The following is a 57,671-nucleotide window of genomic DNA, read 5'->3' on the forward strand; positions in this document are numbered from 1 at the left end:
CCCGTGGTGTAGCGGTTAACATGCCTGCCTGTCACGCAGGAGATCGCCGGTTCGATCCCGGTCGGGACCGCCATTTTAATTTTAAACTGTCAAACCGATTGTGGATTTATTCCAAGATCGGTTTTTTGTTGTTTTATTTAAATAAATAAGCGGTTATAGAAATAGCGTGGCATACAAGATGAAAATACATAATTCCAAACCGCAACACTTTCAGTAACATCGTATTTTCGGTACACTTACTATAACAAAGTGGAGATGAAAGGAAATCACTATGACTATAGAATTCGATGTTCATTCCCAAGAGGAAACTGAACAAATTGCTATGAAATTGGCGAGCCTGCTTTCCCCGCCGGATGTTCTCACATTGGAAGGCGATCTTGGTGCCGGAAAAACGACTTTCACGAAGGCCTTGGCAAAAGGTTTAGGCATCACACGAACTGTTAACAGCCCCACTTTTACAATCCTCAAACAGTATGAAGGGGAAGATTTTCTCTTCAACCACCTTGATGTTTATCGTTTGGCGGATAGTGATGAGGATCTCGGGTGGAATGAGCTTTTTTACGGGGATGCAATCTCTGTGGTCGAATGGGCGCATTTGATAGAAGATGATCTTCCAAGTGAACGGCTTGAAATAAGATTACAACATACAGGGGATACTTCAAGGAAGCTCTTGTTCGTCCCTATAGGTGTGCGTTTTGAAAAAATTTGTGAGGCGATACGGTTATGATATGGTTAGGAATAGATACGGCTAATACGCCTTTATCCGTCGCGATTGTGAAAGACGGTGCCATTTTGGCAGAGGTGAATTCTTCGATGGCGGTCAATCATTCATTGCGAGCGATGCCGGTCATAGAGGAATTGTTTGAGACTGTGCAGCTCAAACCGAATGATATTGACGCAATTGCGGTTTCAGAAGGGCCTGGGTCGTATACTGGTGTCCGGATCGGGGTGACAATTGCGAAGACATTGGCATGGACATTGAAAAAGCCGCTTGTCGGTGTTTCAAGCCTTAAAACTTTGGCGGCGAATGCCGTTTTCTTTAACGGCCTTATTTGTCCGTTAGTGGATGCTCGAAGGAATAATGTGTATGCGGGTGTTTATGAATTTATCGATGGTGAACTTATCGCCATTCACGAAGATCAACACCTTGGAATTGAAGATCTGTTGGACTCTCTAAAAGGCCAAAAACGCTCTGTTTTATTCGTCGGCAAGGATGTTGGCATGTTTGAAGAGCAGATCATGGACATAATGAAGGAGAATGCTGTGATTGCCCCTTTTCCAATGCAGTTGCCTCGAGCGTCTTCGTTAATTTTCATGGCGCAACAGTCGGGACATGAAGAGAATACACATGCATTTACACCGGAATACCGCCGAATTGCTGAAGCGGAAGCGAATTGGTTATTGCAGCAACGGAAGGAAAAGGGCAGTGATTAATGTGACAAAAGAAATTCAATATCGAAAAATGACTGTTGACGATATTCCTGCCGTTGTTGAAATTGAGCAGGAGGCATTTACAACCCCGTGGTCGCATGAGGTTTTTGAACATGAGATGCTTGGAAATGACTATGCGCATTATATTGTCGCGGTTCAAGACGATGAGGTCATTGGACATTGTGGTATGTGGGTAGTACTTGATGAATGCCATATTACGAATGTAGCTGTCCGGAAGCGTTTGAGAGGCCATGGAATTGGTGAGGCGCTAATGCGCAAGGCGATTGAGCTGTGTAAGGTAAATGAAGTTAGGTTGATGACACTTGAGGTGCGGGTGTCGAACCATACTGCACAGAACCTTTATCGGAAACTTGGATTTCAGGATGGCGGTATACGGAAAAACTATTATACGGACGACCATGAAGATGCGCTCGTCATGTGGGTGGAATTTTAATGGATAAAGACATTTATATATTAGGTATTGAAACAAGTTGTGATGAAACGGCGGCCTCTGTCATTAAGAATGGCAATGAAATCATCTCGAATATAGTAGCTTCGCAAATCCAAAGTCAGCAGCGGTTCGGTGGTGTAGTCCCCGAAATCGCTTCGCGACATCATGTTGAACAGATCACACTAGTGATTGAGGAAGCGTTGTCAGAAGCAGGACTAGAGCCGATGGAGTTAGATGCGGTCGCTGTAACTGAAGGACCGGGACTTGTCGGTGCACTGTTAATAGGCATCAATGCGGCTAAGGCATTTGCGTTTGCGAATGGATTGCCGATAATTGGCGTCCATCATATAGCGGGGCATATTTACGCCAATCAATTGATGCAGCCAATGGAGTTTCCGCTTCTTGCACTCATCGTTTCAGGGGGCCATACAGAGCTTGTATTGATGGAGAATCATGGGTCCTTTAAACTGATTGGGGAAACGCGTGATGATGCTGCGGGGGAAGCTTATGACAAAGTGGCTCGGGTCCTTGGTCTGCCTTATCCGGGAGGCCCTGCGATTGATAGGCTTGCGCATGAAAGTGATGATGCTGTCGAATTCCCAAGGGCTTGGCTTGAGTTAGATTCATATGATTTTAGCTTTAGTGGATTAAAATCTGCGGTTATTAATTACAAGCATAATCTTGAGCAAAAAGGCGGAGAAGTCATACCGGCGCATGTGGCAGCTGGCTTTCAGCAAAGCGTTGTTGAAGTTCTGACGACAAAGACCTTGAAAGCTGCGAAGGAATATAATGTGAAGCAAGTGATTGCCGCTGGCGGGGTAGCAGCGAATAAAGGATTGCGCGCTTCATTGGAGGCAGCTTTTGAAAATGAGGGAATTCCTTTTTATGTTCCTCCAATTTCTCTTTGTACGGATAATGCAGCTATGATTGCTGCAGCGGGAACAGCAATGTTTGTTGATGGACAACGTGGAAATATGGGGATGAATGGGCGACCAGGTATGTCTCTTACATCTTGGAGCAAATAAGTGATGGAAATCGTCGGGAATTGGCGATTTCCGTTTTTATTTGGAGTATAACTGGATTCTTTTGTCAAGAGGGAACGTTCGTACTTATGCACATTTGTGGGTAAGTTGTGGATAATTATTCGACTATTGTGTATTAGCTATCCAGGTATTGGATAACTATGTGGGTAAAAATTACTTATATTGTGGATAACGTGGATAACTATGTTCATATCCCATTATATCAACGTGTGAGTTGTGAATAAGATTGTGGAGAAAGCTACTTCAACTTTGTCGAAAACATAAAAATGCTGTCGAATCGGCGCGATGCCTTTCGACAGCATTTATTATGATTTCAAGTGTAAATTCTCCAAATCTTCCTGTAAGATCAGCCACTCTTCTGATTGCTCGTCATGTTTCATTTGCAACGCATCAATCTGTTCTTGTAGTTCCATTAATTTAATATGGTCATCCGCAAACTCAGGTCGTAAAAGCTCTTCCTGCAAGCCAGCAATCTCTTCATCCATTTTAGCTAACGATGTTTCAATCTCTGCAATTGCCCTTGTGAGTCTGCGTTCTTGCCTTTTGAACTCTTTATCGTCTTCGTTCCGTTTATTTTTCGGCTGGATCGTCTGTTGTGTTGAAGACTGCTCTGCCTTTAATTCAGCAAGTTCTGTTTTTTTCTCGATGAAGTAATCGTAATCACCGAGATACTCCGTAACGCCGATTGATGCGACATCGATCACTTTCGTCGCAATGCGATTGATGAAATATCGATCGTGGGATACGAAAAGGATGGTGCCCGGAAAGTCGTCCAATGCGTTTTCCAGCACTTCCTTGCTGTCGAGGTCAAGATGATTCGTCGGCTCGTCAAGGATGAGCGTGTTCGACTTTTGAAGCATAAGCTTTGCTAATGAAAGACGGGCTTTCTCGCCACCGGACAACGATGTCACAGGCTTTTCGACATCTTCCCCTGTAAAGAGGAAGCGTCCTAACACCGTACGAACATCCTTTTCATTCATCATCGGCCACTCGTCCCAAAGCTCCTGTAGAACTGTTCCCGAACCGATAATCGTCGCCTGGTTTTGATCATAATATCCGAACTGGACATTCGTACCATAACGGATTGTCCCTGTAATCGGTTCCTGCATTTTCACAATCGTTTTGAGCAACGTCGATTTACCGATCCCGTTCGGCCCTAAAATTGCAATACGGTCACCTTTATAGGCATGCATATTGATGTTTTCGGAAACTACCTTACCGTTGTAGCCAACCGCAATATTCTCAAGTTTCAGCACGTCATTTCCGCTTGGACGTTCGATTGAGAATGAAAAGCTTGCGGATCGTTCGTCCCCGTCAGGCGCATCCATCCACTCTGTTCGTTCAAGCAGCTTGCGGCGGCTTTTAGCCATTTTGGAAGTTGACGCCCGAGCGATATTCCGTTGAATGAAGTCTTCAAGCTTCGCCTTCTCGCTTGATTCGCGTTCATACAGTTTTTTATCACGTTCGTAGTTCTTCGCTTTTTCATTCAAATAAGCGCTATAGTTCCCGACATACTTCGTCACTTTCCGCCTTGAAACTTCATACGTGATTGTTACAATCTGATCAAGGAAGTAGCGGTCATGGGAAACAATTAGAATCGCCCCTTCATAGGATACAAGATATTTTTCCAGCCAACCGAGGGTCTCGATATCAAGATGGTTCGTAGGCTCATCCAAAATTAGTAGATCAGGTTTGCTTAGAAGCATCTTAGCTAATGCAAGTCGTGTCTTTTGACCACCCGATAGTAAATTTACCTTTTTCTCATAGTCGTCCGGATAAAACCGCATGCCGTGTAGGACCGAGCGGATGTCGGATTCATATTGATAGCCACCCGTATCCTTGAATTCAATCTGGAGGGTGTCATACTCCTTCATGACCCTTTCATATTCTTCGGCATACTCGTAAACAGTAGGATTTGCCATTTGTGCCTCAAGCTTACGAAGCCTTTGCTCCATTTCAAGCAAAGGTTCGAATACGGTCATCATTTCATCCCAAATTGTACGGGAAGAATCGATGCCTGCATGCTGTTCGAGATAGCCGATTTGCACGCCTTTTGGCATAATTAGATCGCCGGAGTCCGCAGTCATTTCTCCTGCGATGATCTTGAGCAAGGTGGATTTGCCGGCACCATTACGGCCGACAAGCGCAACTCTATCACGATGCTGGACTTCGAGTCGCACGTTTTCCAATATATCAGTTCCTGAAAAGGATTTGGTTAGTCCATTCACTTGTAAAACAATCATTCAGCACACCTCTATTCATACACTAAGTTTAATCGAATGGTGTGGCGCGTGCAATGGTCGGCTTTACATCGAATACTATCTGCTGTACGATAGAAGTTAATTGATTCGGAAAGTCCCTTCAATAATAAGTGACTGATGAAATCCTGAGACATATGAAATCATGGGGCAGGAGGTAGGATATGTCAGAAGTGACACCAATAATTCCACAGGCGACATCAAAACGCCTTCCATTGTATTATAGATTCCTTCAAAACTTTTCGAATGCCGGAAAAAAGCGTGTTTCTTCCAGTGAATTAAGCGAAGCGATGAAAATTGATGCCGCTACAATTCGACGGGATTTTTCCCATTTCGGTGCACTTGGCCGTAAAGGTTACGGCTATGATGTAGATAATCTTTTAGTCTTTTTCCGAAGTGCGTTAGATCAAGATGAAGAGACAGATGTCGCTTTAATAGGTGTTGGAAGTTTAGGTACTGCATTTTTAAAATATAATTTCCAAAAGAACCATAATACACGGATTGTCGTGGCGTTTGACCCAAAAGTACCAAAGGAAGGGAAATCCATCAGCAATATCCCCGTGTTTCATCCGGATATGATGGAAGAGATGATTAAAAAAATGGGCATTAATCTCGTTATCCTCACTGTGCCAGCAAAGGCGGCACAAGAGATAGCGGATCGGCTTGCAGCTATTGGAGTGAAAGGGATCTTGAATTTCACGCCGGCTAGACTGTCAGTGCCCGATTGGATGCGTATCCATACGATCGATTTATCAGTGGAATTGCAGACATTGATTTATTTTATAAAAAATGACGTAAAAGATTCACAATTATAAACGGCTTGTCAATAGTAATACAAGCTGATTTCCTGTAAAATAGACAACAGACGAAGGAGGTGTCCGAAATGGCTCCAGGTGTAGGTAGTTTAATTATTATCGCAATTATTGCTTTGTTAGTTTTTGGACCGAAGAAGTTGCCCGAAATCGGTAAAGCGTTTGGTTCATCATTACGCGAATTCAAAGCTGCAACAAAGGGACTTGCTTCGGATGATGAAGATACAGTAAAGAAAGTTGAAGATAAGAAAAACGACGTGCAGTAAGTAAGGATGTCTGTCCTATGAAAGAGAAAAATTTAACTGTCATTGAGCATATAGAAGAAATTAGAAAACGGCTGATAGTAATCGTCGTTTTCTTTGTTATTGCGGTAATTGGTAGCTTTTTCGCCGCTAAACCAGTAATCGAGTTTCTACTGAGTGAGGGAGGATATGATGAGTTCCACGCTTTCAATGTTGTCGATCCAATTGTCATATACTTGAAAGTCATCATTTTCCTTGCGGTCGTTATTATTTCTCCTATTATCATGTACCAGTTCTGGTCGTTCGTATCGCCAGGGCTACATGAAACCGAGCGGAAAGTGACACTAAGCTATATCCCTTTTGCATTCATCTTGTTCCTTATTGGAATCGGATTCTCCTATTTTGTCCTTGTGCCATTCGTAATGAATTTTATGATGAATTTATCAGGGGAATTGGGGATTACGCAAACCGTAGGTATCAATCAATATTTCACATTCTTATTCCAGATTTTAATCCCGTTTGGGGTCGTCTTCCAATTGCCAATCGTTCTCTTATTTTTATCAAGGCTAGGCATATTGGATCCTGCTAAGTTAGTGAAAATCAGGAAGTATTCATATTTCGTTCTGTTCGTCATAGCGGCGTTCATTACACCACCTGATATTATGTCCCATTTGTTAGTAACCGTTCCGTTGTTCATCCTTTACGAAATCAGCATCGTCATTTGCCGTGTAGGATATCGTAAGTTCCTGAAAGCGGAAGAGAAGCGGAAGCTTGAGGAGATCAAGGCGGAGCAACAGCGGCAAATTGATGAAGTGATGGGGAATTTAGAGAAATAAACTGAGAAGCCCTTTTTTCGGATACCTATTCCGGAAATAGGGCTTTTATTGTAATGAAATCCCAACCAATTTACCGTATGATTAGAGCATGAGGTGCTGAACAGAGTGTGTTCCATCATATACATATCAATGAAAAGGGGGAACGATATGAATCCGTTATTGTCCATATGGAGTCAGCCGACAAAGACTTTGGAGTACTTGCTTGAGAAGAAGTCGGTTGGGTATGGGGTTTTTATTTTTCTTTTAGGTTCGATCAGTACTGGTTCGATTGCCTTGGCACCGACCGGTTGGTTTAGTGGCTTGCCAGCGTATTTAATCGTTATATTTTCAATTATACTGACATTCTTTGGTGCATTGTTAGGTTGGATGATTATAGCTGCGCTCTATACATGGATTGGGAAATGGCTTGGAGGAACAGGAAAGTTTTCTGAGATGATCCATATCACGCCTGCGTCGACAATTTTGACTATCTGGCTTGCACCGATGAATTATTCTATTCTTGCTATATATGGTTCTCGACTATTCGAAGTACCTACGGAGAATTTTGGTGTTACCAATCTGCCGCTTGGCGTATATTTCTTGATGAACATCGTCACGATAGGCGTTGGGATTTACGGAATAGTAATCATGAGTAAAGGTATTGGGCTTGTCCATAAATTCTCTGCATTGCGTGGATTCGGCGTTGTGGCAATTCTTATGGGTATTGGCATGGTGCTCGCAATAATCTTTTCAATTATTATTGGCATTCTCATTTTTTCATTGTTTACAACGATTGGATGAACTAAAAAACGACTTTCCAATGAGGGAAGTCGTTTTTTAGTTTCATTGCAAGAAGAAGATGAATGCTTGCTTGATACTATCAGGTTGCTTGAAAATTTGTGGGTTCAGCTGGACGATAACGGCGAAGCTGTTTATTAACAGATGCGCAATCATCGGCGCTAAAATGCTTTTCGTATGGTAATAAAGGAAGGCGAACACAATTCCGGGGACCATATAGATAAGTGTGTGGTTAAGCTCGCCATGGACTACAGCAAAGATAAATGCGCTAATAAGGGCTGCAACCCAGAAGTTCGTTTTCGTATAAATGCCCCCGAAAAGCACTCTTCTGAAGATAATTTCTTCAAATAAGGGTGCGAAAATGATGATTGAAACAATGACAATCGGTGACATCCTCGCAACCTCACCTAAGAGGGCAGTGTTCTTCGAACCAGGCATGATGCCGAATGCCATCTCGATGATGCCAGCAATCATTTGGCCGGCCATCGACATGAACAATCCAAGAACTCCCCAAAGAATCGTCTTTCCAATGGTAGCTTTTTTTCCGGTTTTAAAGATATCCCAGAATTTTTTATTCCGTGTCGTCATATATAATATCGGGGCTGCTGCAATGAGATTCACGATGAAGAGCCCCCATGCGAATCCAAAATATTTCGCATCCCCTTCATCGATACCAACACTATTTTGGAAATAATCGATCATTCCGTTGGCGACTGGGACACTTGCAAGTTGCATCACAATGTAAATTGCGATGATCCATATATAGATTTTCCAGTTTTTCATAGTCAAACGCCCTTTCTTCTGTGTTAATTTTAGCTGTTTCAAAGAAGTTTAGCAAAGAGAAAAGATGCGAGTATTTTGCTTGCAATTTTTGGGCAACTTTATTATGATAATAAATGTATTAGCACTCCTGCTTACTGAGTGCTAAAAAAGAAGAGATAATGTTGAGGAGGTTGTTTCACTTGTTGAAACCATTAGGTGACCGTATCGTAATCGAACTAATCGAAGCGGAAGAAAAAACGTCAAGCGGTATCGTATTACCGGATTCTGCAAAAGAGAAACCGCAAGAGGGTAAAGTTGTTGCGGCAGGTACTGGACGAGTTCTTGAAAACGGCCAGCGCGTTGACTTGGAAGTAAAAGAGGGCGACCGCATCATCTTCTCAAAATATGCTGGTACTGAAGTGAAATATGAAGGTAATGAATATTTAATCCTGCGTGAAAGCGACGTTTTAGCTGTTATCGGTTAAATAACGCGCTTATATAAAAGACAATCAAAAGTAGGAGGGAATTCATAAATGGCTAAAGAAATTAAATTCAATGAAGACGCGCGCAGCGCAATGCTACGCGGTGTAGATACGTTAGCGGATGCTGTGAAAGTAACGCTTGGACCAAAAGGACGTAACGTTGTTCTTGAAAGAAAATTCGGTTCACCACTTATTACAAATGATGGTGTAACGATTGCAAAAGAAATTGAACTTGAAGATGCATTCGAAAACATGGGTGCGAAACTAGTTGCGGAAGTTGCTTCCAAAACGAATGAAATCGCTGGTGACGGTACAACAACAGCTACTGTTCTTGCACAAGCGATGATCCGTGAAGGATTGAAAAACGTTACAGCTGGTGCGAACCCAGTCGGTATCCGTAAGGGGATCGAAAAGGCTGTTGCGACTGCTATTGAAGAGTTGAAAGGCATCTCCGACGAAATCGAAAGCAAGCAAGAAATCGCACAAGTAGCTGCTATTTCTTCCGGCGACGAAGAAGTCGGCGAATTGATCGCTGAAGCGATGGAGCGCGTCGGCAACGATGGTGTTATCACAATCGAAGAGTCAAAAGGCTTCACTACTGAACTTGATGTTGTAGAAGGAATGCAATTCGACCGTGGTTATGCATCTGCATACATGGCGACTGATACAGACAAGATGGAAGCTGTTTTAGATAACCCTTACATCTTAATAACAGATAAAAAGATTTCTAACATCCAGGAAATCCTTCCAGTCCTTGAGCAAGTCGTTCAACAAGGCAAGCCATTGTTGATGATTGCTGAAGACGTAGAAGGCGAAGCACTAGCAACGCTTGTTGTGAATAAACTTCGTGGAACTTTCAACGCGGTTGCTGTTAAAGCACCTGGCTTCGGCGATCGCCGTAAAGCAATGCTTGAAGACATTGCAATCCTTACAGGTGGAGAAGTTATCACTGAAGATCTTGGTCTTGACCTTAAATCCGCTGATATCAATCAACTTGGAAGAGCTGCAAAAGTTGTTGTTACGAAAGATCACACAACAATTGTTGAAGGAAACGGCGATACAACTGCAATTGCATCCCGTGTCGGCCAAATCCGTTCACAGCTTGAAGATACAACTTCTGAATTCGACAAAGAGAAGCTACAAGAGCGTCTTGCTAAACTTGCTGGCGGCGTAGCAGTTATCAAAGTCGGAGCAGCAACAGAAACAGAATTGAAAGAGCGCAAACTTCGTATCGAAGACGCGTTGAACTCAACTCGTGCTGCTGTTGAAGAAGGTATTGTATCCGGTGGAGGTACTGCACTTATCAATGTATATACGAAAGTTGAAAAACTTCTTGAAGGTACTGATGGCGACGTCTCAACAGGCGTGAAAATCGTTCTTCGTGCACTTGAAGAGCCAGTTCGTCAAATTGCGAACAACGCAGGTCTTGAAGGCTCTATCGTAGTTGACCGCCTAAAACGCGAAGAAGTCGGTATCGGCTTCAACGCAGCAAACGGCGAGTGGGTCAACATGATGCAAGCTGGAATCGTAGACCCAACTAAAGTAACTCGTTCAGCACTTCAAAACGCAGCATCCGTAGCGGCAATGTTCTTGTCAACAGAAGCGGTTGTAGCTGACCTACCAGAACCACCAGGAGCAGGCATGCCTGACATGGGTGGAATGGGCGGAATGATGTAATAATATACTTCCCCCGAACCTCTGATAATCTGAGGTTCGGGGTTTTTTGTTTGGTTTTTTTGGAAAGACTTCCCATGTCCGAAGGGACCGAAGAGTATGAAAAGTGTATATTGCTCATTATTTTCAGTTGATAAACCTTGCAATTCGTAGAATTCCCGAACAATAGAGGTTATTTTTTAAAAAGCATTCGCATTCTGTTGACACGTAGAAAATAGGATGTTATTATGAGTTAGTAAAAAATAAATATTATACTCGTATAATGTTGGGGATAAGGCCCGAAAGTTTCTACCAAGCTGCCGTAAATAGCTTGACTACGAGGTAGTGTATATAACTATAGAGATAAATTTCTTTATTTATTTCTATTGTCTACCTTCCTGAAGTCAAGCACCGGTATTCACTCGGTGCTTTTTATTTTTTACAAAAACAACAAGAATAACAGGGAGGATCATTTCAATGACGAACAGTGCAAAGAAAATAGCAATGGTATTATTCCTTGCTTTAATGACTGCTGTTATGGCCGCTTGCGGAAATAACTCAGCTGATAAAAAGGAAGACAAGGCGGGAACTGGCGAAGAAGGATTGAAAATTGCCATTGTAACAAGCCCATCCGGCGTTGATGATGGTAACTTCAATGAAGATAACTATAACGGCATTTTGAAGTTTATCGAAAATCATCCAACTGCAACTGTAAAATCGGTGAAAGAACCAACAGGTGATCCAGCTGCGGCAGTACAAGCTGTTGCCGACATTGTGGCGGATTATGATGTAATTGTTACACCTGGTTTCCAATTTGCTGGCGTTTCCAGTATCGCTGTAGAAAACCCTGATAAGATCTTTATCATGAATGACACTGAGCCAACACCAGTAGATGGCCAAACTGATTTCGAAAATATCTATGCGATGAACTTCGCTGAACAAGAAAGTGGTTTCTTTGCAGGAATGGCTGCAGCACTTGAAACAAAGACAAACAAAGTAGCAGTTGTAAATGGGATTGCTTATCCTTCAAATGTAAACTATCAATTTGGATTTGAATCAGGCGTTAATTACGCTAACAAGGCTTATGGGAAAAATGTTGAACTTGTTGAACTATCAGGTTATGCAGGAACTGATGTAACCGGTGCTGATGTTGGTGGTAACTATGCAGGATCCTTTGCAGATGAAGCAACAGGTAAAGTCATCGGAAATGCATTGATCAAACAAGGTGTAGATATCCTTTTCGTTGCTGCAGGAGGCACTGGTAATGGTGTATTTACAGCAGCTAAAGAAGCTAAGGAAGATGTAAAAGTAATTGGTGTGGACGTTGACCAATATGATGACGGTGCAAACGGTTCTAAAAATATCGTGCTAACATCTGGTGTGAAATTCATGGCGATGAACATTGAAAAGGCGTTGAATTCTGTTGCCGATGGAACTTTTAAAGGTGGTAACGTAGTTCTATATGCGGATACAGATTCAACTGGCTTTATTAAAGAAGAAGGTCGTCACCAATTATCTGTGGATACGTTAGACAAACTGAACGAGGCGTACGAGTTAGTGAAGAATGGTACAATCGTTCCAGCTTCTAATTTTAATGAACATTCTCCAGAAAAGTTCCCAGGTTTATAAGACGAATTTGAAACACAATAACAGTAGAAGTTTATCTGTTCCCGACTTATTGCATAATAGGGAATGATGAACTTCTATTGTTTTTCCAATTAATGTTGAAGAAGGAGAATGAACGATGTCTGAATATATCGTGGAAATGAAACACATCACAAAACGTTTCCCAGGGATCGTAGCGAATGACGACGTATCCATTGGCATTAAAAAGGGAGAAATCTTTGCATTACTTGGAGAAAATGGTGCAGGTAAGTCAACATTGATGAGCATGCTAAGTGGTATGTACGAACCCGATGAAGGAGAAATCTATATTCGGGGCGAGAAAGTACAAATAAGTTCGCCGAACCATGCAGCAAATCTTAACATCGGAATGGTTCATCAGCATTTTAAGTTAGTCGAAGATTATACGATTACTGAGAATATCATTTTAGGGATTGAGCCCATAAAAAAATTTGCCGGTCTCTTTCCATATGTAGGAATTCGTGGTGCCAATCGTAAAATTGAAGAACTGTCCAAGAAATTCGGGTTGGAAGTCGATCCGACAAAAAAAATTGCCGATTTAACGGTTTCCATGCAACAGCGAGTTGAAATATTAAAGGTGCTTTATCGTGAAGCCGAAATCCTTATTTTTGATGAACCAACGGCAGTACTAACGCCTCAAGAAATCGATTTCCTGTTAGCTATTATCGAAGGTCTTCGAAACAGTGGGAAAACAATCATCCTAATTACACATAAGTTAGAAGAAATTAAAAGAGTTGCCGATCGATGTGCAGTGTTGAATAAAGGTAAATTGATTGATGTGTTGGATGTAGAGACAACTTCAGTCAATTTGATGGCACAGTTAATGGTGGGACGTGAGGTGAACTTTGAATCAGAAAAAACACCTGCACAATTTAAAGAGGAAGTATTGAAAGTAGAACAATTAACCGTGAAAAATGAGGACGGATTTGAAGTAGTCAAAGACGTTTCCTTTACGATACACAGTGGTGAAATATTCGCGATTGCAGGTGTCGCAGATAATGGTCAAGTTGAAATAGCCGATGCCATTGCCGGTTTGATAAAGGCAAGCGGCGGAAAGATATTCCTCAATGGACAAGACATCACGAATGACAGTATAAGAAACAGAACTGAATCTGGAATCTCTTATATACCTGAAGATCGACAGAAATTCGGATTGTTTTTGGACTTTGATTTATCGACGAATTTAGGTTCAAAACAGTACTACAAAAAGCCGTTTTCAAATAAAGGGATTTTAAATAAACAGGAATTTGATCAATTCGGTACTCAGTTGATTGAAAAATATGATATTCGAAGTGGACAAGGGATCAAGACGCAAGTTCGTTCCATGAGTGGCGGGAACCAACAAAAGGCCATCATTGCTCGTGAGATCGAATTGCAATCCCCACTTATGATTTTCGTTCAGCCAACACGAGGAGTGGATATAGGTGCAATCGAAAATATTCATCGGATGATGATTGAACAACGCGATCAAGGAAAAGCTATCTTACTGGTTTCGTTGGAGTTAGACGAAATTATGAATGTAGCGGATACGATCGGTGTGATCTATAATGGCCAGCTTCAAAAAGTTGCAAGCAGTGATTCATTAACGACGAATGAAGTCGGCGAATATATGATGGGGGCTAAGCATGAGTAAAGATAATAAGAAAACAAGCTTACGTTATCGTCTGTTATGGCCGATACGGAATGAGAAATGGCAACCGATCACCATTCCGGTAGCCTCTATACTTTTCAGTTTTATTGTTGCGGCAATCGTCATACTGTTGCTTGGCAAAAATCCGATTCAAGCATTTTACAACTTGTTCCAAGGGGCGGGGATTTTCCCGAAAGCAACGTATGCTGGTTATAAGAGCATGCTGACTGACTTTTTGAGTTTGTTAGACGCTATGACGCCACTTGTATTTGCCAGTTTGGCGGTGGCTGTTGCCCTCAGAGCAGGCCTATTTAATATTGGTGTTTCTGGACAAATGCTCTTCTCCGGTTTTATAGCAACCATTATTGTTGGCTACAGTGGGTTAGATGCATTCGTTGCTAAGCCGCTTGTGTTGCTGATTGGAATGATTGCTGGGGGATTGATGGGCGGTCTTGTTGGGTGGTTAAAATATAAGTTTAACATTCATGAAGTTGTAACTACGATTATGCTAAATTACATCGCTCAGTATGTGATAAGCTTCTTCATTCATAATTATTATATTGACCCGGTTTCAAGACAATCCAAATACATTACGGAAGCAGCAAGATTGACGTTAGTAAATTTCGAGTTCGCAAACCTGAAAATGGATATTCCATTAGGCTTTATTTTGGCAATTGCAGTCGCGATTTTCGTCAAGTTTCTATTGGACAAAACAGTCGTTGGTTTTGAAATAAAAGCAGTTGGATCTAACCGTGATGCAGCGAAATATACAGGCATAAAGGTCGGAAGTAATATGATCTTAGCAATGATCATTTCAGGAGGTTTGGCCGGCCTTGCGGGTGTGACGTATTATTTAGGCGATTTTGCTTCCATTCAACCAAAGGTATTAACAAGTCTCGGATTTGACTCCATTGCGGTGGCGCTATTGGGTAACTCCCATCCAATCGGGATTATTTTTTCATCCTTCTTAATATCGATTATTGATCAAGGAAGTACGTATATGAGTTCACAGGCCGGAATCAGACAGGAAATTGCTTCTGTAATCATCGGGTTAATCCTATTGTTTAGTGCATGTGGCGCGTACGTGAAGCATAAAGTCAGCCGCTTGAAGGAAAAAGAAGTGGATCGAAAGGACAGTGAATCATAAATGGATACGATTATTATTGATGGATTATCCTTTGCTCTGCCTCTTTTCATCATGGCAATTGGCGGTATATATAGTGAGAAAAGTGGGATTACCAATTTAGCACTTGAAGGTTTTCAAGGTTTCGGGGCATTCATCGGGGCTATGTCAGCTGTTTTGATCGCAAATGCTTCTGGAGCAGCTGTTGAGAATATGTTCTACGTGGCGCTCATATTTGCGATGATTGGCGGAATGGGTTTTTCCGTTATCCATGCTGTATTAAGTATTAAATTTAAGGCCAATCAAGTAATTAGTGGGGTCGTTATTAATATTTTGGCGTTAGCCCTGACGACTTTCTTAACAACACAGATCAATGCACTTGTATTCGGTGCAGCTTCGGACAAGTTCCGATTAGGTGTATCGGAGCGTTTTACCATTGACGGTTTAGCCAATATACCTGTAATTGGTGCGGTATTTACGGATGTGTATCCGTTCGAAGTGATCATCATTGTGATTGCTATTTTTGCTTGGTATGTATTGTATAAAACGAAGTTTGGTTTGCGCCTAAGAGCGAGTGGGGAGAATCCTCAATCCGTAGATGCAGCAGGTGTAAATGTTTATAAAATAAGATTTTCCGCGGTTCTTATATCAGGAATGCTATCGGGTCTCGCTGGTATGTGTTTTGCCTATTCCATTTCTGCGCAATTTTCTTCGGGTATTTATATGGGATATGGATTCTTGGCCATTGCGGCATTAATCTTTGGCAACTGGAGAATTCTCCCGACTTTAGCGGCTTGTCTATTATTTGGTTTTGCTAAATCCGGGGGAATGTATATCGCACAGGCAATGGCATTGCCAAGCAGTTTCACTGATTTATTCATGATTCTACCGTATGTATTAACATTATTGTTATTGATCTTTTTCTCTAAAACAAACCGTGCTCCGAGGGCGTTGGGTGAAATTTACGATAAAGGAAAGAGATAAAAAACTTTTAGAGGCTTCTCATTAGTTCAGTGAACTTTTGAGAAGCCTCTTTTGCCGTTTCTTACATAACGTTGGCTAAAATGAACAAAGACTGCTATAATTGCATAGCACTTAGAGCGGTTTAGAACGGCTTTTTCAGTGCATACTTTAGTTAGTAAATATTTATCAAGAAGGGAAATCGTATTATGAGCAACTATAACGCAGTATCAGCAAAAAATACGGAAAATGCTCCAAACGGTAACGGTCTTTATTCACAATCTGTAGCGTTTTCTCATTACAATAATCTTTCAGCGCAATTGCCGATTGATCCATCAACAGGTAAATTGGTAGCTGGTGGTATTAAAGAGCAAGCTGAACAATGCTTTAACAATATCAAGGCAATTGTAGACAGCATCGATCATGTTATGAGCGATATCGTTAGAATTACGGTATTCGTTAAGGATATTAAAGATGTTGACGCTGTAGACGAAGTTTATAAAACATACTTCCCAACTTATGTTCCTGCACGGACAACAGTTGCAGTTGCAGCTTTGCCTATGGATGCTATGGTACAAGTTGAAGCACTTCTTTCACACGGTGTAGGTTCAATTCCAAACGCACCACAAGCAGGCGACCTTGTAAAGCTTACAAATAACACTCCGAATGCACCTACAAGTGCTCTATCTACACAAACTGTGGCTTTCTCACATTACAATTATCTTTCAGCTCAATTGCCGATCGATCCCACAACTGGCCGCTTCGTAATTGGCGGTGTACAAGAGCAGGCAAGACAGTGCTTGAAAAACATCAAAGCAATTTTAGAAAGCATCGACGTTCCTTTTGACGATATCGTTAAAATGACGATCTTCGTTAAAGACCTTAAGGATATGGAAGCGGTAAACGAAGTTTATTCAACATTCTTCCCAGACTCCGCTATCGCTAGAACTGTTGCATATGTACCTGCACGGACAGTAGTTGAAGCTGCAGATCTACCTATGGGTGCTTTAGTACAAATGGAAGCGGTTGTATCTCACGGAGATGGAACGCCTCCACAAGCTATTGAAGACAGACATGGAATCGTTATCTGGGCACGCAACACTGACAATGCACCAAAGAGTTCATTGTCTACACAAACTGTAGCGTTCTCTCATTATAATCACCTTTCAGGTCAATTACCTTTAGATCCAAAAACTGGCAAATTGGTAGCTGGTGGTGTAAAAGAGCAAGCTGAACAGTGCTTGAAAAATGTTAAGGCAATTATCGAAAGTATCGACCACGTTATGGAAGATGTCGTTAAAGTGAATATCTTCGTTAAAAATATCGCGGATATGGATGCTGTAGACGAAGTTTACAAAACATTCTTCCCAGGCGGAACTCCTGCACGAAGAACAGTTGGCGTATCAGCATTACCTGAAGATGCGTTAATCCAATTCGATGTAGTTTTAGGAAACGCTGAAGGAACTCCTCCACAAGCATAACAAAAAAGATCAAAGAGGCTCTATTTACACGAGCCCCTTTGATCTTTTTTATTCTTGTTTTATTCGGACGGTCAGCAACATGATAAAGGAAAGAATGACGATTGAAATAACCCACATCCAAGCCATTGTCATATTCCCGGAATCAAGGGCTATATAAATTGCTGTTGGTATGGTCTGTGTTTTCCCTGGAATGTTACCTGCGAACATCAGGGTGGCACCAAATTCCCCTAATGCCCTTGCAAAACTTAATATACTTCCAGTAATAAGGGACTTTGAAGCCAAAGGTACGGAAATGAGTAGAAATAGCTTCCATTCATTCGCCCCGTCTACTCTAGCTGCATCTTCAATGTCACGGCTCACCCCATGGAATCCTGATTTTGCGGACTGATACATTAGTGGAAACGCTACAACAATTGAAGCGATTACAGCAGCCCACCATGTAAAAATAATGGGCTGTTTAAAAATCCATTCAATTGCTTGCCCGGCTATACTGTTTTTTCCAAAAATAACTATAAGAAAAAAACCGACAACTGTTGGAGGAAGAACCATTGGGAGCATGAATACTGTCTCTAAAATGGCTTTCCCTTTAAAAGACTGTCTTGCTAATAGGCGCCCCGCCAATGTTCCGATTATAATAACGACGATGCCAGAAATAGTAGCTATCTTCAGAGATAACCAAATAGGATTCAGAAATTCATTCATAAAATCTCTATCTAATAATAAATCCATACTTTTCAAATACCTTTATCGCATCTTCGCTTTGTACGTACTCATAAAATTTCTTTGCTGCATCGTATTGGGCAGAATTCTTAATGATGCCAACAGGATAAATAATCGGAGTGTGCGTGGACTGATCAGCAGCTGCTACAATTTTCGCTTTATCTGAAAGTAGTGCATCTGTCTTATAGACAATACCAGCATCTACATTTCCGGATTCCACATAGGATAATACTTGACGGACATCTTTCGCATATACTACTTTTGGTTCAATAACGTTCCATATATCCATCTTCTTAAGGGATTCTTTTGAATACTTACCTGCAGGCACGGTTTCAGGAGTTCCGATTGAAATTTGGCCGACCTCAGCATTGGTAAGAGCTTCGAAACTTTTAATAGCATTACTCACTTCGGGGACAACCAAAACAAGTTCATTTCCAAGAAGGTCTAAACCGTCTTCTTTTGCAATAATTCCTTCTTCTACCAATATGTCAAACTTATCCTTTGCTGCCGAGAAAAACAAATCGACCGGCGCTCCGTTTGTGATTTGCTGCTGTAAAGAACCGGAAGCTCCGAAATTGAATTTAAGAGTGACTTCGGGATGTTCTTCTTTGTAACTTCGCTGAATCTCATCCAATGAATCTTTTAAACTAACTGCTGCGGAAATGATTAATTCAACATTTCCTTTACTTTCTGAACTTCGATTTATGTTCTGGTTATTAGAACATGCTACTGTTATTATAAGTAAGATTAAAAGAATACAGGCATACATAGCCTTTTTTTTCATGTTTCCACCTTACCTTTCAATACTATGCTTTGTTATTATAAAGCTTACCATAAGCGATAGCGGTAGCTAAAAAAGATGTCTCTTTCAGTATACAAAGCGAGCGGTTTCTTGAATGAATCAAGAAATCGCTCGCTTTGTCAATATTGCACACCATGTCGGGAATGCGTTTTGAATACTTCCTCAGTTGGTTCGAAATAATCTTCCGTGTAATTCGCTACAAATTCACCTTTTTGTATATAGCCGGCACCCCATGTTGGGTCCATCGTCAGCCATTCTCCATCGACTTTCACTTCCACCCATGCGTGGCGCGCAAAATTGAAGCCGGAGCCGGCCGTTCCTGCTATATATCTTGCTTCCATGCCGGACGCCCGAAGCAAGGCAAGGGCAAGGTATGTGTAGTCCTGGCAAATACCTTTTTCAAGTTCAAGCACTTTTAATGCACTGTCATCCCAGTTAAAATCGCTGTTTTTCTGTTTTTCCACGTCATATGCAATTGATTTTGCTGTAAATTCATAGATAGCTTTCGCTTTCTCGCGATCTGACATCCCATCGGTTATGAGTTCTTCTGCAATCGCGATAATTTCAGGGGCATCGGATTGAACTCCCCGTGATGGTAATATATCGCGTTGATCTTCGGTACCTGTGCTTTCTACGGTGAATTGGGCAACGTATTCATAGTAAAACTTGGAACTGTTTTTCTCTTTTATTTCCGGAACACTAACGATTACATCATATGTCCCTGGTCCGAAGCGTAAATAGAATTCATCATCGAATGAATAATCTTTTACAGGAATGACGGATAGAGCCTCTTCGCCATCTTTTTTCGTTGTAATATAAAGATGCGTCGTCTCTTTAGCAAATGGAGCATCTTTGTCGATGGTTCCTTTTATGCGATACGTTAAATTGGTCTCTTCACCGCCAACCGTTGGATAGGTGAGGTTGACACCACGTTCATGATAGGTCGTCATGTACTGAATCGGTTCAGTGACAAGTTCCGATTCATTGTCTATATAAAGAACTGTGCCTTCTTGGAAATAGTTACTTTTTTCCTCGTCTGGCACGTAGACTTTTAATTCATGGATACCTTTTCCGTAAAATAAAGGGACGTCATACGTGAACTTCCCGTCTTTAACAGGAAGGACATGCTTCCACTTTTCTCCATCTTTTTTCATTTCAAGCATCACTGCTTCGTTTGGTCCTTTAATAGAGGAGAGTTCTCCTTTAAGTTTGAAAATCTCGTTTTCTTTAACATAACCACTTGCTGGTGCCTCAAGCGACAATCCCGCTTCCTGTGCAAAAGGGGTATACGTAAGGTCCCGCTGCATATTGGGGTTAACGTTATAGACCGTGAACTTTGCAAGATCGTAGTAATAATTTTTTCGATCCTTGCTTGGGAGCAACACAGTTACTCTGTATTCCCCCTCTCCGTTAAACAGCCTTACATTCTGTTTGAACCTGCCATCCTTGATAGGTGCATAATATTCCATCGAGTCGCCGAGATGCGCTTCTCCATCAAACTTGATTTTGATCCACACATAGTTTTCTTGTAACTGGTCCTGATTTTCTACCGTTCCTTCAACTCTTACGAATTCATCCACCGCAAAGTTTGTGTGTGTGGGTTCTATCAGGGTAGCACCCACTTTTTCGCTATAACTTGTAAGTTCCAAAGGCACCATTTCAAGTTCAGCGTTTTTCTTTTCAATGGCAGCTTTAAAATCTTTCTTTTGCTCCTGCTTTTGAACGGGCGTTGGCTGCGATTCATCCACGGAAGCAGATTTATTCGCACATGCGCCTAATGATAACAGGCACATCAGTGAAACCATCAGTATATGTAATTTTTTCATAGACATCGGATTCCCCCTTGTAATTTTTGGATATGTCTACTATAACAAGTTTTCGGAACAATTTCTTATGCCAATAGATTGGGGTCTATAGTAGCCCTTTTGCAGGCTTATATTTTTACACTGTTAAAGTTTTTACTCTATAATTGATAATTAAGTCATATTTAATGTAGGGGTGAGATAAATGACTCAATCAAAGGTGGATCCTCGAATTCTGCGTACGCGTAAATTAATTACGGATGCATTTATAGAACTTTCGGGCCGAAAGGAATTTAAGGATATTACCGTCAAGGATATTACAGCTGAGGCCATGATTAATCGTGCCACATTTTATTATCATTTTGAAGATATATACGACCTATTGGAAAAAGCGTTGTCAGAAGTATTGTTAATTGATTTGAATTGTGAAACGTACCAAGATAACGAATTAAATGAGCAAACTTTGGTCGATATTTTTAAGGTCATTACAAATTTTCAAATGTCATTGTCTAATCGGTGTCATAGGGGATATGAAGATACAATTGCCCGTATTATTCGGGAACAGCTTGAAGTTATCTTTTATAAAATGTTACTAAACCAACAGCCTACTGTAGATGACGAAGCGTTGAAGCTTACGGGGGTCATGTTAAGCTGGGGACTTTACGGGGCATCTGTCGAATGGAAAAGAAATAGTACAGTAAAGCCAGAGGCATTTATTAAATCAGCAATACCTTATATCATTTCCGGAATTGGATTAGGGTCATAGCGTATTGCCAAATTCACCTGCATTCCGAAAAAATAAAATATCCCTAACTGTGTAGATTAATGTTATAGTTGGAAAGTATATTTTACAGATGAGAAGGTGAGCAAGATGATTGAAGTGAAAACATCTGCACTTAGTGACGGAGAATTCAATAGAGGCGTATTCGCTACATGCGATATTAAAAAAGGTTCGATTCTACACGAAGCTCCAGTTATTGCATATCCAAATGACCAACATTCGCATATTGAGCAAACACTTTTAGCTGATTATGCGTTTGAGTATGGGGTGAATCATACCGCAATCCTTCTTGGATATGGAATGTTATTCAACCATTCATATACTCCGAATGCAACGTATGAAATCAGTTTTGAAAAACATACATTTGACTTTTATGCTTATAAAGATATAAAAGCAGGAGAAGAAATTCTGATCAATTATAATGGCGAAGTGGATGACGATGAACTTTTATGGTTTGATCAGCAATAAAAAGGGTGGCTGTTACCGTTAATATCGGTGACTGCCATCCTTTTTAGGTTTACACTCTTTTCAGTTCGATATTCGTAATTTCCTCTGCAACCGCGTTCGTAAAATCTTCGACTGTTTTTGGGACGAATGACTTGAGAATCGCATTTATCATCGGTCCCATAACTCCTTTTGCAGAGATGTCCAAATTCCCGTGCATGACTGTTAGGGAATCTGAAGTCGTCGCCTCTGCTTTAAAATAGCCATTGCCCGCGAAGTTTTCATTCAAACCCCTTAAGGCGAAGGTGACAAGGGTTGGTTCTCTCCATTCCGTGATATTAATTTGTAGCTTGATCGTCTTTTGCATAATGCCAATATCACCTTTGAACGTCCACGTCGATTGTGTGTCGCTCAAAATCGAATGTTCGATATAACCAGGGACGAGCGGCGCCCATCTGTTCATATCACTGACGAAATCCCATATCTTCCCTATAGGTAAATCCAATACCGTACTATGTGTTCCGCTTGGCATCTCGTTCCTCCTCTACTTGTAGAACGTTTACAACATAGCTTATTTTACGCGAGTGGATGTTGTAGATATGCATGTTGCTGCACTGCAAAATTAGATTTTTCTAATATAGTGAATAGTCCAATCCTAACGGTTTCGATAGCGTATTCTACAAGGACAGGTTTAAAGGGGGGGGAATAGGTTTGAGAAATCCAGAAGAATTTCGTGGACATGAGATGCGTCACGTGCATCGACATGAACACGTACACCACCATGTACATCATATGTCTCATCATATGAGGCATCATACGGGACACCACCATCACAATATCGTGCAGCCGGTAAATTATTACCCTATGGGTCATCATCATCACCATAACATGGGACATCATCATTTTGGAGGGTTTAATCGTTTTTGAAGTTGAAATTATATTGTAGAAGGGGCTGTCCAGAAAGTCAGTAAAAACTGACTTTCCGTGACAGCCTTTTCAATCTCAGACGATATTTACTTTAGGGACTAATCGGACAGCCCCTTCTTTCCGTATTCGGAATTGTGTAAGTGCTTGTTTCCTATGTTATAATGACCTCCAACCATACATAGTACGGAGGGGAAAAATGAATTTCATTCGTAACCAGTTATTGGAGTACGGAGTGGATGCGGCGTGGGTTGACACGTTTTCAATTGTTATCCTTGTCACTTTCGTCATGCTCCTATGTATCATTGCGAATTTTATCACGAAGCAAGTGATTATAAGATTTATTGCGCATGTTGTAAAAAAGAACAATATTAAATGGGGCAATATGTTATTGGAGCGAAAGGTGCTTCGACAATTATCCCATTTTGTACCTGCCATAATCATTTACTATTTTGCATCGTCTTTTCCGACTTACAAAATAGCAATCCAAACATTGGCCCTAACATACATGATGATTGTGGCATTCAGTGTCGTCAATCGATTATTGACTGTGTTCAATGATATTTATCAAACGTATGAAATTTCAAAAACGAAACCGGTTAAAGGATATATTCAAGTTACCAAGATTATGGTAATCATCATCGGTACTGTTTTGGTGATTGCCAATCTAATGGGGGAAAGCCCGTTTATTCTGCTGAGCGGGATTGGCGCCCTTTCAGCTGTATTCATGCTGGTGTTCAAGGATTCATTATTAGGTCTTGTTGCGGGAGTACAGTTGTCTGCAACTGAAATGGTGCGAGTTGGGGACTGGATTGAAATGCCGAAATATGGTGCAAATGGTGATATCATTGATATTTCGTTGAATACAGTTGCGGTGCGGAACTTCGACCAGACCGTGACAATGATTCCAAGTTACGCTCTCATTTCTGATTCATTCATCAACTGGCGCGGTATGCAGGAATCAGGTGGGCGCCGAATTAAGCGCGCATTGTATATCGATACATCGAGCATTCAGTTTTGCACGGAGGAAATGATCGAGCACTATAAAAATATCCATATTCTGAAAGATTATATTGTGGGGCGTGAACAAGAAATTGAGAAGTATAATCGTGTAAATCAGGTGGACCGTAGCAATATCGTCAACGGAAGGGCACTGACCAATATAGGGGTATTTCGAGCGTATATTAATGAATACATTAAACGCCACCCGGGTATTCATCAGGAAAAGACGTTAATGGTCCGCCAGTTGGCGCCGGCCGAGCATGGTCTTCCGATAGAGGTTTATGCGTTTGCGAATAGTGTAAAATGGACGGTCTATGAGACTGTGCAGGCTGATATTTTTGATCATCTATTTGCGGTTGCAGATGAATTCGGGCTTCGCATATTCCAAAACCCGACAGGCAGTGATATAAAAGCGCTGAGCCAGGAATTGAGAGGCGAAGGTGCCTGTGCAACATACAATTCAGTAAATACACTACAATTGAATAAAATAAATGAATAAGCCGACCCAATCAAGACGTGGACGGCTTCTTTCTGCATGTATATAAATTTTATTGAATTACCATAAATATGTGGTGCACAGGCACCAAAAAGGGCACAGGAAAGACTGGTTTTTGGGGGCTATTCATTATATGTAAACATGGGTTATAGTCTAAATAGTTTTATTTACCTAACATAGTCTACAAGGAGTCTTTGAAAAGGGGGGTAAATATGAGAAATACAGAAGAAGTTCATAGCGGGCAAGAGCGTCGCCAGGAGCATCGCCAGGAGCACCGCCGGGAGCATCGCCACGAGCATCGACATGAGCATCACCATGAGCACATTCATCGCCAGGAGCACCGCCAGGAGCATCGACATGAGCGTCACCACGAGCATCACCATGAGCACATTCATCACCATCATCGTCACATTCCGCATGTTCAACATGTAGGCCATCCAACAGGGCACCATATGGGACACCAACAAATGATTCAAAATGTAAATTTGTTCCTTGAAGATCATAACGAGATGGTTCAACGTTTAAATTTTTCTCCGGTAGGTTATCACCAAATGGTTCAACCTATAAATTTCTATCCTGAAGGTCTTCACCCAATGGTTCAACCTATGAATTTTTTCCCTGAAGGGCATCACGGATGCCACTGCTGTCACATGGGACATTTTAGAGGATTCAAATGTTGAACTCAGACTTGCACTCAATTCGCATGTTTGGATGCCTGTGCAGCGCACTATTCAGATTGTTTGGGTACCTGTGAAGCACACTATTCAATTCAGATTGTTTGGGTGCCTGTGCAGCACACTATTCAGATAATTAACTGCAATTGTATGAGGAAAATAAAAAATCCGACCAAATTAAAACTTGGTCGGAGATGATTAACCGTAAAGCATACGGCTCAGGCAGGGAATGGAAACATTTCCTGTTGTGTGTTCATATATTCAGTTTTATTTCTTTTTATGATTTTACTTTTTTAGCAATCCGAAGAAAGACTGGTAAGCTGTAACTACTTGGTTGTAATATCCGATTAACTTGTCCCAAACCGTTGTTTGAACTTCTTCTGTAATTGTTTCTTCAGCAGCTTCTTCGTCTACAGCTGGTGCTTCAGTTACATCTTCATCCTCAGCAGGAACTTCAATAGCATCGTCGCCTTCGACCGCGTCATCGCCTTCAACTGCATCTTCGCCTTCGACTGCATCGTCGCCTTCGACCGCGTCATCGCCTTCGACTGCGTCATCACCTTCGACTGCATCGTCGCCTTCGACCGCGTCATCGCCTTCGACTGCATCATCGCCTTCGACTGCGTCATCGCCTTCGACTGCATCTTCGCCTTCGACCTCGTCATCGCCTTCGACTGCGTCATCACCTTCGACTGCATCATCGCCTTCGACTGCGTCATCGCCTTCAGCCGGCTCTTCCGCTACCTCTTCACCTTGTAGTGTAATTCCAAGATGATCTTGAATTGCAAGTGTATAGTAATCGAGTAAACTTACATAATTTTGTAGGATGAACTTATATTCATTAAGTTGCTCCTCTGTTATAATTGAATCGGCTTGGTCAGTTGACGATGTATCTTCATTGATATTCTCGTCAGCTGGCTTTTCTGTTTCTTCGGCATCATCTTCAGCCGGAGCGTCAACATCTGCCTCTTCTTCAGCCGGAGCGTCAACATCTGGTTCTTCTTCAGCCGGAGCGTCAACATCTGCTTCTTCTTCAGCCGGAGCGTCAACATCTGCTTCTTCTTCAGCCGGAGCATTCTTCTTCAGCCGGAGCGTCAACATCTGCTTCTTCTTCAGCCGGAGCGTCAACATCTGCTTCTTCTTCAGCCGGAGCATCAACATCTGCCTCTTCTTCAGCTGGTGCATCTACAGCTTCCTCTTCTTTATTAGGTGCGTCCGTAGTGTCATCATCGCCAGTAGTATCATTCGAATCCTCTTCATCCGGCTCTGCTGCTACGAAGTTTTTATTTGCAATGGTACGCATGAATTTCCCTTTTTCAGGTGATCCCGGAATACTTGTTGCATAATAGGAAACCTTTTCGCCGTGGTTTTTAAACTCTTTTTCACCATTTTCAGCTGCTAAAGCTGAACCGCCCGCTCCGAAGATAGCTGCAGTGAGCATTGACGTTGACATTACAAACGGTAAAATTTTCTTTTTCGTGTTCTTCTCATTACGATTCGTTTCTTTAACCAAGAATGATCAAACTCCCTTTTCATAAATTTTTCTTTGACTACCTGATAATTAAGCGAAATAACACACTCTATTCCGTTATGTACATCCGCCTCCTTCTCACAACATGAGTGCAGGGCCAGCAATTTAGTATTCGTTATGAAGCATTCACTCGAATAATTTAGTTGCTCCTCATCTGCACATACCAACAATAACAAAAGTAAATAACAGTGGTGTAACAACCAAATAACAGATAAACATGGAAAGATTAACCTTTGTAATAATATGCGAACATGGCGAAAGCTAAAAAGAGGATATTTTTTAATTAATTAGACCCATATTATCCAATTTATTCCAACGCTAAAACTATTGTCCAAGTGCCCTTTATGGATGCCACATTACTTTATTGCCATGTTGAATGAATAGTCTGAAGGGTCTAATGTTATTTATTACATAGTATTTCAGAGTATTACATTGGCTTGTGAACCTGGTAATCTGTGTTAAAAAGCAGAGATATTGGCGGATACAGTTTACAAAATGAATGAGAGAAGCCTCATAGGAAGGATTATTATGTAACATCTTGGGTACGAATAAGAAAAAGGGGAAAGTAGGGGAGTGACGTAATGGGAATTGGCAAGACTAAAGGAACAAGAAAAAGATTTCCTTTCCTTTTAGCAACAATGAGAGGGATTTCCCAGGTGTTTCTCATCGGAAATTGGGTGACAGGCCTGCTCATATTGGCTGCAATCACAATTACCTCCTTTAAGCTTGGATTAATGGCGTTCCTTTCAGCAGCGATAGGAACGCTTTTTGGACGGTTAGGCGGTGGGCATCCGGTTAGTGTTGAACGCGGGTTGTATGGATATAATCCCATGTTGACAGGGATGGCGCTTTTTCTGTTTTTGGAAGGGCCAGTAAGCTGGGGGATTGCTCTATTTGGTGCGGCCGTTTCGGCTGCATTTACTGCTTCAGTAATGAGATTTCTCCAGCCTGCTGGAATGCCCACCTTGACATTTCCTTATATCGTGACAACATGGCTATTGATGTTATCTTCATATAAATTCGAAGCATTTAAAGTGACGGACAAATTAGTGCCGCAACATTTATCGGATTGGAAGCTGGAGATTGCGGGGGAAATCCATTGGTTAAGTGCCTTTCTTGACGGAGCTGGCCAAATTTTCTTTTTGCAGGGCATACTTGCCGGATTGCTACTCTTTTTAGGAATCTTCGTTGCCGATTGGAAGATGGGGCTTTATGCCATTGCCGGTAATTTCATCGGTATGTTTACCGCATACATACTTGGAGGTGAACATACGCTCATCGATGCAGGGCTATACGGCTATAATGCCATTTTGACGGCACTCGCTGTCGGAGTCGTTTTTCGGGACGGGGCGAATCGGCTCTCACTATACAGTACGATGATCTCTTGCGTTTTGACTGTTGTGTTTATTGGAAGTGTCGATACCATTCTTTTGCCATTCGGGTTACCGGCCTTGACGATGCCGTTCGCTCTAAGCACTTCGATTTTTATAGGCGCAAGGTTGATGATGCGGTAGTTTGGTAAATTGTTTGAGTTCCTATGGAACATACGAGTCGTACATCCCTGTTTTTATTATATTGTGTATATTTCTCATCTTTGCAATAGTTAATAATTGATAACAAGGTTAAGTAGTTGAGAAACACTATTGATTTTAAATCATGTTTTAGCTTGAATGATTGGAGATTCATGCTGTGTCACATACCTGTAACTATTGATATAAAAGGTTTTTGGTGAAATGAAGTGTATCTGTTGACAAAAACCTGTTTCTAAATGATAATGAATATGTAATTAGAATTATTATAGTTAAGCGGCAAGGATTACATCATTTTCATTGCTGGGGTTAGGTTGTGGAGAAATGACCTAAACTAACTATAAATAAACATCCAAGGAGGAATTTTTCATGTCACTAATCGGAAAAGAAATACTACCATTTAAAGCGCAAGCTTACCATAGCGGTACTGGTGAGTTCATCGAGGTAACTGATGAGGACTTAAAAGGGAAATGGAGCATCGTTTGCTTCTACCCTGCAGACTTCACATTCGTTTGCCCGACTGAGCTTGGAGATCTTCAAGATCAATATGCAACTCTTAAAGGGCTTGGTGCTGAAGTTTATTCCGTTTCAACTGACACGCACTTCACGCATAAAGCATGGCACGATCACTCTGAAACGATCAGCAAACTTGAGTATATTATGATCGGTGACCCTTCACAAACGATCTCCCGTAACTTTGATGTATTGGACGAGGAGTCTGGTCTAGCAGATCGCGGAACATTCATCATTGATCCGGACGGCGTTGTTCAAACAGTTGAAATCAATGCTGGCGGAATTGGCCGTGACGCAAGCACGCTTGTCGATAAAATCAAAGCTGCACAATACGTACGCAACAATCCAGGTGAAGTTTGCCCTGCAAAATGGAAAGAAGGCGAAGAAACACTTAAGCCAAGCCTTGACCTTGTAGGTAAAATCTAATTTTACTATTAACTGGATAACAGGACGGCCCCTCCCTTTGAGGGAAAGGGGCCCCTTTGTTTTATTATGGTTATCGGTGGATGTCTTAGATTTTGAATCGAGACCAGTACAATACTGATCTCGCAATCGCTTCCTAAATTGATTCAAAATCTAAGGCGTTTAAGCCGAGTTATATTTAGTTAAAGAAAAAGCCAAGGAGTAGATTACATGTTAGATGCAGATATAAGAGCACAATTGGCCCAGTATCTTGATTTGATGGAGGGCGATGTACTGCTGAAAGTTAGCGTTGGGGAAGATAAAGTGTCGCGTGAAATGGCGTCACTTGTGGATGAATTGGCTACAATGTCATCCCGCATTCAAGTTGAATTGGTAGATTTGGAAAGAACGCCAAGCTTTAGTGTAAACCGTCCTGGAGAAGATACAGGAATTACTTTTGCCGGTATCCCGCTTGGACATGAGTTCACTTCATTGGTTCTTGCTTTATTGCAAGTGAGCGGTAGAGCTCCAAAAGTGGATGACAAAGTGATTAAGCAAGTGAAGGACATTAAAGATACTCTACATTTTGAATCATATATCAGTCTAAGCTGTCAAAACTGCCCTGAGGTTGTACAAGCACTCAACCTTATGAGTGTGTTGAATCCTAACATCACGCATACGATGATTGATGGGGCGGCATTTAAGGAAGAAGTTGAAAGCAAAAACATTCTGGCAGTTCCTACTGTGTACCTTAATGGCGAGCCCTTCACGAATGGTCGTAAGACGATTGAAGAGATTCTTGCTGAACTCGGAAGCGGGCCGGATGCATCTGAATTTGCGGATAAAGATCCGTTTGATGTTCTTGTTGTCGGCGGTGGTCCGGCTGGTGCGAGCGCTGCAATTTACGCGGCTCGTAAAGGGATCCGCACAGGTATTGTTGCTGACCGTTTCGGTGGTCAAGTCCTTGACACGGCTGCAATCGAGAACTTCATTAGTGTGACTCACACGGAAGGACCGAAGCTTGCGGCAAGCCTTGAGGAGCACGTGAAAGAATATAATATCGACATTATGAACTTGCAACGTGCAAAACGTTTGGAGAAGAAAGATTTAATTGAGATTGAATTGGAAAACGGTGCTGTTCTGAAGAGTAAATCCGTGATCCTTTCAACAGGTGCAAGCTGGAGAAATATCGGAGTTCCTGGCGAAGCCGAATTTAGAAACAAAGGCATCGCTTACTGTGTACACTGCGACGGTCCATTATTCACGGGTAAAAAAGTTGCGGTTGTTGGCGGCGGAAACTCGGGAATCGAAGCGGCTATTGACCTTGCTGGTTATACTGAGCATGTAACTGTACTTGAATTCAACGATCAGTTGAAGGCGGATTCTGTTCTACAAGAACGTTTACGAAGCTTGTCTAATGTAACTGTCGTAACGAATGCTCAAACGAAAGAGATCACGGGAACAGATGTAGTGAATGGCGTTACGTATGTCGAACGTGAAACTGGCGAAGAAAAGCATATTGAGATAGCGGGAATCTTCATCCAAATCGGTCTTGTGCCGAATACCGCTTGGCTCGGCGACTCGGTTGAGCGCAACAAATTCGGTGAGATCATTGTTGATAATCGTGGCGCGACGAATGTCCCTGGTGTATTTGCAGCAGGGGACTGCACGGACAGCCCGTTCAAGCAAATCATCATTTCCATGGGATCCGGCGCAACAGCTTCATTAGCTGCAGTTGATTATCTTGTAAGGAATTAATTGAAAACACCAACCAACCGGTTATTGCCGGTTGGTTTTTTTACGTCATTTTAATTATATCTGTCAATGATCGATTTTAGTTAGGAATAGTTTGGTGAGAACAGGGAAGTGAAAAACGACTTCTGCTATTTGTTGTTCTGAATGGCAGACACCTGATTTAGGCAGTGGACATAGGATAAGGAGATTAGGATAATGAAAGGAATGAGAACAATTTATAGTTACCCTACTATGATTCCTTACTACCTTGTCCCAATGACCATGCCCCAAGGGATACCCGTTCAATGGTCACAGCCAAACACTCAATGGCAAGTGGGCAGTAATATGTCGTTTCCCTTGCAAGATTTTGGACCAAACCCATTTGTTGTTAATATGATGGCGGCAGCAATTCAAAACAATAATTATCGAACTGCATTGTGGACCGGGAAACACTTCCAAATAACAGTGATGAGCATCAATGTCGGGGACGATATAGGTTTGGAAGTCCATCCGGATACAGACCAGCTCATATATATTGAACAAGGCCAGGGGCTTGTTCAAATGGGGCCAAGTAAGGACAATCTGAATTTCGTTCGAAATGCAACCGTGAATACTGCGATAGTGGTGCCGGCCGGAACATGGCATAATGTTACAAATAAAGGCCCTACTCCATTGAAATTGTTTATACTTTACGCGCCTCCTCAACATCCATTTGGTACTGTTCATGCGACAAAAGCGATAGCTGAGGAAGAAGAAAAGGGATACGGTCATTGAAAGTCATTGCACCCAATCTACTTTGCTTGGGTTGTTTAGGTACCCAAGTAGTCACTATTTAGATCATACTCTACATTTGTATGAAATAAATGATGAAGCCAACCAAATCTTTGGTTGGCTCTTCTTGTCTTTATATGACTACCTTTGCATAAATGACTGTTTGCACAGGCAACTGCTGTTACACTGTTGGGACAGGTGCGCCGAATGATGCCCATTCTTCCCGCGCTGGGCCGTATACGCCAATTACACGCAGTCCGGCTTGGCGCATGAGTACTGTCATTTGCCCGCGATGGTGCGTTTGATGAGCTGTTAAAATACCGAGTACAGTGCCGTTTGACCATTGTTGTCCGTACATCTCTTTTTGTTCCGCAAGGGATTCGTCCGTCCATTGTTCTTTGATTGTAGCAATCATCGCCTCATTGGAAGTACGATAAGCCTCAGCAATTTCAGCTGCAGTTATAGGTACCGGCAAATTGTGATCCGCTGCTTCAAACTTAAGTCCTGTGCGCGACATCATTTCACCAAGTGATGTCACAATATGCCAAGCGATGCGACCAAGTGTGCGATCTTCAGGAGTAACCTCCGTACTGAGTGATTCATCCGTTAAATTATCCAGTAATTTCTGTGTCGAATTACCTTCATGCTCCCAATGAATAAGGAAACTTTCAATTGTTGAAAACATAATAAGATCCCCCTTTTTTCCGTCTCTCGTTAATTCGTGAAATGTTTATCAAACTCCTTCCTTCATTCTATTTTTCACTCTAAAAGTAAAAATAATATTTTAATAAGAAAACAGGACCTCTCGGAATAGAAGTGTCCTGTTTTTAGGCTGGGAACATAGGTTACCTATGATACAATCAGGATAAATGGAAGTCTGCTAATTGTATTTCATTTCAGGCATAGGGGAGGGAAGGGAAATGTTTACCGTGTTAGTTGTGGAAGATGAGGTGAAGATTCGTTCGATTATTGCAACAGAATTGCAAAACTGGGGATATGCGGTCCATGTTGTAGAAGATTTCCGTCAAGTAGAAGAATCGTTCCTCACAGTGAAACCGAATCTTGTCCTGCTTGATATTAATTTACCTTATATGAACGGATTTTATTGGTGCGAACGAATTAGGCGGCATTCAAATGTGCCAATCGTCTTCCTCTCATCCCGAACGGAGACGGTGGACATGATGATGGCGCTAAATATGGGGGGAGACGACTTTGTACAAAAACCATTCTCGATGGAGATGCTCCTAACAAAAATCCATGCACTCTTGAGAAGGACATATACCTACCAACAAGCGGATACCGATCTACTTACACATCGCGATTTAACGCTTAATGTAAAGAGGGCGGCTCTTTCCACTCGTGAAGGTGAAATAGAATTAACGAAAAATGAATTCCGCATCCTATGTGTTCTTCTTGAACGTAAAAGTGAAATTGTTCCGCGCGATGAATTGATAACAGCCTTATGGGAGGATGAAAATTTCATCGATGACAACACGCTCACTGTCAACATAAACCGATTGCGCCGAAAATTAGGTGAATATGGAATGGAAGGATACATTCAAACGAAAAAAGGACAAGGGTATATACTCTCATGAGTGCTTCATTTAACCAATACATCCGCTTCCAAAAGCGCCTGATCATCCTGTATGCAGGTATCATGTCGTTCGTCACAATTATGCTCTATGTCGAGCCAAGTATGTCCATCCATTTTTCCAATATCCTTTATATCCATGTCATTTCACTTTTTTTCCTTATTACTTATTTGGCAATCGATTATTATATTATTGCCAAGCATCATAAGGAGATTAGTTCTCGTTATAGCAACGGATTGTTTATACAGGACGGGATAGGAGCCGCACAAACATACGAACAGCAATTGTATGTAGAATTGCTCCAATCAGTAAACGATGCGCATCAGCAACAATTGACCTCCATAATTCGCGATAAAAAGGAATCAATGGAATTCATGACGACATGGTTCCATGATATTAAAACACCAATAGCAATTAGTAAATTGATAATGGAGCAAGCGAAGGGAAGCCCGGAAAACGAGAGTATCCAAGAAGAAATCTCGCGCATTGAAAGAAGTGTCAATCAGGCCCTTTACTTCACAAGAACCGACCATTTCGCAAGGGATTATTTCATCTCAAGGGCGAAACTTGATATAATCGTCAAATCTGTCGTTAAGAAGTTTGCAAAGGAGTTCATTAAACGGAAGATAAAAGTTGACCTTCACATTCAAACCGTGGTCATTGAAACGGACATTAAATGGCTCGTCTATTCGCTATCTGAATTCGTCTCCAATGCACTGAAGTATTCAGAGGACGGGGGGACAATTACATTCATTACCGAGGATGATACCAATGAGGTTAGATTAAAAATAAAAGACCATGGCATTGGCATCCCGGAACATGATATAGGCCGTGTCTTTGAACTAGGTTTCACCGGGACGAATGGCCGTGTTAACAATAAATCAACCGGAATCGGTTTGTATATCGCGAAAAAAATCATAGACAAGATTGGCCATAGGGTAACAATCTCTTCTACGATAAATATGTATACAGTTATAACTGTCCATTTCCCAAAAGGCGATGATTATTATGCCATAGTACAATAAACGGGAAAGGCGAGCCCCTCCCGTTTATTCATGAATTCACCAGTTTATTTGCAGTTGAAACGGTCAAATGGTAATAAAGTCCATATAGACATGTATACACAAGGACACTGATTGAAACAGGATAGATGAAATTGATATCCATAACATTAGAGAGTGCTGCAAGGATGGTGCAACTATGTGCAATCCCTACAAGGAGAGGGAGAAGGAATAAAAGAAATGTTTGTCTTGCAATCAGCACCTTTACCTTCTTCCGGCTCAGTCCGATTTTACGTAAAATTTCGTAACGCTTTCGATCCTCCGCTGCCTCCGTCAATGTTTTGAAATAAATAACACTGCCCGTTGCCACTAAAAAAACAAGCCCCATGAAGCCGAACAGGAAGATGAGCAGGCCGTATATGGATTGCGCTGTTTGATAACTTTCCGAAAAACTATAGAAGCCCTTATCCGGCTCGAACCACTCCGATTCCGTCCCGTTCCATTCATAGACGGATTTCAAGTCGGCTGTCAATCGACCGGATTCCTTCTGATTATCGACCTTTATGACCCGGGTCGTATGAATCGCACCACCTTTTTTCAAATATTCATATATACCATCATTCACAATCAATACGGATGGCTGTACATTGTATGAAAAGAGTGTTTCCACTTTATTGCCGATAATATGAAATGGAAGCTCCCCTTCTGGACTGATAAGTGATAACCTACTGCCGACATTCTCATCCTTCTTTTGTGAACCGATGAAATTCCTTCCCAATATGACTGTTTCATTTTCTCCTTGGATAGTATCTATTGGAGCCCGTCCAAGTTTTCCAGCCAGCAAATTATATGTTGAAATTGACAGCACCGAGAAAGAGTCTCGGTAATAAAGAAAGCCGCCCGGCACTGAGTCAAGCCCATTTGCCGACCCTAAAACTACCAAATACTCGAATGTTTCATCAAAGATGACCGCATGCTCCTTGTGGGTTTCAAGAATCTTTGTCATTTCATTATCGGTAAGATCCGACTGCGCGCCGAACTGATAACTAAACGGTACATGATCCTCAAGTGTTTGCAGTGTATTAAAGTAAATTGTATAAGCAAAACCAAATGCTACGAGTGTTACTCCATTCAGCACGGAAATGATAGTTAAAAGCAGACCGTTGCTGCGTAGCCGACTTTTCAATTGTGTGAGCGTCAACAAGTTCTTCCAGCGTTGATAGGATTTTTTCCTTTTCTGCCATATATGAACGAGAAATCCGCTGCCTGTATGAAAAAGCAAATAGGAACCGATGACAAGGACAGCCAAAATCATCGTGAAATTCCTACCGAAATGATCGGTCCAGCTTTTTGATTCGGATGCATGTAAAAGGCTCCAATACCCGAAGCCGATCAACACGACCGCAAGCACTGCAAGAATGTAAGACGGCTTCCATTGTTGCTGCATCTTTTGTTTCGCTTGAAACAACTCTATTAAGTTAAAACGGTAGGCGATCAAATAGCCTTGGATTGATGTAATGGACATGATGAATAGGAAAACAAGCGCAGTCTGTATGATGGCCGCCGGCTGTATGGAGAAATGAACAACCAATGAAAATCCCATCACCTTGAGTAAAATCATACTAAAGAATGTTGAGAATAATTGTCCAAGCCCGATACCAATGACTAACGCGAGAACGCCCAATGACATATTCTCGTAAAATAACATTTTCCCGATTTCCTTTTTCGTACCGCCTACTAATGAATAAAGCCCAATCTCCTGCTTACGGTTTGTAATGAAGAATGCATTGGAATACCAGACAAACACCATGATGAACAAAGATAGAAAAACTGAAACGATTGTCAAAAGAGGACCCATTTTATCTTCCCGTGCAAATGCCTCGCTGATTTGCTCATTGTACTGCAATGAAACGAATGTGAAATAAATGAGAACACTAAAGGTGAGGGAAGCGATGTAAATAAAATACTTCTGGATATTATATTTTATGTTCTTGAAGACGACATCATATAATGTCATAACTGCCGCCCCCTAAGGTTGATATGGTCGTCACAAGCCGATCGAAAAACCACTTCCGATCTTTATCGCCTTTCACAATCTCGGTAAACAATCTACCATCCTTCATGAAAAGGACACGATCGCAATAACTCGCTGCAAATGCATCGTGGGTAACCATCAAAATTGTCGTCCCATACTCATTATTCATCAATTGAAATGCCGATAGAAGATCCATCGATGCTTTTGAATCTAATGCACCGGTCGGTTCATCTGCAAGAACGAGCGTCGGATTATGGATAATCGCCCGCGCAGCAGCGGTCCGCTGTTTTTGCCCTCCGGATGTTTCAAAAGGATATCGGTCCAAAATCGCCCCTATGCCAAGCTTGCCAGCAATTTCATCAATCCTGGAGTCTGTCGTCCCACCAAATTTATTGGAAAACGTCATAGGTAACATGACATTCTCCCGTATCGTCAATGAATCAAGCAAATTATAATCCTGGAAGATGAACCCTAATCTTGAACGTCTAAACTCGGATAATGGTTCATCGCTCAAACTTGTAATCTCAGTTCCGTTTATACGTACACTTCCCGAGGTCGGTTTATCAATCGTAGCCAAAATGTTAAGCAACGTAGTTTTCCCGGCACCCGAAGGCCCCATAATGCCAACAAATTCTCCTTCTTGTACGGTAAAATCGATATCCTCAAGCACAGAAATTAAATTCGATTTTGTGCCATATACTTTTTGAATTCCTGTCGCCTGCACAACTATATCCATCGCCTGTTCCCCCAAATCATCTGATCGTGATGTCTCCATCATACCGCGCAGCATAGGGGGCATCCATTTAAATAGCGAACAAAACGAACACCGTAACTTACATTTTTGTTCGAAAGTAGCTGCTGCGCTCAAGATTCATATTTCGCGCTCAAAAAAATAGCATCTACGTTTTTATATAGAAGAATGGATCTTTTTTGCCTTTAAAAATGGGGGAGCTGGGCACATTGTTCAGTATAAGCATTATGCTTGTGGCAAAGGAGAAGTGGTGGAAATTGAAAATTCATCCTATACATCCGCTTAATATCAATCCCGACGAATTCATTTCCATCCAGGAAAAGTTGGCCCATAAAGTTGATGTCAGCCAACCCCTCTATCTTCATGATATCCAGACCGTCGCCGGAGTGGATGTAGCCTATTCAAGCGAGAATGGAAAAGAGCTGGGCTTCAGTCATATTGCGGTTTTCGACCTCGCTACGATGGAGGTCATAGAGCGTGCAGAGAGCCGCGGTCATATTACAGTTCCATACATGCCGGGCTATCTTGCATTTCGTGAACTGCCTTTAATCATCGAGGCGGCAAAAAAGTTAAGAAATACACCCGACCTATTTCTATTCGACGGCAATGGAATACTGCATCCAAGGAAAATGGGAATCGCAACGCATGCCTCCTTTTTCCTTGGAACCCCAACTATTGGAGTTGCCAAAACATATCTTAAAGTCGGTGATTCGGAGTTAAACGAGCCTGCACAGGAGAAAGGTAGTAAAACTGATATTGTCGTGAATGGGGAAACAATCGGCCGTGTTCTTCGGACATCAGAAGGAGTAAAACCGGTCTATATTTCCCCTGGTAATCAAATTGACATGGAATCCTCGACAAGGATAACCCTATTGCTAACCGGATCAGAAAGTCGACTGCCTATTCCGGTTCGCGTTGCAGATATCGCGACGAGGGTTATGCGACAGAGTTGGAGAAAGGAGTACGATTAAAACATGACCATACCGAACGGCGTAGTCATCATTTACATCGTCCAATCTCCCTTTCCAGTTCTTCGTAAAAGCGAGATGATACTTTCCGCTCAAGTCGGAGCGCCATAACTAAACTAAACTTATGTATCCCCATCATGAGAAAGCCCGATAGAATTTGATCGTAACGCGTGTTAAATGGCCACGGTAATTCGATTGGAAAGGCTTCTGTAAAAGAGGGACCACAAAGATGGGCGACGAGTTGGAGTAAAAGTGGATTGCTCGTAAATCCTAAAATAGCGGTTCCGATGAATAAAAGGCAAGCCGGCGTGATAGCAACACCGCTAATGAAGGCATACCGTTTCAATTTACATGTGCATCTTCTAAGCAAGGGGACTGGTGATGCAATCGGATGCCACATGCCGAATGAAAGAGTGAATAAAATCAGCAAATAACTGTATTTTAAAGCCGGAATACTCACTAAGGTTGAAAGAATAATAGGTGTATGATAAAGAAAAAACAGGCCGGCAAATGTATAAAGGGACATGTTTGGAGGAATACGGGGAATGTTAAACCACCTTGGCCTTTTTAAACGAGGCAGGGTGCCAACTAACTGCTCTGGAATACCTAATAAGATAAGTGGAGGAATGATGAAATAAAGAATGCTCATTTGCATCATATGTAAGCTGAATGATAGGTGGCTGATGGTGGCGAATGGACTTCCGATAACAAGTACCAACAATCCAAAACCTGTAAAAAAGGAGATAGGTTGAAGACGTGTGATTTCCGCCTTTGCAAATCGATGTACGAAATGGAGATATACGGAAGAAATGCAAGTTACGGCAATAAGCAACGGCCAATTCCATGTCAGTTGATTCAAAAGTAAAATATCCAAGCTCGACACTAGTCTCCTCCCCTCTGTTAACTGTATGGAAAATCAATATGAGTTATGTCCGTTGCATTTCAGATAGTATCCTGTAGTATTTGATTAGGCACTTAATTTTAAGTGCCAACAACTTATAAAATGGAGTGGAAGAAAATGATTCATACGTTGGGGCAAGTCATGTTATACGTTACAAATCAGGATCAATCACGTAGCTTTTTTACGGAGAAATTGGGGTTCCAAGTAATCGGTGAAGAAGATAACGGACAAGGTTTCCGATGGATCGAGGTTGCTCCGGAGGGCGGGGGGACAAGTATCGTTATCCACAATAAAGAGTTCATTGCTAAAATGAGCCCTGAATTGAATCTTGGGACACCTTCGTTAATGTTCTTTACAGATAATGTTGACGAGTTATACAACGATCTTAAGAATAAAGATGTTAAGACTGGCGAGATGATGGAGTTGCCTACAGGAAAAGTTTTCAATTTTGCCGATGATGAGGATAATTATTTTGCTGTAATAGAAAAGAAGTAATATTAGGGCCAGTTACCTACACGAATCTAATTTGTGTTGGTGGCTGGCTTTTTTGCATTTTAACGGGAAGTTTCCTTTTAGGACGTTACGGTTCACTAGGCGTGAATCATTTCAGCAAAAAATACTTGTTTAAATGACTGAAATTTGGAATAATTGTTATTATGATAGAACGATTATGGGGGGATTGCAAAGGGACCCCATGATTTCCCGCATGGTACCCGGATTCAGATAGAAGTGGACTTGATTGACGCTGCAATTGAAAAGGCAATAGAAAATGGTGCCATGGTCGTTAGAGAAAAAATGGAATTCGATGATTTTTTTCTTGCTTATTTAGTCGATCCGACTGGGGTAAGCTTCGGGATTATTCAAAAGAAATAATCGTGGGATAGGATGAACACAACGGTGTGTGGTTAGCGCATGACGAAAGTAGAGTGATTAGATGTACATTCCAAAACAATTCAAAGTTACCGATATGAATGAAATCCGGGATTTTGTCCGAGAAAATTCTTTCGGAACGCTCGTCACTACAAAAAAAGGAAGACCGGTTGCAACGCATTTGCCTTTCCAGTTCATTCAAAAAGACGATGAATGGTATGTTACCGGGCATATGGCTTATGGCAATCCGCAGTGGCGAACGTTCGAAACGTGCGAGGAAGTCCTTGTCATGGTTCAGGGTCCGCATGCGTATGTTTCATCTTCTTGGTATTCGCGTGAAAATGTACCGACTTGGAATTATCAAGCAGTTCATATGTATGGCAAAGCTATCATCTTAACGGAAGAAGAGTTGGTAGAGGATTTGACAGCGTTGCTCAAGAAATACGAGGGTCATCGTGAAAATGCTGTCCTTTGGGATACACTTTCTCCAGAGCTTTTAGATAGGGAACTGAAAGGTATTGTCGGTTTTAAGGTCAAAGTAAATGAGATCCAGGCTGCATTTAAATTAAGCCAAAACCGTAATGAAACCGATTATAACAACATCATTGACCAATTGCGCAATGAAAGAGATTCACAGTCAAAGCAAGTGGCGGATCAAATGGAAAAGAAATGAAACTTTATGCCTGCCCCGGCACAGAACTTTGCCGGGAGCAGGCATAATTGTTGTAACCGATACAAATCGAGCGTCGTCTAACGTGTAAGGAAGGGGGGAGGACATGGGGCAGTTGGATTGGGAAGAAATGGGCAGAGATGAGCAGATTGAATTTCTCATGGATGAATACGGGGAAGAGATTAAGCGGCTTGTGTTTACATACGTAAAAGACCATTCTGCGGCGGAAGACTTGACGCAGGAGATTTTCATAACTATTTACTTGAAGCTTGATTCATTCGCAGGAAAATCATCGATAAAGACATGGATCTATTCTATCGCGATTAATAAATGCAAAGATCACTTGAAAAGCTGGCATGTACGAAAGATGACCGTGCAGGAAAATATAAAGGAATTTTTGAAATCAAACCGGCGAGGACCTCACGATGAAGTCCTTGAAAAGTTCGAGAGTGAGTGGATTGTCAATCATGTTCTCAAGTTGGCGATGCCATATAGGGAAGTGATTTTGCTTTATTACTATAAGCATTTATCAATTAAAGAAGTGGGCGAAATTTTAGCCATTAGCGAAAGTACAGTAAAAGTGAGGCTGCACCGGGGTAGGGAGAAGTTGAGGAAGTCGTTGGAGCAAATGGAAAGAGGTGAGGTTAATGGATGAGAAGTTAAAGGGATTGGATGAAAAATTAGACAAAGTCATTTCGGAGGACGATTATTTCACAGAACAGGATAAGCGTCGGATTCGAAATGGAATAAAGAATATGAAAAGCGGTGCCCGGGCGAAACGTTTCAATCCGTTGCCGGCGTTCCTCACTGCAGTTTCCATCTGTGCATTCCTGGTCATATTAGGCGGAATCGCAGGAAAAGAACTCGGTTTTTTCGCAAATGAAGAACCTCCCGAAGAAATTGGCCCACCATTGTCGTTGCCAAAGGAAGAAGCTGTGGATATGGAGAATTTCATCTGGAAACGCTACACAATTGAAACAGGGCAGAAAGAAGTTCATTATCAAGACATCCATGGCAATACGGTCATCTGGTCGGGGAGCGAAAATGTTCCGGATTCCGGTTCATTCGACTTTGACTTGTTCGAGTATAACTTGAAAACTCAACGGTTCGGGGAAACATTCCAATCGGAAATAGCCGGGGAATTAACTGATGGGCAAGTGAATGATGATTGGATTACGTGGGTTGATTCCGGTACTGTGGATGGCGAATTTGAATGGAGAATCTATGCGCTGAACCGAAGTACAAACGAGAAAAATCTTATCCGCTATTCCAAACAGGTTGCGGGCTATGGAAATCCGCATATCGTGAATCCACGACTTTCCCTTAGCACTCATAATAACTTGTTGACTTGGGTTGAGCCTGTAGCGGAAGAGGATAAAGTGGCGATTCAATTGTACGATTTGGATACCCGTGAACTTGTAACGGTCGATGAAACTACGTATTTTGCGACGTTCCCACAAATTTCGGATCATTATCTTGTTTGGTCCGACTTCGGAGGATATGAATTCGCCAAGTATTTGCTGGATCGACGTCAAGTGGACTCAAGGACAGCGAATAAGTTTGAGCTCATGTTCCCGAAGGTGAATGATGAATATGTCGTATGGCAGGAAAAGACCGAGACGAATGAAACAAGGCTTGTTGTAATGCTTGTTGAAATGCCTGTGGAATTCGCTTGGAAAGAAACTGAAGTGTTTAAAGGAGATATCAACAGCTTTGATATCGGTGAAGATTTTATAATTTGGGAAAGCAACCAAAAAATCTATGTGTATTCACTTGTTCGGAAAGAAACGAAGATGATCGGTGAAGGTGAATTTCCTACAATTCGCGGTAACATGGCCACATGGCAAATGCCAAAAGAAAGCGGGGAGGATTCGGTGTTACAAGTTGTTGAACTTAAGGCACCGGAGCTGACGGACGTCGAATACGGCGCCATAATCAATGTTGACGAATTCGGCGAGAGAGATCTTCGTATTGAAAATGAAGTCGAAACAGTTTTAGCTAGAGAGGATTTATTCGAAGCCAGGCTGAAGGACACGTTAAAGGGAGCTTATTTGAATGAAGAGGGAATTGCCGTTGTGGACTTTCAACATTTCGGAGAGCTGGTCGGTTCTTTGGCATGGGAGGATCTTGGTAAACTGATCCCTGCTTTGAATGAAGCGGTTTTCAAGAATCCTAAAGTAAATAAAATCTATTATACATTCGACGGTGATTATTATTTATTCGTCAATTGGAGTGAACTGGAGAATGTGTTTTTAAGGTGATAGCAAGTTGATATGGTCGATGCCTGCTTCCGGTATTTATCGGCGGCAGGCATTTTTGAAATTAATTAATATTTCATACCAATCCAAACACGAGATTGCTATAATCAGGAAAAGGAAAGGGGAGTTGGACGATGATTAGATATCCTTATTTGCCAGATGGCGCAACTATCAGCATTACTGCCCCGTCATCTGGGGTCAGAAAAGAACTGGAGGAGCTTGTAAAACAAGCTGTAGACCGTATGGAATCAAAAGGGTTCCGTACTGTTATTGGGGAAACTGTATGGACGCAAGAAAAGGCGAAATCGGCTCCCGCACTTATACGGGCGGAAGAATTGAATAATATGTTGCAAGATGAAGAAATCGATTTGATTTTTCCTCCATGGGGCGGGGAATTATTAATCGAAATCTTGGAGTATCTTGAATTCGAAAATGTTCCTCCGAAGTGGATCCTAGGATACTCGGACACAAGTGTGCTTCTTCTTGCCCTGACGTTGAAAACAGGAATCGCAACAGCTCATGGAACGAACTTGGTTGATTTACGTGGGGAGCAATCCGATCCGACAACATCGATGTGGCATACTGTATTGCAAACCAAACACGGTGAAACCGTCAACCAGTATTCTTCCGAAAACTATCAGAAGAAATGGCAGCATGACAATCCAACGCCATGGGTTTTCCATTTAACCGAAAGGACAAAATGGAAGTCGATTTCCGATGGTCCTATCACTGTGAAAGGCCGTCTATTGGGTGGTTGTGTGGACGTCATTCGGCACCTTATCGGGACACCTTACGGAGATATCGCTACCTTCCGAAAAGATTTCATTAATAATGAGCCTATTATTTGGTACTTCGAGAACTGTGATCTTTCCACTACAGACTTGCGGCGATCGCTTGTTCAGATGAAATACGCAGGCTGGTTTGAAAATTGCTACGGCATTCTGTTTGGTCGAAGTCCTGCAAATCAGCCTGTAGAAAATTATAATATTGAGGACGTCTACGAAGATCTTGCCCAGGATTTAGGCATACCGATCATCTATGATATCGACTGCGGACATGTCCCACCGCAAATTACGTTCATTAACGGGGCATCTGCTGAAGTGATAGTAGAGGATGGGCAGGGGACAGTCATTCAATCTTTCAATTAAAAAATAATGAATGGAGTAGAAACGAATAACATAGATATAGAGGAATCACGTCGAATGGCCATTAGGGTTTCAGAAGGGAGGTGTACGTGCTGGTGAAAAACATGATGAACATCAGCAGGGTATTCTTAGGTATCGTATTTCTTGGTGCGGGGATAAACGGATATTTTGTCATCTTTGGCTTGGAGCCTTTTATCGATACGAGTCCTGCAGCGATGGCTTTATTCGAATTTACCTATCTCTTGATTGTTGAAAAAACATTGGAAATTCTATGTGGTATTCTGCTCCTTGTTAATCAATTTACTCCATTGGCCATTGCAATCTTGGCTCCAATTATCACAAATATCTTTCTGCTACATCTGTTCCTCGATCATTCATTGCTTCCTCTCGCAATCCTGTTAGTACTTGCCCTTGGGCATTTACTGTTCTGCTATAAAGAAAACTTTCTGGGGATATTGCAAAGGAAAACAAACAAACCATAAACAAAAGAGCCCAAACCGCTCGCGGTGTGGGTTCTTTATAATTGAATAGATACCAGTTCAAAACTAAACTGTTGACGTTCCAAAACCAACATGGTAATATTATCTCGAATTCAAGATAAGTTGAATGTAAGACATTTATTGGACATACTATTAATGTTGAACCATATAGGAGTAAAAGTTTTCTTTTTTTTTTACATGTTTATCTCGAATTAAAGATATTTAACTATAATTAAAAGGAGAGAGTAGAATGAAAGGATTAAAAGGCATTCACCACGTTACTGCCATTACAAGCAGCGCGGAAAAAAACTATGAGTTCTTCACTTATACATTGGGCATGCGTTTAGTGAAAAAAACAGTGAATCAAGATGATATCCAAACGTACCACTTATTCTTTGCTGATGATATTGGGTCAGCGGGAACAGATATGACATTTTTCGACTTTCCAGGTATTCCGAAAGGAACGCATGGGACGAATGAAATTTATAAAACAGCATTCCGTGTTCCTTCCGACGCGGCTTTGGACTATTGGGTGAAGCGCTTTGAGAAGTATAACGTGAAAAATGATGGAATCAAAGAAGTGTTCGGTAAGAAGACCATTTCTTTCGTTGACTTTGACGAGCAACAGTATATGTTGATTTCCGATGAGAACAACGAAGGGGTGGCTGCGGGTACACCATGGCAAAATGGTCCGGTTCCTCTTGAATTTGCGATTACCGGCTTAGGGCCACTTCACATACGCATCGCGGAATTCGATTACTTCAAAAAGGTGCTTGAGACAGCGATGGAGTTCAAAGAAATTGCACAAGAAGGATCTCTGCATTTATTCGAAGTCGGGGAAGGCGGAAACGGAGCACAAGTCATTGTGGAACATAACATTATGTTGCCAAATGGCCGTCAAGGATTTGGCACAGTGCACCATGCCGCTTTCCGTGTGGAAGATACAAGATCATTGAACGAATGGAATGACCGGTTGCGACAATTCGGTTTCAATACATCGGGCTACATTGATCGATTCTTTTTCGAATCAATTTATGCACGTGTGGCGCCAGGTGTCCTGTTCGAATTGGCGACAGACGGCCCTGGTTTCATGGGCGATGAGCCATATGAAACAGTAGGAGAAAAGCTCTCATTGCCTCCATTCCTTGAAGGGAAACGAGAGCAAATTGAAGCGATGGTGAGACCAATCGACACGGTTCGCAGTACGCGAAACATTGAAAAAGAGTACTTGTAAGGAGGTGAAAAAGAAACAATGGGATTTTTCGGTAAGTTATTCGGAACACAACAAGAGGAGGAAACAATAATGACACAACCAAATATAGGGATTATTTTAGGGTCAACACGTGAGGGACGCGTAAGTCCACAAGTAGGAGCATGGGTAAAAGAATTAGCGGATAAACGCGGCGATGCAAATTACACAATTATCGATATCGCAGATTATAAATTACCATTATTAGGTGAAGGCGACGCACCGGGTGCAGCGGCATGGTCTGAGATCATCTCAAAACAAGACGGTTTCGTATTCATCGTTCAAGAATATAACCACTCCATCACAGGAGCACTTAAAAACGCATTGGACTACTTGCGTGAAGAGTGGAACAACAAAGCTGCTGGTATCGTTTCATACGGTTCAGTAGGCGGCGCACGTGCGGCAGAACATTTACGTGGCATTCTTGGTGAATTATCCGTTGCGGATGTTCGCGTACATCCAGCACTATCACTGTTCACGGATTTCGAAAACTACACAGAATTCAAACCAGCTGAAGTACAAGCGAATTCAGTAAACGAAATGTTGGACCAAGTTATCCCTTGGGCAACTGCATTGAAGACAATTCGTCAATAATCAATAAAACACAAAATGTGCAGGTGCACATTTTGTGTTTTTACATAACATTAGCTGAAAAATATCAGGCGAATCAATAGAGCGGGTATCGATGCCGCCATTAAAAATATGGACATGCTTGCAATTTTATTGCCGGAACGCCAAATCAAGCGCCCGTAAAATACCGTATAAACCATTACATATAAAAACAGGAATACCAATGGAAAAGGCAAAGCAATCAATCCCCCCGTCCAGTTTTTTGAGGTTTTAGTTGGCTGCCGAAACTTTCAATTGTAATTTCAAAATCCACTTTTACGTCTGCATCGCGATATTTTTTCTGCCAATCGTATTTTATGAATTCATCCATTGTCCAAAATTCACGGCGTGCCTCTTCATACCAGACGAATGGCTCTGCACCAAATTCTTTTTGGGTTTTTTTAATCAGGCTTGAAATTTTTTCTTCAAGATCTTTTTTGATTTCCCCTTTTAATAGCGCCTGGTTTTTTTCATTACTTGCGTAATCAATTTGACTTGGAATTGAAAGGACTTGAACTTTCAATGGCACCGTGACAAACACTTCTGGAGGTTCTGTTTTAACATTTATTTTCACTTTTGAATGTTCCTCTTTTCCCACCCTCGCAGAAATTCTATGACCCTCCATTTTGGGATCGATGAAAGTATCGATATAGTGATGGGTTTTACTTTTTTCGCGCAACAGAAGCGAATTTCTTGTTTCCTCACCGGTTAAAACACCAATCATCTTACCGTTTTTTAATACTGCAGAACCGATCATTTGAACAGGGTCCCCCTCTTTTTGCGGAACCTGTCCAGCCTTATAATTATCGGAACTTTCCCGATATCTTTCATCCCTTTCCGAAGTTGCATAAATAGCCAAAAATAAGGCGCCTGAGCTTCTCTGAAAATAACGATTCAAATCGGAAATCGGAACAAAACCAGTGTCCTTCCATCTGTCGCTCATAAAAGAATAATATTTATGTGGACGCGTCTCAAGTTTGGAATGATTGTTATTAATAAATTCACGTGCATTTTCCTTGCTCACTATCATAATGATTCTTCTCCGAATTTCCGGGTCGCGCGTGGATGAAGCAATGATATGATGAAAGTAATCGCTTTTTGCAAATGCTTCTCCAATAATGATAGTCTCCACCTGTGAAAGATCAATTTTCCTTGAAACGATACTATTTGCCAATTCTTTTGCAGATAAAATGTCTGTTGCAGTAATTGTTAAAATATCACTGGGTGGTTCGTTTGGTGCCGTAGCTAAGCTTGAGGATCCGACTTGCGGATTTTCGACTTGAAACGTCACATCAATCATATGGTCTTTTTTGCTTTTGTCGATTCCTATTACGATAACATATCCCCTTTCTTCCAACTCACTCTTATCCCAGCATCCTACAAGAATGAGTGAAATAGGGAACAGCAAGAAAAATAGTTTAAGCCGTTTCATTTTTCTTCCTCCCTTTTCTTAGATGCAAAAGCCATAAAACGAGCGGGAAAAGCATTAGGATTATTGAGCTTGATTGAATTAGGGATTCTCTAAGTACGCTTCCTATAAAAATGTTTGGAGATATCAATCCGGCCAGTACGGAAACCGCTGTTAACGGTAGCAACAAGAGTTCAAACTCATCTATTTGTAGCGCTTTTGATAAGAAATAGGCAGCTAAATACAAGTAAATTGAAAAGTGAATAGCTGAAGCCACCGTTCCAATTGCCATGTATACGGATTCAAGATGGCTAATAGTTCCGATAGTCGCCAAACGATTTATTTGTTGGAAAGGGTAAGCGATATTTTGACTCGCAGGATAGTCAAAAACCGCTACGTAAACGATCATGAATATAACAAGTGAAAGAACCGAAATTATCCATCCAATCAGAGAGCCCCATTTTAGATCTTTGTACGTTTTGATAAACGGGTACAGTACAAGGAGAAATATACTTTCGCCATAAATAGAACTATGGACAGCACTTTCTTTTAGTATTGGTTTCAAGCCCGGACCGGCGATTGGAAAAATACGGTTGAATGAAATATCCTCCCATACAAAGCCTATAACGGAAAACATTAAAATTAACAATATGGGCGTAAAAATCCAAGCAGTCCTTGCGATGTTTTCTAATCCTCGCTTCGCTATATAAAAGCTTGACCCCATTAGCATGATATAGAGATAGGGAACTGGGGTTTTAGGATAAAACATCGTGTTGAAAATGTCTGTATAGTTCCTGCTATTGATCACTGTTGCGCTAAAGATAATGAGGAAAAATAACAGCATGGTAAAGGTTCCAATTCGTTTTCCCATAAGCATAAATACGAGCTCTGTAAGTCCTGTATTCCGTCTTTTCATTATTCCTAACAAAATAAGGAAGGGTATCAACATCAATAGAAAGGAAATTATAGGCATCATCCAAGCGGCATTCTTTCCGTATTTGAATAGCAAGTCTGGAGTTGTGTCCATGACTTGAACAGTATAAAAAAATATGACAACGCCCATTAATTCTCTTTTCCGTATTTTGCCGTTGCTTACCTTAATCATCAGTTGAACCTGCTTTCGATGTATTACCCCTTTTTTCATTTTCGCTATTCGAGTAAAAAGGGAATAATGCTTGTTTCCATACGGGAGGACGGAGAATCAAGCCTTTTGGTGACTGAAAATAAGGAGCGTAAGGGGCTAAAAATGGGACATTGAATGATTTTAAAGAAACCATGTAAGCGAATAGGCAGGCAGTAGCTAAAAATATCCCGAAAAAGCCCATGAAGTTTGCGATGAAAATAAAACCAAAACGAAGAAGTCTTATCATGAAATTTAAATTCAAATCCTGGATTACGAAAGATGACAAACCCGTTATCGCTACAACGATGACAAGAATTGGACTGACAAGATTTGCTTGGACAGCGGCTTGGCCTAATATTAGTGCTCCAACGATACCAATCGTCGGGCCGATTACCGAAGGGATTCGAATTCCCGCTTCCCTTAGAATTTCAAAAACGATTTCCAGTAAAATGATTTCCCATAGAACTGGAATGGGAACGACTTCCCTTGTTGCAGCGATCGCAAACAATAGATCTGGGGGCAACATCTCAATGTGAAAAGTACTAACCGCCAAGTAAATTGCTGGGGTATACATAGCGATAAAGATAGAGATTAAACTAATGATGCGTATGAAGTTAGCATACACCCACCTGAGGTATTGATCTTCGATCGTATGGAATAAGTTCCAGAAAGTGACGGGAACGATTAGGGCGTAAGGCGAGCTATTCATTAACAACACAATATGACCATCCAAAAGAAAGGAACATGCTCGATCGGGTCGTTCCGTCAAAAGTGTTGACGGGACTACTGAGAAGGTTCTGCTTTCTATATATTGTTCTAATATGGACAGATTTTGGATCAAATCACTTTCGATTTCATCAATCTTTTTTTTCACATCATTCAAAAGTTCCTCGTCAACTACACCCTTTATATAGATAATGGAAACTTCTTTTACAACTTTATTTCCAACAGTTTTTGTTTCGCATAGTAACCGGTTATCATTGATCTGTTTTCGGATTAATGACTGATTGACCGCCATTGATTCGTTGAAGGATTCTTTCGGTCCCCTAACTACGTTCTCAACTGTCGGTTCACTTACACCTCTGTTTTCAAAACCAGTCGTTACAGCAGATAAGGCTACATGCTCACCTTCAAAAAGAATTAAGGTGTTACCGCCCAACAAATCTTTAACAGCATCTTGCAGTTTCTCTACTTGCTTTGTACCCGTCGTGAAAACTATATTCTCCTCGATTATAGACATGATATCCCCGTCTTCAGGGATGTCAGTAATTTTTATTAGAGGGCCAATAATAGTTTCCTCAATGGCTTTTGTATCGACAGTGCCTTCAAGAAATAATAGGACTCCATTTTTTGCCCCTGACAGAATAGTCAGGTTCCGGATTTTAAGTGATTGATTGGTGGGATAAGAAAATGCGTCTTTTATAAGAGATAGATTCTTTTCAAAGTCATCGGAAAAGGATTGATTCAAGTTTTTTTGATTGTTCGAAGGGTTACTATTTTTGGGCGATCCCACTCTAACTCCTCCAATTATTTATCTGATATGTACAGTACTTGTCGAATTTCCGGTGTTTTATTCATAAAGGTGGAGGCATAGGACAATCATGCCGATGAATACACTCCTATTGGTTTAAGTTACTTGACCAATATATTGGAAGAAGGAGGTTGGGTTATGGCGTATACGGATAACTATGAAAGGGATACCTATGGGATCATCGCTTTTTGGTTACGAAACGATTATGATCATGGCCGGTTTTTCGACAGAGAGATAAGCCATTATGAAACAGAATTGGCCCGTGCGAATCTCAACAATATTCAACGCCTTGGAAGGGTATGGGAAAAGGCGGCAAAGAAAGAGGGTGATATCGGCACGTTGCTTAACGAAGCCCATCATGCTACTACCGAATTTCATAGTCTTCTTGCTTACACGATGGATAAATCCCTACATTGTGAGGTGATTATTTCTACACCAGTGTCCCTTCTTGATCACATGGTAAGAGAGTCTGAAGAATCCCAGAGGGTTTATAAATTAATTGAAAGTGGTGCGAAAATTTCACCGTCGGATGCAATCATTCACGAATGCGTCTTTTGGATAAGACAAATGGCGGATCATTTAGGCTATATACGGCATTACTCGGATGTATCTAATTATGAAGTGAACTTCCAAGTTACAGAGATGATGCAAAAGTTTGAGAGGTTGCTCTTGCAAGCAAATGCGTTGCAAACAATGATACGCACTCCAAGGAATGAAACGTTGCCGATTCTAACACAATTCAAGAATATGATTATTAAAGAGGCTAAGAGTTTGGAAGCATTTAAACTGGAATTAGATGACTTGATCAAAAAGTGTGCAGTTGCTACGACATCGCCGCCAGATCTGTTGGAGCACATTGCAAGGGAAGCCCATCATCTATGGAGGAACTTGGAAGAGGAGATAATAACTTAATTTCACAGCCTTTGAATAATAATGAAGACCCCATTTCGATTAAATGAAATGGGGTCTCTTTCTTTTCAAAACGCAACCAATTCAGATGAATCACCTGTACTATCGGTATCCGGCCGGGAAACATTTACAACGTGGCATGACTGAATTGGGGTACATGTACACTGGGTACCATTGGGGACTTCCCATAGTTGGAACAAACCCATTTTGCCATTGTCCACTTCCTTGAGCCTGACCTTGGTTGCTACCTTGTTGCCATGGATAAGTCGGAATGGCATAGACCGGACCGAAATCATCATTCAGTTGATTTTGCCCATGTTCCTGTTGCGAGTTGTCATTTCCTTGTCCTTGAGCCTGATTTTGACCTTGAATGCCACCTTGTTGCCACGGAAAAGTTGGAATGGCATAGACTGGCCCAAAGCCATGTTTTTGTTGATTTTGCCCAAACAAAGCCGGGCGTTCTTGGCCGCCTTGATTTTGTCCGGGTACTGTTTGGATTGGAATGGTAAAGTCCGGTCCAACCCCGTTTATTAATTGATCATAGAACGAAGGTGCCTGGTCGTGAAATTCCCTTAGCGTTTTGCTATTAGCCATGTTCAATCTCCTTTCATACTATCCATTGTATTCATCTGAAATCTTTTTGGGCATGAATTCTATAAATCCTTTTCCTTTCTTGACTGTTCATTCTGTTATAATGAAATGATAAAAAACGATCATACAGCAAATTTAAGGAAGTATGCATGGTATAGACAACAAGAATTTAGAGAGGGGAACAAGACTTGCATACATTGAAACAACAATGGTTTGGAAATGTTCGTGCCGATATTTTAGCAGGAATTGTCGTAGGACTAGCACTAATTCCTGAAGCGCTTGCTTTTGCATTCATCGTAGGCGTAGATCCGCGTGTTGCTCTGTATGCTTCATTCGCGATTGCCGTCATCACTTCGTTTGTAGGCGGTCGGCCGGGGCTGATTTCTGCTGCAACTGGTGCGATGGCGTTAGTACTTGTCAACTTAATGGCGGATCATGGCCTCCAGTACGTGTTAGCAGCCACTGTGTTGACAGGAGTCATTCAATTCATCCTTGGTTGGCTCGGGGTTGCCAACTTGATGCGTTTCATCCCGAACTCCGTCATGTTAGGATTCGTAAATGCACTTGGTATTATGATCTTCATCACCCAGCTTCCTTATTTACGAGGTCATGATGCAATGACATTCATCTTTGCGATTGCGACATTGATATTGGTTTACGCAGTGCCACGCTTTTTCACAGCCATCCCGGCGCCACTGATTGCAATCGTCGTCATGACGGGTATTGCACTGATAAGCGGTGTAACGTTGCAGACAATCGGTGATTTAGGTAAGATGCCGAATTCATTGCCGACTTTCTTCCTTCCGGATATCCCATTTAACTTGGAAACCCTGAAAATCATTTTCCCTTATTCATTGGCGTTATCGATTGTCGGTTTATTGGAATCATTGCTCACGTCCCAAGTGTTGGACGATATGACGGATACAGAAAGCGATAAAAATCGGGAAGCGCGCGGACAAGGAATCGCGAACTTCTTTACAGGATTTTTCGGCGGAATGGCAGGCTGTGCATTAATCGGCCAGTCGATGATCAATATCAAATCAGGTGGTCGTGGGCGGCTATCCACATTTACAGCCGGTGCTTTTTTAATGTTTTTAATCATCGTTTTGGGCGATGTTGTCGTTAAAATCCCGATGCCTGTCCTTGCAGGAGTCATGATCATGGTTGCAGCAACGACTTTCAATTGGAGCTCGTTCAAGTTTCTGAAACAAGCGCCGAAAACTGAGTCGGTCGTAATGCTGATCACTGTTGCGATTATTTTGTATACACATAATCTCGCAATCGGTGTTGTCGTCGGTGTCATTCTAAGTTCACTGTTTTTCGTCGCCAACATTTCCCGTGTGACTGTTACACAAGATTCAAACATATATAAGATTAAAGGACCGTTATTTTTCGCCTCGACTACAAAATTCATCCAATCATTCCGTGATGTGAAAGAAAAGGATATCATTATCGACTTCGAAGATAGCCAACTATGGGATGAATCTTCCGTTGGAGCGATTATTAAGGTGAAGCAGAAGCTTGAAGAAGAAGGAGCGACGGTGACTATCCGAGGGCTGAACTCTTCAAGTGAACAACTGTACGGGAAGTTACTATAAGGGAGGAATTCACATGAAAATCGCTGTTGCCATTGACGGATCTCAAAATGCTCTACGTGCTGCGAAGCATGCCATCGCACTCGCCCAGCTCTATCCTGAAGCTCAATTGGATATCATCTATGTCGCTGATTACAATAAAGCGAAAGATGAGCGGCTTTTATCCCAAAATGAAGAAAGCCTTCTGCTAAAAAGAAAGCAAAAGGCGGACCCTGTACTGAACATGGCTCGTGTTGCAGGCGTGAGCGCGAAAATGACACTGCTAAAAGGAAATCCAAGCCAGGAAATTATTAATTATGTGAATGCAGAAGCAATGGATCAGCTTGTCTTAGGTAGTCGAGGGTTGAATACATTTCAGGAGATGGTTCTTGGAAGTGTCAGTCATAAGGTGATGAAACATGTGGATTGCCCGGTGACGGTTGTGAAGTAAGTGAGTATATGTAAACGCCTTGAGAGGGGAGATGGCCCTTCATCTGGGCGTTTTTTTTGTCGTGGTAGTGTGGGATTTCCCATTCCAGTATGGAACCAGTTTGATTTCCACTAATTAACTTGCGATACTTTAAGTAAAGAAGGAACGAAAAGGGGAATTGCCATGAAGCTGGAACGTTTGCGTCAATCATTTGAAGAACTTGCAAGGTTTTCAGATGAAGGTGAGGGTATCAATCGGCTTGCTTACACTGAAGCTGAACGAAACGCACGTAATTATTTGATCAGGCAATTTGAACTTGCAGGACTAACAGTGCGTACGGACTATGCGGGAAACGTCATTGCGCGTAGGGAGGGGAAATCTCCTGACTTACCTGTTGTTGCGACCGGATCACATATCGACTCTGTCTATGCTGCAGGAGAATTTGATGGAACAGCGGGTATCCTTGTTGCACTCGAAGTCATGCGTTCCCTAACGGATGAACACGTTGAAACGGAGCATCCGCTTGAAGCCATCATTTTCGCTTGTGAAGAATCTGCCCGCTTCGGCGCTTCAACTTTAGGTAGCAAAGCTATGACAGGCCGTCTTGACCCTGCGTATACACGTTCACTGACTGATAGAAACGGCGTTACTTTATTTCAGGCATTCCAAGAAAATGGTCTCGATTTAGAAGAAGTCCACTTGGCAAAGCGCTTTCGAGATGAAATCAAATCATTTGTCGAGCTGCACGTTGAACAGGGCCCGGTGCTTGAAAAGCAGGAGGCGGCTATTGGTGTCGTATCTGCGATTGCAGCTCCAATCCGCTTTCATGTTCACATAGACGGGACTGCAGACCATTCTGGCACTACCCCGATGGATTACCGTCATGATGCTTTGCTTGGAGGTGCAGAAATTGCACTTTCTGTTGAAAAGGCAGCATTGGAGGAGCTTGAGCATGGTACAGTCGGCACAGTTGGTGTCTTTTCAATACAACCGGGTGCGATGAATGTCGTACCAGGCACCGCGGACTTGTATGTTGACATTCGGGGGACAAACCGCGAATCTAGAATGAGAGTAGTAGATACACTCAAAACTTCTGTAACGGAAGTAGCGAAAACACGTGGCTTGGACATTTGGATGGATGAACTATCAAGTGAAGAGCCCGTTCAAATGGACAAAATACTCGTGGCTGAGTTGAAATCAATCTGCGAAAAAAAAGGAGTGACATGGCTCGAAATGCCAAGCGGTGCGGGACATGATTCCATGAATATGGCGGCGCTCTGTCCGACTGGCATGATTTTCGTCCCGTCGAAAGACGGACTCAGCCATAACCCGGCAGAGTATACATCCATGGAACAGTTGATGGAAGGTGCAGAAGTTTTGCGTGCTTTCATGTTGAAACAGGCGAAGGTGTTATAATTAGACAAATATGGTACTACGTTTTAATTGACATTAAAATGTAGTGCCGTTTTTTATTTCCTTAATTAATCAATCAAAAATCTTGAAAGTCAAAGATGGTCAGTGTATAATGAAAATATAAGTCAAAGATGGTCAATGCCGAATAACATAAATGAACGAACAATATAAGGAGGAAATGGATTATGAAATGTCAACATTGTGGTAAAAACGAAGCGACAATGAGCTTTCGACTACAGGTTAATCATCAACGTATGCAGATGCATATGTGTCATACCTGTTTCCAACAGCTACAAGGGCAACTAAGTGGTTCATTTGGTACTGATGCGAGCCAGTTTTTCCAAGCAAACGGCAAGCAGCAAGCCCGTACGCAAGTTAGAGAAGTTGATGTAAATCAGGGCAATGGATTGTTAGACGAACTTGGAAGAAATATCTCGAATGATGCCAAGGAAGGACGAATTGACCCGGTCATCGGCCGTGATCAGGAAGTGAAACGAGTCATCGAGACATTAAATAGAAGAAACAAAAATAACCCGGTGCTTATCGGGGAACCGGGTGTAGGTAAAACAGCAATTGCCGAAGGCCTCGCAGTTAAAATTAATGAAGGTGATGTCCCGGCAAAACTATTGAGCAAGCAAGTTTACGTCTTAGACGTGGCTTCACTTGTAACGAACACCGGGATTCGTGGTCAATTTGAAGAGCGCATGAAGCAATTAATCGAGGAGATTGAAAACCGTAAAGACGTCATTGTCTTCATAGACGAAATTCATCTTCTTGTAGGTGCAGGTTCAGCGGAAGGCTCCAAGATGGATGCGGGGAATATTTTGAAACCAGCATTGGCACGTGGCGGCATGCAACTCGTCGGGGCAACGACATTGAAAGAGTACCGTCAAATTGAAAAAGACGCTGCACTCGAACGTCGCTTCCAGCCGATCATTGTAAAAGAGCCTAATGCGGAAGACGCCATTACAATCTTACACGGCATTAAAGACCGTTATGAAGCTTTCCATGAAGTACGTTATTCTGATGAAGCGATCCGCGCATTCGTCACATTATCACAACGCTATATCCAAGACCGTTTCTTGCCGGACAAGGCAATCGATTTAATGGATGAAGTGGGAGCACGCTTGAATCTTAAACAGTCTTCAGCAGATGCGGAGCAAATCGGAAAGCGGATTGATGAGATTGTTCAACAAAAAGAACAAGCAGCAGAAACTGAAGACTATGAAAAAGCGGCTGCTTTGCGCCAAGAAGAAGTTAAATTACGCCAACAACTTGAGGATGCCAAGCAAGAGAGAGAAGTTATCTACGAAGTGACAGTTGAAGATATCGAGGCAATCGTAGAAGAAAAAACAGGTATTCCTGTAACGAAACTACAGGCATCTGAACAGGCAAAAATGAAAGACCTATCAGACAATCTACGTAAAAAAGTGATTGGACAAGAAGAAGCTGCCGATAGGATTGCCAAAGCAATCCGCCGAAGCCGCGCAGGGTTGAAATCAAAAAATCGCCCTATTGGGTCGTTCTTATTCGTCGGTCCAACGGGTGTGGGTAAAACAGAAATTACTAAAGTATTGGCGGAGGAACTATTCGGTTCTCGCGACACGTTAATTCGCCTCGACATGAGTGAATACATGGAGAAACATGCCGTCTCTAAAATTATCGGCTCCCCTCCAGGCTACGTAGGGCACGAAGAAGGAGGACAGTTAACGGAACAAGTTCGCCGCAACCCTTATTCGATTTTGTTATTCGATGAAATCGAAAAAGCGCACCCGGATGTTCAACATATGTTCCTTCAAATTATGGAAGATGGTCGTTTAACTGATTCGCATGGTCGGACAGTAAGCTTCAAGGACACGGTCATTATCATGACAAGCAACGCCGGAACAGGTGAGAGGAAAGTGAGTGTCGGTTTCAATCAAACCGCACATGAATCTGTCTCCATGCTTGAAACGCTCGGAGACTACTTCAAACCAGAATTCCTGAACCGATTCGATGCGATTGTACAGTTCAACGAATTAACCGAAGACAATTTACTCGAAATCGTCGACTTGATGCTCGTTGACTTGGAAGAGGCGATTGAAGAAAATGTTATCGAAGTTTCAATCTCTTCTGAAGCGAAAAGGGAACTGGTGAAGTTGGGCTACGACAAACGTTTCGGAGCACGCCCACTTCGCAGAGTCATCCAAGACAAAATCGAAGATCCATTAACAGATTTGATATTGGAAGAAGATCATATTGAAAAAGTCCATGTTGATGTTGTAGATGAAGAAATTGTTGTACAGAAAGTATAAAAACACAAAGAAACCGTTCATAGCCGAAAAAGGCTTTGAACGGTTTTTTTAGGTACCTGTGCAGCGAACTATTCTAAAAATACACTACAATTGCATAAGTATTAAATGCAATGTTAATGGGATTAAGGTTTTCATGATAGTTGGTGTATACTTATGCGAA

General features: G+C 41.8%; 55 protein-coding genes, 1 pseudogene and 1 riboswitch. Of the genes and pseudogenes, 40 read left to right on the forward strand and 16 right to left on the reverse strand.

Annotation, left to right across the window (positions count from 1 at the left end):
* The first annotated feature begins 271 nt into the window (after positions 1-271).
* From tsaE to tsaD, 4 genes are read left to right on the forward strand one after another with little or no spacing between them, the layout of a single operon-like run.
* Entirely contained in the window at positions 272-727 is a 456-nt protein-coding gene (gene tsaE, locus P5G49_RS13085; RefSeq protein ID WP_301244433.1) for a tRNA (adenosine(37)-N6)-threonylcarbamoyltransferase complex ATPase subunit type 1 TsaE, read from the forward strand.
* A complete protein-coding gene (gene tsaB / locus P5G49_RS13090; protein WP_301244435.1) occupies positions 724-1,434 on the forward strand; it encodes a tRNA (adenosine(37)-N6)-threonylcarbamoyltransferase complex dimerization subunit type 1 TsaB in 711 nt (236 codons plus the stop codon). Before tsaE ends, tsaB begins: the two co-directional genes overlap by 4 nt.
* A 1-nt stretch (position 1,435) precedes the next feature.
* Entirely contained in the window at positions 1,436-1,885 is a 450-nt protein-coding gene (rimI, locus tag P5G49_RS13095) for a ribosomal protein S18-alanine N-acetyltransferase (RefSeq protein ID WP_301244651.1), read from the forward strand.
* Entirely contained in the window at positions 1,885-2,907 is a 1,023-nt protein-coding gene (gene tsaD, locus P5G49_RS13100; protein WP_301244436.1) for a tRNA (adenosine(37)-N6)-threonylcarbamoyltransferase complex transferase subunit TsaD, read from the forward strand. The genes rimI and tsaD overlap by 1 nt, the downstream gene beginning before the upstream one ends.
* A 323-nt stretch (positions 2,908-3,230) precedes the next feature.
* Here tsaD and P5G49_RS13105 read toward each other — a convergent pair whose 3' ends face one another.
* The gene (locus tag P5G49_RS13105) at positions 3,231-5,168 is read right to left on the reverse strand and encodes an ABC-F family ATP-binding cassette domain-containing protein (protein WP_301244437.1); all 1,938 of its coding nucleotides are present in this window, start codon (positions 5,166-5,168) and stop codon (positions 3,231-3,233) included.
* A 179-nt stretch (positions 5,169-5,347) separates the two neighbouring features.
* Between P5G49_RS13105 and P5G49_RS13110 the strand changes: the two genes are divergently transcribed.
* The 4 genes from P5G49_RS13110 (at position 5,348) to P5G49_RS13125 (ending at position 7,853) form a co-directional block, all read left to right on the forward strand.
* The gene (locus P5G49_RS13110; protein WP_301244438.1) at positions 5,348-5,998 is read left to right on the forward strand and encodes a redox-sensing transcriptional repressor Rex; all 651 of its coding nucleotides are present in this window, start codon (positions 5,348-5,350) and stop codon (positions 5,996-5,998) included.
* Between the two features lie 68 nt (positions 5,999-6,066).
* A complete protein-coding gene (gene tatA, locus P5G49_RS13115; RefSeq protein ID WP_301244440.1) occupies positions 6,067-6,261 on the forward strand; it encodes a twin-arginine translocase TatA/TatE family subunit in 195 nt (64 codons plus the stop codon).
* 17 nt (positions 6,262-6,278) lie between these two features.
* Positions 6,279-7,073 (forward strand): twin-arginine translocase subunit TatC, encoded by a 795-nt coding sequence (gene tatC / locus P5G49_RS13120; protein ID WP_301244442.1) that lies wholly within the window; start codon positions 6,279-6,281, stop codon positions 7,071-7,073.
* A 147-nt stretch (positions 7,074-7,220) separates the two neighbouring features.
* Positions 7,221-7,853, forward strand: coding sequence for a YIP1 family protein (locus P5G49_RS13125; protein ID WP_301244444.1), 633 nt, complete (start codon positions 7,221-7,223; stop codon positions 7,851-7,853).
* Between the two features lie 42 nt (positions 7,854-7,895).
* On the opposite strand, the gene P5G49_RS13130 is transcribed toward P5G49_RS13125, so the two are convergent.
* Positions 7,896-8,633: a CPBP family intramembrane glutamic endopeptidase gene (locus tag P5G49_RS13130; RefSeq protein WP_301244446.1), complete on the reverse strand. Its 738-nt coding sequence runs from the start codon at positions 8,631-8,633 to the stop codon at positions 7,896-7,898.
* Between the two features lie 179 nt (positions 8,634-8,812).
* Between P5G49_RS13130 and groES the strand changes: the two genes are divergently transcribed.
* From groES to P5G49_RS13165, 7 genes are all read left to right on the forward strand, one after another.
* Complete coding sequence (gene groES, locus P5G49_RS13135; RefSeq protein ID WP_283733840.1) at positions 8,813-9,097, forward strand: co-chaperone GroES; 285 nt, start codon at positions 8,813-8,815, stop codon at positions 9,095-9,097.
* A gap of 48 nt (positions 9,098-9,145) precedes the next feature.
* Positions 9,146-10,771 (forward strand): chaperonin GroEL, encoded by a 1,626-nt coding sequence (gene groL / locus P5G49_RS13140; protein WP_301244449.1) that lies wholly within the window; start codon positions 9,146-9,148, stop codon positions 10,769-10,771.
* Between the two features lie 232 nt (positions 10,772-11,003).
* Positions 11,004-11,105: riboswitch (purine riboswitch) on the forward strand.
* Between the two features lie 119 nt (positions 11,106-11,224).
* On the forward strand, positions 11,225-12,376 hold the full coding sequence (locus P5G49_RS13145) for a BMP family lipoprotein (protein WP_301244451.1): 1,152 nt from the start codon (positions 11,225-11,227) through the stop codon (positions 12,374-12,376).
* A 115-nt stretch (positions 12,377-12,491) separates the two neighbouring features.
* A complete protein-coding gene (locus P5G49_RS13150) occupies positions 12,492-14,024 on the forward strand; it encodes an ABC transporter ATP-binding protein (RefSeq protein ID WP_301244453.1) in 1,533 nt (510 codons plus the stop codon).
* Complete coding sequence (locus tag P5G49_RS13155) at positions 14,017-15,168, forward strand: ABC transporter permease (protein ID WP_301244455.1); 1,152 nt, start codon at positions 14,017-14,019, stop codon at positions 15,166-15,168. The genes P5G49_RS13150 and P5G49_RS13155 overlap by 8 nt, the downstream gene beginning before the upstream one ends.
* A complete protein-coding gene (locus P5G49_RS13160) occupies positions 15,169-16,128 on the forward strand; it encodes an ABC transporter permease (RefSeq protein ID WP_301244458.1) in 960 nt (319 codons plus the stop codon). It begins immediately after the preceding gene.
* A gap of 185 nt (positions 16,129-16,313) precedes the next feature.
* A complete protein-coding gene (locus P5G49_RS13165) occupies positions 16,314-17,585 on the forward strand; it encodes a RidA family protein (protein ID WP_301244460.1) in 1,272 nt (423 codons plus the stop codon).
* Positions 17,586-17,633: 48 nt separating this feature from the next.
* Here the strand turns inward: P5G49_RS13165 and modB are convergent, their stop codons facing one another.
* The 3 genes from modB to P5G49_RS13180 all read right to left on the reverse strand — a co-directional run bounded on the left by modB (position 17,634) and on the right by P5G49_RS13180 (position 20,939).
* Positions 17,634-18,314 (reverse strand): molybdate ABC transporter permease subunit, encoded by a 681-nt coding sequence (gene modB / locus P5G49_RS13170; RefSeq protein WP_301244462.1) that lies wholly within the window; start codon positions 18,312-18,314, stop codon positions 17,634-17,636.
* Positions 18,295-19,089: a molybdate ABC transporter substrate-binding protein gene (gene modA / locus P5G49_RS13175; RefSeq protein WP_301244464.1), complete on the reverse strand. Its 795-nt coding sequence runs from the start codon at positions 19,087-19,089 to the stop codon at positions 18,295-18,297. The genes modB and modA overlap by 20 nt, the downstream gene beginning before the upstream one ends.
* 137 nt (positions 19,090-19,226) lie before the next feature.
* Positions 19,227-20,939, reverse strand: a complete 1,713-nt coding sequence (locus P5G49_RS13180; protein WP_301244466.1) for a transglutaminase domain-containing protein — start codon at positions 20,937-20,939, stop codon at positions 19,227-19,229.
* 175 nt (positions 20,940-21,114) lie between these two features.
* On the opposite strand from P5G49_RS13180, the gene P5G49_RS13185 reads away from it, so the two are divergent.
* Together P5G49_RS13185 and P5G49_RS13190 are read left to right on the forward strand one after the other, a co-directional pair.
* On the forward strand, positions 21,115-21,675 hold the full coding sequence (locus tag P5G49_RS13185) for a TetR/AcrR family transcriptional regulator (protein ID WP_301244467.1): 561 nt from the start codon (positions 21,115-21,117) through the stop codon (positions 21,673-21,675).
* A gap of 105 nt (positions 21,676-21,780) precedes the next feature.
* Positions 21,781-22,158: an SET domain-containing protein gene (locus tag P5G49_RS13190; RefSeq protein ID WP_301244469.1), complete on the forward strand. Its 378-nt coding sequence runs from the start codon at positions 21,781-21,783 to the stop codon at positions 22,156-22,158.
* A 49-nt stretch (positions 22,159-22,207) separates the two neighbouring features.
* Here the strand turns inward: P5G49_RS13190 and P5G49_RS13195 are convergent, their stop codons facing one another.
* A complete protein-coding gene (locus P5G49_RS13195) occupies positions 22,208-22,666 on the reverse strand; it encodes an SRPBCC family protein (protein WP_301244470.1) in 459 nt (152 codons plus the stop codon).
* 591 nt (positions 22,667-23,257) lie between these two features.
* Between P5G49_RS13195 and P5G49_RS13200 the strand changes: the two genes are divergently transcribed.
* Positions 23,258-24,559, forward strand: a complete 1,302-nt coding sequence (locus P5G49_RS13200; RefSeq protein ID WP_301244471.1) for a mechanosensitive ion channel family protein — start codon at positions 23,258-23,260, stop codon at positions 24,557-24,559.
* A 209-nt stretch (positions 24,560-24,768) separates the two neighbouring features.
* Positions 24,769-25,236 carry a hypothetical protein gene (locus tag P5G49_RS13205; protein WP_301244473.1) on the forward strand — a complete coding sequence of 156 codons (468 nt, stop codon included), beginning with the start codon at positions 24,769-24,771 and terminating at the stop codon, positions 25,234-25,236.
* A gap of 279 nt (positions 25,237-25,515) precedes the next feature.
* Here P5G49_RS13205 and P5G49_RS13210 read toward each other — a convergent pair whose 3' ends face one another.
* Both P5G49_RS13210 and P5G49_RS13215 read right to left on the reverse strand, forming a co-directional pair.
* Entirely contained in the window at positions 25,516-26,385 is an 870-nt protein-coding gene (locus P5G49_RS13210) for a hypothetical protein (protein ID WP_301244475.1), read from the reverse strand.
* Positions 26,294-26,743: a hypothetical protein gene (locus P5G49_RS13215; RefSeq protein WP_301244477.1), complete on the reverse strand. Its 450-nt coding sequence runs from the start codon at positions 26,741-26,743 to the stop codon at positions 26,294-26,296. Before P5G49_RS13215 ends, P5G49_RS13210 begins: the two co-directional genes overlap by 92 nt.
* Before the next feature lie 599 nt (positions 26,744-27,342).
* Between P5G49_RS13215 and P5G49_RS13220 the strand changes: the two genes are divergently transcribed.
* From P5G49_RS13220 to P5G49_RS13235, 4 genes are all read left to right on the forward strand, one after another.
* Positions 27,343-28,275, forward strand: a complete 933-nt coding sequence (locus P5G49_RS13220; protein WP_301244479.1) for an urea transporter — start codon at positions 27,343-27,345, stop codon at positions 28,273-28,275.
* A gap of 384 nt (positions 28,276-28,659) precedes the next feature.
* Positions 28,660-29,229 (forward strand): alkyl hydroperoxide reductase subunit C, encoded by a 570-nt coding sequence (gene ahpC / locus P5G49_RS13225; protein WP_301244481.1) that lies wholly within the window; start codon positions 28,660-28,662, stop codon positions 29,227-29,229.
* Between the two features lie 207 nt (positions 29,230-29,436).
* Positions 29,437-30,963, forward strand: coding sequence for an alkyl hydroperoxide reductase subunit F (gene ahpF, locus P5G49_RS13230; RefSeq protein WP_301244483.1), 1,527 nt, complete (start codon positions 29,437-29,439; stop codon positions 30,961-30,963).
* A 192-nt stretch (positions 30,964-31,155) separates the two neighbouring features.
* Positions 31,156-31,713 carry a cupin domain-containing protein gene (locus tag P5G49_RS13235; protein ID WP_301244485.1) on the forward strand — a complete coding sequence of 186 codons (558 nt, stop codon included), beginning with the start codon at positions 31,156-31,158 and terminating at the stop codon, positions 31,711-31,713.
* 178 nt (positions 31,714-31,891) lie between these two features.
* On the opposite strand, the gene P5G49_RS13240 is transcribed toward P5G49_RS13235, so the two are convergent.
* Entirely contained in the window at positions 31,892-32,395 is a 504-nt protein-coding gene (locus P5G49_RS13240; protein WP_301244487.1) for a DinB family protein, read from the reverse strand.
* A gap of 235 nt (positions 32,396-32,630) precedes the next feature.
* On the opposite strand from P5G49_RS13240, the gene P5G49_RS13245 reads away from it, so the two are divergent.
* Positions 32,631-33,305 carry a response regulator transcription factor gene (locus P5G49_RS13245; protein ID WP_301244489.1) on the forward strand — a complete coding sequence of 225 codons (675 nt, stop codon included), beginning with the start codon at positions 32,631-32,633 and terminating at the stop codon, positions 33,303-33,305.
* Positions 33,302-34,327 carry a sensor histidine kinase gene (locus P5G49_RS13250; RefSeq protein ID WP_301244491.1) on the forward strand — a complete coding sequence of 342 codons (1,026 nt, stop codon included), beginning with the start codon at positions 33,302-33,304 and terminating at the stop codon, positions 34,325-34,327. Before P5G49_RS13245 ends, P5G49_RS13250 begins: the two co-directional genes overlap by 4 nt.
* A gap of 28 nt (positions 34,328-34,355) precedes the next feature.
* Here the strand turns inward: P5G49_RS13250 and P5G49_RS13255 are convergent, their stop codons facing one another.
* Positions 34,356-36,320 carry an ABC transporter permease gene (locus tag P5G49_RS13255; protein ID WP_301244493.1) on the reverse strand — a complete coding sequence of 655 codons (1,965 nt, stop codon included), beginning with the start codon at positions 36,318-36,320 and terminating at the stop codon, positions 34,356-34,358.
* The gene (locus P5G49_RS13260; RefSeq protein ID WP_301244653.1) at positions 36,307-37,074 is read right to left on the reverse strand and encodes an ABC transporter ATP-binding protein; all 768 of its coding nucleotides are present in this window, start codon (positions 37,072-37,074) and stop codon (positions 36,307-36,309) included. Before P5G49_RS13260 ends, P5G49_RS13255 begins: the two co-directional genes overlap by 14 nt.
* Before the next feature lie 272 nt (positions 37,075-37,346).
* Between P5G49_RS13260 and P5G49_RS13265 the strand changes: the two genes are divergently transcribed.
* Entirely contained in the window at positions 37,347-38,060 is a 714-nt protein-coding gene (locus tag P5G49_RS13265; protein ID WP_301244654.1) for an endonuclease V, read from the forward strand.
* A 28-nt stretch (positions 38,061-38,088) separates the two neighbouring features.
* Here P5G49_RS13265 and P5G49_RS13270 read toward each other — a convergent pair whose 3' ends face one another.
* Positions 38,089-38,940 carry a cytochrome c oxidase assembly protein gene (locus tag P5G49_RS13270; protein WP_301244495.1) on the reverse strand — a complete coding sequence of 284 codons (852 nt, stop codon included), beginning with the start codon at positions 38,938-38,940 and terminating at the stop codon, positions 38,089-38,091.
* A gap of 135 nt (positions 38,941-39,075) precedes the next feature.
* On the opposite strand from P5G49_RS13270, the gene P5G49_RS13275 reads away from it, so the two are divergent.
* From P5G49_RS13275 to P5G49_RS13315, 9 genes and pseudogenes are all read left to right on the forward strand, one after another.
* Positions 39,076-39,453, forward strand: coding sequence for a VOC family protein (locus P5G49_RS13275; RefSeq protein WP_301244497.1), 378 nt, complete (start codon positions 39,076-39,078; stop codon positions 39,451-39,453).
* A 177-nt stretch (positions 39,454-39,630) separates the two neighbouring features.
* A pseudogene (locus P5G49_RS13280) lies at positions 39,631-39,831 on the forward strand (VOC family protein); the annotation flags it as partial.
* Positions 39,832-39,892: 61 nt separating this feature from the next.
* Positions 39,893-40,501, forward strand: coding sequence for an FMN-binding negative transcriptional regulator (locus tag P5G49_RS13285; RefSeq protein WP_301244499.1), 609 nt, complete (start codon positions 39,893-39,895; stop codon positions 40,499-40,501).
* Positions 40,502-40,604: 103 nt separating this feature from the next.
* Complete coding sequence (locus tag P5G49_RS13290; RefSeq protein WP_301244501.1) at positions 40,605-41,153, forward strand: sigma-70 family RNA polymerase sigma factor; 549 nt, start codon at positions 40,605-40,607, stop codon at positions 41,151-41,153.
* Positions 41,146-42,759, forward strand: coding sequence for a hypothetical protein (locus P5G49_RS13295; protein ID WP_301244503.1), 1,614 nt, complete (start codon positions 41,146-41,148; stop codon positions 42,757-42,759). The genes P5G49_RS13290 and P5G49_RS13295 overlap by 8 nt, the downstream gene beginning before the upstream one ends.
* Before the next feature lie 131 nt (positions 42,760-42,890).
* Positions 42,891-43,904 (forward strand): S66 family peptidase, encoded by a 1,014-nt coding sequence (locus P5G49_RS13300; RefSeq protein WP_301244505.1) that lies wholly within the window; start codon positions 42,891-42,893, stop codon positions 43,902-43,904.
* A gap of 101 nt (positions 43,905-44,005) precedes the next feature.
* The gene (locus P5G49_RS13305; protein ID WP_301244655.1) at positions 44,006-44,383 is read left to right on the forward strand and encodes a DoxX family membrane protein; all 378 of its coding nucleotides are present in this window, start codon (positions 44,006-44,008) and stop codon (positions 44,381-44,383) included.
* A 247-nt stretch (positions 44,384-44,630) separates the two neighbouring features.
* Positions 44,631-45,614: a ring-cleaving dioxygenase gene (locus P5G49_RS13310; RefSeq protein ID WP_301244507.1), complete on the forward strand. Its 984-nt coding sequence runs from the start codon at positions 44,631-44,633 to the stop codon at positions 45,612-45,614.
* Positions 45,615-45,632: 18 nt separating this feature from the next.
* Positions 45,633-46,223 (forward strand): NADPH-dependent FMN reductase, encoded by a 591-nt coding sequence (locus P5G49_RS13315; RefSeq protein WP_301244510.1) that lies wholly within the window; start codon positions 45,633-45,635, stop codon positions 46,221-46,223.
* A 217-nt stretch (positions 46,224-46,440) separates the two neighbouring features.
* Here the strand turns inward: P5G49_RS13315 and P5G49_RS13320 are convergent, their stop codons facing one another.
* Genes P5G49_RS13320 through P5G49_RS13330 form a run of 3 tightly spaced genes read right to left on the reverse strand, consistent with a single transcriptional unit; the run spans position 46,441 to position 50,282 of the window.
* Positions 46,441-47,670 (reverse strand): Ger(x)C family spore germination protein, encoded by a 1,230-nt coding sequence (locus P5G49_RS13320; RefSeq protein WP_301244512.1) that lies wholly within the window; start codon positions 47,668-47,670, stop codon positions 46,441-46,443.
* Positions 47,657-48,751: a GerAB/ArcD/ProY family transporter gene (locus P5G49_RS13325; protein WP_301244514.1), complete on the reverse strand. Its 1,095-nt coding sequence runs from the start codon at positions 48,749-48,751 to the stop codon at positions 47,657-47,659. The genes P5G49_RS13320 and P5G49_RS13325 overlap by 14 nt, the downstream gene beginning before the upstream one ends.
* Positions 48,744-50,282, reverse strand: coding sequence for a spore germination protein (locus P5G49_RS13330; protein WP_301244516.1), 1,539 nt, complete (start codon positions 50,280-50,282; stop codon positions 48,744-48,746). Before P5G49_RS13330 ends, P5G49_RS13325 begins: the two co-directional genes overlap by 8 nt.
* A 156-nt stretch (positions 50,283-50,438) precedes the next feature.
* Here P5G49_RS13330 and P5G49_RS13335 point away from each other — a divergent pair, with 156 nt between their 5' ends.
* Positions 50,439-51,212, forward strand: coding sequence for a DUF2935 domain-containing protein (locus P5G49_RS13335; protein ID WP_301244518.1), 774 nt, complete (start codon positions 50,439-50,441; stop codon positions 51,210-51,212).
* 99 nt (positions 51,213-51,311) lie between these two features.
* Here the strand turns inward: P5G49_RS13335 and P5G49_RS13340 are convergent, their stop codons facing one another.
* Entirely contained in the window at positions 51,312-51,803 is a 492-nt protein-coding gene (locus P5G49_RS13340; protein ID WP_301244520.1) for a hypothetical protein, read from the reverse strand.
* Between the two features lie 185 nt (positions 51,804-51,988).
* Here P5G49_RS13340 and P5G49_RS13345 point away from each other — a divergent pair, with 185 nt between their 5' ends.
* From P5G49_RS13345 to P5G49_RS13360, 4 genes are all read left to right on the forward strand, one after another.
* Positions 51,989-53,398, forward strand: a complete 1,410-nt coding sequence (locus P5G49_RS13345; protein WP_301244522.1) for a SulP family inorganic anion transporter — start codon at positions 51,989-51,991, stop codon at positions 53,396-53,398.
* 13 nt (positions 53,399-53,411) lie between these two features.
* Positions 53,412-53,825 (forward strand): universal stress protein, encoded by a 414-nt coding sequence (locus tag P5G49_RS13350; RefSeq protein ID WP_301244524.1) that lies wholly within the window; start codon positions 53,412-53,414, stop codon positions 53,823-53,825.
* Between the two features lie 162 nt (positions 53,826-53,987).
* Positions 53,988-55,220, forward strand: coding sequence for a M20 family metallo-hydrolase (locus P5G49_RS13355; RefSeq protein ID WP_301244526.1), 1,233 nt, complete (start codon positions 53,988-53,990; stop codon positions 55,218-55,220).
* A gap of 182 nt (positions 55,221-55,402) precedes the next feature.
* Positions 55,403-57,511: an ATP-dependent Clp protease ATP-binding subunit gene (locus tag P5G49_RS13360; RefSeq protein WP_301244528.1), complete on the forward strand. Its 2,109-nt coding sequence runs from the start codon at positions 55,403-55,405 to the stop codon at positions 57,509-57,511.
* Positions 57,512-57,671: the final 160 nt, after the last annotated feature.

The organism is Sporosarcina highlanderae (genome assembly GCF_030433715.1).
In the GTDB taxonomy this organism is placed as follows: domain Bacteria; phylum Bacillota; class Bacilli; order Bacillales_A; family Planococcaceae; genus Sporosarcina; species Sporosarcina highlanderae.

What these genes read in the sequence shown, in the direction of transcription:
- tsaB (WP_301244435.1), top strand. Translation starts at nt 724, where the DNA reads ATGATATGGTTAGGAATAGATACGGCTAATACGCCTTTATCCGTCGCG.
- P5G49_RS13340 (WP_301244520.1), bottom strand. Translation starts at nt 51,803, where the DNA reads ATGGCTAATAGCAAAACGCTAAGGGAATTTCACGACCAGGCACCTTCG.
- P5G49_RS13190 (WP_301244469.1), top strand. Translation starts at nt 21,781, where the DNA reads ATGATTGAAGTGAAAACATCTGCACTTAGTGACGGAGAATTCAATAGA.
- modB (WP_301244462.1), bottom strand. Translation starts at nt 18,314, where the DNA reads ATGGATTTATTATTAGATAGAGATTTTATGAATGAATTTCTGAATCCT.
- groL (WP_301244449.1), top strand. Translation starts at nt 9,146, where the DNA reads ATGGCTAAAGAAATTAAATTCAATGAAGACGCGCGCAGCGCAATGCTA.
- P5G49_RS13250 (WP_301244491.1), top strand. Translation starts at nt 33,302, where the DNA reads ATGAGTGCTTCATTTAACCAATACATCCGCTTCCAAAAGCGCCTGATC.
- P5G49_RS13130 (WP_301244446.1), bottom strand. Translation starts at nt 8,633, where the DNA reads ATGAAAAACTGGAAAATCTATATATGGATCATCGCAATTTACATTGTG.
- P5G49_RS13355 (WP_301244526.1), top strand. Translation starts at nt 53,988, where the DNA reads ATGAAGCTGGAACGTTTGCGTCAATCATTTGAAGAACTTGCAAGGTTT.
- P5G49_RS13350 (WP_301244524.1), top strand. Translation starts at nt 53,412, where the DNA reads ATGAAAATCGCTGTTGCCATTGACGGATCTCAAAATGCTCTACGTGCT.
- P5G49_RS13310 (WP_301244507.1), top strand. Translation starts at nt 44,631, where the DNA reads ATGAAAGGATTAAAAGGCATTCACCACGTTACTGCCATTACAAGCAGC.
- P5G49_RS13285 (WP_301244499.1), top strand. Translation starts at nt 39,893, where the DNA reads ATGTACATTCCAAAACAATTCAAAGTTACCGATATGAATGAAATCCGG.
- P5G49_RS13360 (WP_301244528.1), top strand. Translation starts at nt 55,403, where the DNA reads ATGAAATGTCAACATTGTGGTAAAAACGAAGCGACAATGAGCTTTCGA.
- ahpC (WP_301244481.1), top strand. Translation starts at nt 28,660, where the DNA reads ATGTCACTAATCGGAAAAGAAATACTACCATTTAAAGCGCAAGCTTAC.
- P5G49_RS13180 (WP_301244466.1), bottom strand. Translation starts at nt 20,939, where the DNA reads ATGTCTATGAAAAAATTACATATACTGATGGTTTCACTGATGTGCCTG.
- P5G49_RS13295 (WP_301244503.1), top strand. Translation starts at nt 41,146, where the DNA reads ATGGATGAGAAGTTAAAGGGATTGGATGAAAAATTAGACAAAGTCATT.
- P5G49_RS13185 (WP_301244467.1), top strand. Translation starts at nt 21,115, where the DNA reads ATGACTCAATCAAAGGTGGATCCTCGAATTCTGCGTACGCGTAAATTA.
- P5G49_RS13155 (WP_301244455.1), top strand. Translation starts at nt 14,017, where the DNA reads ATGAGTAAAGATAATAAGAAAACAAGCTTACGTTATCGTCTGTTATGG.
- P5G49_RS13335 (WP_301244518.1), top strand. Translation starts at nt 50,439, where the DNA reads ATGGCGTATACGGATAACTATGAAAGGGATACCTATGGGATCATCGCT.
- modA (WP_301244464.1), bottom strand. Translation starts at nt 19,089, where the DNA reads ATGAAAAAAAAGGCTATGTATGCCTGTATTCTTTTAATCTTACTTATA.
- P5G49_RS13150 (WP_301244453.1), top strand. Translation starts at nt 12,492, where the DNA reads ATGTCTGAATATATCGTGGAAATGAAACACATCACAAAACGTTTCCCA.
- P5G49_RS13300 (WP_301244505.1), top strand. Translation starts at nt 42,891, where the DNA reads ATGATTAGATATCCTTATTTGCCAGATGGCGCAACTATCAGCATTACT.
- P5G49_RS13145 (WP_301244451.1), top strand. Translation starts at nt 11,225, where the DNA reads ATGACGAACAGTGCAAAGAAAATAGCAATGGTATTATTCCTTGCTTTA.
- P5G49_RS13305 (WP_301244655.1), top strand. Translation starts at nt 44,006, where the DNA reads ATGATGAACATCAGCAGGGTATTCTTAGGTATCGTATTTCTTGGTGCG.
- P5G49_RS13245 (WP_301244489.1), top strand. Translation starts at nt 32,631, where the DNA reads ATGTTTACCGTGTTAGTTGTGGAAGATGAGGTGAAGATTCGTTCGATT.
- P5G49_RS13235 (WP_301244485.1), top strand. Translation starts at nt 31,156, where the DNA reads ATGAAAGGAATGAGAACAATTTATAGTTACCCTACTATGATTCCTTAC.
- ahpF (WP_301244483.1), top strand. Translation starts at nt 29,437, where the DNA reads ATGTTAGATGCAGATATAAGAGCACAATTGGCCCAGTATCTTGATTTG.
- P5G49_RS13255 (WP_301244493.1), bottom strand. Translation starts at nt 36,320, where the DNA reads ATGACATTATATGATGTCGTCTTCAAGAACATAAAATATAATATCCAG.
- P5G49_RS13195 (WP_301244470.1), bottom strand. Translation starts at nt 22,666, where the DNA reads ATGCCAAGCGGAACACATAGTACGGTATTGGATTTACCTATAGGGAAG.
- tatA (WP_301244440.1), top strand. Translation starts at nt 6,067, where the DNA reads ATGGCTCCAGGTGTAGGTAGTTTAATTATTATCGCAATTATTGCTTTG.
- P5G49_RS13325 (WP_301244514.1), bottom strand. Translation starts at nt 48,751, where the DNA reads ATGATTAAGGTAAGCAACGGCAAAATACGGAAAAGAGAATTAATGGGC.
- P5G49_RS13275 (WP_301244497.1), top strand. Translation starts at nt 39,076, where the DNA reads ATGATTCATACGTTGGGGCAAGTCATGTTATACGTTACAAATCAGGAT.
- tsaD (WP_301244436.1), top strand. Translation starts at nt 1,885, where the DNA reads ATGGATAAAGACATTTATATATTAGGTATTGAAACAAGTTGTGATGAA.
- P5G49_RS13200 (WP_301244471.1), top strand. Translation starts at nt 23,258, where the DNA reads ATGAATTTCATTCGTAACCAGTTATTGGAGTACGGAGTGGATGCGGCG.
- P5G49_RS13110 (WP_301244438.1), top strand. Translation starts at nt 5,348, where the DNA reads ATGTCAGAAGTGACACCAATAATTCCACAGGCGACATCAAAACGCCTT.
- P5G49_RS13240 (WP_301244487.1), bottom strand. Translation starts at nt 32,395, where the DNA reads ATGTTTTCAACAATTGAAAGTTTCCTTATTCATTGGGAGCATGAAGGT.
- P5G49_RS13105 (WP_301244437.1), bottom strand. Translation starts at nt 5,168, where the DNA reads ATGATTGTTTTACAAGTGAATGGACTAACCAAATCCTTTTCAGGAACT.
- P5G49_RS13125 (WP_301244444.1), top strand. Translation starts at nt 7,221, where the DNA reads ATGAATCCGTTATTGTCCATATGGAGTCAGCCGACAAAGACTTTGGAG.
- P5G49_RS13205 (WP_301244473.1), top strand. Translation starts at nt 24,769, where the DNA reads ATGAGAAATACAGAAGAAGTTCATAGCGGGCAAGAGCGTCGCCAGGAG.
- tsaE (WP_301244433.1), top strand. Translation starts at nt 272, where the DNA reads ATGACTATAGAATTCGATGTTCATTCCCAAGAGGAAACTGAACAAATT.
- P5G49_RS13220 (WP_301244479.1), top strand. Translation starts at nt 27,343, where the DNA reads ATGGGAATTGGCAAGACTAAAGGAACAAGAAAAAGATTTCCTTTCCTT.
- P5G49_RS13165 (WP_301244460.1), top strand. Translation starts at nt 16,314, where the DNA reads ATGAGCAACTATAACGCAGTATCAGCAAAAAATACGGAAAATGCTCCA.
- P5G49_RS13260 (WP_301244653.1), bottom strand. Translation starts at nt 37,074, where the DNA reads ATGGATATAGTTGTGCAGGCGACAGGAATTCAAAAAGTATATGGCACA.
- P5G49_RS13315 (WP_301244510.1), top strand. Translation starts at nt 45,633, where the DNA reads ATGGGATTTTTCGGTAAGTTATTCGGAACACAACAAGAGGAGGAAACA.
- tatC (WP_301244442.1), top strand. Translation starts at nt 6,279, where the DNA reads ATGAAAGAGAAAAATTTAACTGTCATTGAGCATATAGAAGAAATTAGA.
- P5G49_RS13290 (WP_301244501.1), top strand. Translation starts at nt 40,605, where the DNA reads ATGGGGCAGTTGGATTGGGAAGAAATGGGCAGAGATGAGCAGATTGAA.
- P5G49_RS13160 (WP_301244458.1), top strand. Translation starts at nt 15,169, where the DNA reads ATGGATACGATTATTATTGATGGATTATCCTTTGCTCTGCCTCTTTTC.
- P5G49_RS13210 (WP_301244475.1), bottom strand. Translation starts at nt 26,385, where the DNA reads ATGCTCCGGCTGAAGAAGAAGCAGATGTTGACGCTCCGGCTGAAGAAG.
- P5G49_RS13320 (WP_301244512.1), bottom strand. Translation starts at nt 47,670, where the DNA reads ATGAAACGGCTTAAACTATTTTTCTTGCTGTTCCCTATTTCACTCATT.